This window comes from Bradyrhizobium sp. UFLA05-89 (assembly GCF_059803475.1).
In genome coordinates, this window is record NZ_JBANBA010000016.1 from 1 (window position 1) to 56,887 (window position 56,887).

At 63.9% G+C, this 56,887-nt stretch carries 49 protein-coding genes and 1 pseudogene (1 of these 50 cut by a window edge); 25 read left to right on the top strand and 25 right to left on the bottom strand.

What is annotated here, in order from left to right; translation table 11 throughout:
- The 4 genes and pseudogenes from SO139_RS11155 to soxX form a co-directional block, all read right to left on the bottom strand.
- A pseudogene (locus SO139_RS11155) lies at positions 1–187 on the bottom strand (sulfur oxidation c-type cytochrome SoxA); the annotation flags it as partial.
- The gene (gene soxZ / locus SO139_RS11160) at positions 187–498 is read right to left on the bottom strand and encodes a thiosulfate oxidation carrier complex protein SoxZ (protein ID WP_449377798.1); all 312 of its coding nucleotides are present in this window, start codon (positions 496–498) and stop codon (positions 187–189) included. The pseudogene SO139_RS11155 and the gene soxZ, both read right to left, overlap by 1 nt.
- Positions 499–510: 12 nt before the next feature.
- Positions 511–1,011 (bottom strand): thiosulfate oxidation carrier protein SoxY, encoded by a 501-nt coding sequence (gene soxY / locus SO139_RS11165; RefSeq protein WP_449377797.1) that lies wholly within the window; start codon positions 1,009–1,011, stop codon positions 511–513.
- Between the two features lie 49 nt (positions 1,012–1,060).
- Entirely contained in the window at positions 1,061–1,417 is a 357-nt protein-coding gene (soxX, locus tag SO139_RS11170; RefSeq protein ID WP_449377796.1) for a sulfur oxidation c-type cytochrome SoxX, read from the bottom strand.
- Between the two features lie 238 nt (positions 1,418–1,655).
- Between soxX and SO139_RS11175 the strand changes: the two genes are divergently transcribed.
- On the top strand, positions 1,656–2,342 hold the full coding sequence (locus SO139_RS11175; protein ID WP_498540064.1) for a DUF938 domain-containing protein: 687 nt from the start codon (positions 1,656–1,658) through the stop codon (positions 2,340–2,342).
- 280 nt (positions 2,343–2,622) lie between these two features.
- On the opposite strand, the gene SO139_RS11180 is transcribed toward SO139_RS11175, so the two are convergent.
- Positions 2,623–4,692: a prolyl oligopeptidase family serine peptidase gene (locus tag SO139_RS11180; RefSeq protein WP_449377794.1), complete on the bottom strand. Its 2,070-nt coding sequence runs from the start codon at positions 4,690–4,692 to the stop codon at positions 2,623–2,625.
- Positions 4,693–4,894: 202 nt separating this feature from the next.
- Between SO139_RS11180 and SO139_RS11185 the strand changes: the two genes are divergently transcribed.
- Entirely contained in the window at positions 4,895–6,139 is a 1,245-nt protein-coding gene (locus SO139_RS11185) for an MFS transporter (protein WP_449377793.1), read from the top strand.
- Positions 6,140–6,276: 137 nt separating this feature from the next.
- On the opposite strand, the gene SO139_RS11190 is transcribed toward SO139_RS11185, so the two are convergent.
- Positions 6,277–6,771, bottom strand: a complete 495-nt coding sequence (locus SO139_RS11190; RefSeq protein ID WP_449377792.1) for a VOC family protein — start codon at positions 6,769–6,771, stop codon at positions 6,277–6,279.
- 90 nt (positions 6,772–6,861) lie between these two features.
- A complete protein-coding gene (locus SO139_RS11195; protein WP_449377791.1) occupies positions 6,862–7,407 on the bottom strand; it encodes a carboxymuconolactone decarboxylase family protein in 546 nt (181 codons plus the stop codon).
- A 158-nt stretch (positions 7,408–7,565) separates the two neighbouring features.
- Here SO139_RS11195 and SO139_RS11200 point away from each other — a divergent pair, with 158 nt between their 5' ends.
- Positions 7,566–8,780: an acyl-CoA dehydrogenase family protein gene (locus SO139_RS11200; RefSeq protein ID WP_449377790.1), complete on the top strand. Its 1,215-nt coding sequence runs from the start codon at positions 7,566–7,568 to the stop codon at positions 8,778–8,780.
- Between the two features lie 139 nt (positions 8,781–8,919).
- Entirely contained in the window at positions 8,920–10,059 is a 1,140-nt protein-coding gene (locus SO139_RS11205; protein ID WP_449377789.1) for an acyl-CoA dehydrogenase family protein, read from the top strand.
- Positions 10,060–10,498: 439 nt separating this feature from the next.
- Here SO139_RS11205 and SO139_RS11210 read toward each other — a convergent pair whose 3' ends face one another.
- The 10 genes from SO139_RS11210 to SO139_RS11255 all read right to left on the bottom strand — a co-directional run bounded on the left by SO139_RS11210 (position 10,499) and on the right by SO139_RS11255 (position 21,750).
- Complete coding sequence (locus tag SO139_RS11210; protein ID WP_449377788.1) at positions 10,499–11,536, bottom strand: amino acid ABC transporter substrate-binding protein; 1,038 nt, start codon at positions 11,534–11,536, stop codon at positions 10,499–10,501.
- 109 nt (positions 11,537–11,645) lie between these two features.
- The gene (locus SO139_RS11215; RefSeq protein ID WP_449377787.1) at positions 11,646–12,239 is read right to left on the bottom strand and encodes a L,D-transpeptidase; all 594 of its coding nucleotides are present in this window, start codon (positions 12,237–12,239) and stop codon (positions 11,646–11,648) included.
- A gap of 196 nt (positions 12,240–12,435) precedes the next feature.
- Entirely contained in the window at positions 12,436–13,422 is a 987-nt protein-coding gene (locus SO139_RS11220; RefSeq protein ID WP_449377786.1) for a hypothetical protein, read from the bottom strand.
- 102 nt (positions 13,423–13,524) lie between these two features.
- Positions 13,525–14,088 (bottom strand): thioredoxin family protein, encoded by a 564-nt coding sequence (locus SO139_RS11225; protein WP_449377785.1) that lies wholly within the window; start codon positions 14,086–14,088, stop codon positions 13,525–13,527.
- A gap of 31 nt (positions 14,089–14,119) precedes the next feature.
- Positions 14,120–14,818: a cytochrome c biogenesis CcdA family protein gene (locus tag SO139_RS11230; protein WP_449377784.1), complete on the bottom strand. Its 699-nt coding sequence runs from the start codon at positions 14,816–14,818 to the stop codon at positions 14,120–14,122.
- Between the two features lie 452 nt (positions 14,819–15,270).
- Positions 15,271–15,882, bottom strand: coding sequence for a sigma-70 family RNA polymerase sigma factor (locus SO139_RS11235; protein WP_449377783.1), 612 nt, complete (start codon positions 15,880–15,882; stop codon positions 15,271–15,273).
- A gap of 307 nt (positions 15,883–16,189) precedes the next feature.
- Positions 16,190–16,927 (bottom strand): response regulator, encoded by a 738-nt coding sequence (locus tag SO139_RS11240; RefSeq protein ID WP_449377782.1) that lies wholly within the window; start codon positions 16,925–16,927, stop codon positions 16,190–16,192.
- 24 nt (positions 16,928–16,951) lie between these two features.
- Positions 16,952–18,700, bottom strand: coding sequence for an ATP-binding response regulator (locus SO139_RS11245; RefSeq protein ID WP_449377781.1), 1,749 nt, complete (start codon positions 18,698–18,700; stop codon positions 16,952–16,954).
- Positions 18,670–20,748: a sensor histidine kinase gene (locus tag SO139_RS11250; RefSeq protein WP_449377780.1), complete on the bottom strand. Its 2,079-nt coding sequence runs from the start codon at positions 20,746–20,748 to the stop codon at positions 18,670–18,672. Before SO139_RS11250 ends, SO139_RS11245 begins: the two co-directional genes overlap by 31 nt.
- 6 nt (positions 20,749–20,754) lie before the next feature.
- Entirely contained in the window at positions 20,755–21,750 is a 996-nt protein-coding gene (locus tag SO139_RS11255) for a TRAP transporter substrate-binding protein (protein WP_449377779.1), read from the bottom strand.
- A 215-nt stretch (positions 21,751–21,965) separates the two neighbouring features.
- Between SO139_RS11255 and ugpB the strand changes: the two genes are divergently transcribed.
- The 9 genes from ugpB to SO139_RS11300 all read left to right on the top strand — a co-directional run bounded on the left by ugpB (position 21,966) and on the right by SO139_RS11300 (position 32,290).
- Positions 21,966–23,309: a sn-glycerol-3-phosphate ABC transporter substrate-binding protein UgpB gene (gene ugpB, locus SO139_RS11260; protein ID WP_449377778.1), complete on the top strand. Its 1,344-nt coding sequence runs from the start codon at positions 21,966–21,968 to the stop codon at positions 23,307–23,309.
- Between the two features lie 432 nt (positions 23,310–23,741).
- A complete protein-coding gene (locus tag SO139_RS11265) occupies positions 23,742–25,364 on the top strand; it encodes an ABC transporter substrate-binding protein (protein ID WP_449377777.1) in 1,623 nt (540 codons plus the stop codon).
- 6 nt (positions 25,365–25,370) lie between these two features.
- Entirely contained in the window at positions 25,371–26,384 is a 1,014-nt protein-coding gene (locus SO139_RS11270) for an ABC transporter permease (RefSeq protein ID WP_449377776.1), read from the top strand.
- Between the two features lie 257 nt (positions 26,385–26,641).
- Complete coding sequence (locus SO139_RS11275; RefSeq protein WP_449377775.1) at positions 26,642–27,541, top strand: ABC transporter permease; 900 nt, start codon at positions 26,642–26,644, stop codon at positions 27,539–27,541.
- Between the two features lie 287 nt (positions 27,542–27,828).
- Entirely contained in the window at positions 27,829–29,568 is a 1,740-nt protein-coding gene (locus SO139_RS11280) for a dipeptide ABC transporter ATP-binding protein (protein ID WP_498540065.1), read from the top strand.
- Positions 29,569–29,587: 19 nt separating this feature from the next.
- On the top strand, positions 29,588–29,767 hold the full coding sequence (locus tag SO139_RS11285; RefSeq protein ID WP_449377773.1) for a DUF4089 domain-containing protein: 180 nt from the start codon (positions 29,588–29,590) through the stop codon (positions 29,765–29,767).
- 7 nt (positions 29,768–29,774) lie between these two features.
- On the top strand, positions 29,775–31,169 hold the full coding sequence (locus SO139_RS11290) for an AtzE family amidohydrolase (protein WP_449377772.1): 1,395 nt from the start codon (positions 29,775–29,777) through the stop codon (positions 31,167–31,169).
- Between the two features lies 1 nt (position 31,170).
- Positions 31,171–31,563 (top strand): oxalurate catabolism protein HpxZ, encoded by a 393-nt coding sequence (hpxZ, locus tag SO139_RS11295; protein WP_449377771.1) that lies wholly within the window; start codon positions 31,171–31,173, stop codon positions 31,561–31,563.
- 4 nt (positions 31,564–31,567) lie between these two features.
- On the top strand, positions 31,568–32,290 hold the full coding sequence (locus tag SO139_RS11300) for a GntR family transcriptional regulator (protein WP_449377770.1): 723 nt from the start codon (positions 31,568–31,570) through the stop codon (positions 32,288–32,290).
- Positions 32,291–32,389: 99 nt separating this feature from the next.
- Here SO139_RS11300 and atzF read toward each other — a convergent pair whose 3' ends face one another.
- Positions 32,390–34,198: an allophanate hydrolase gene (atzF, locus tag SO139_RS11305; protein ID WP_498540074.1), complete on the bottom strand. Its 1,809-nt coding sequence runs from the start codon at positions 34,196–34,198 to the stop codon at positions 32,390–32,392.
- 302 nt (positions 34,199–34,500) lie between these two features.
- Here atzF and SO139_RS11310 point away from each other — a divergent pair, with 302 nt between their 5' ends.
- Together SO139_RS11310 and SO139_RS11315 are read left to right on the top strand one after the other, a co-directional pair.
- Complete coding sequence (locus tag SO139_RS11310) at positions 34,501–36,357, top strand: feruloyl-CoA synthase (protein ID WP_449377769.1); 1,857 nt, start codon at positions 34,501–34,503, stop codon at positions 36,355–36,357.
- Positions 36,358–36,595: 238 nt separating this feature from the next.
- The gene (locus SO139_RS11315; RefSeq protein WP_449377768.1) at positions 36,596–38,278 is read left to right on the top strand and encodes a tannase/feruloyl esterase family alpha/beta hydrolase; all 1,683 of its coding nucleotides are present in this window, start codon (positions 36,596–36,598) and stop codon (positions 38,276–38,278) included.
- A 408-nt stretch (positions 38,279–38,686) separates the two neighbouring features.
- On the opposite strand, the gene SO139_RS11320 is transcribed toward SO139_RS11315, so the two are convergent.
- Positions 38,687–39,181: a MarR family winged helix-turn-helix transcriptional regulator gene (locus SO139_RS11320; protein WP_498540066.1), complete on the bottom strand. Its 495-nt coding sequence runs from the start codon at positions 39,179–39,181 to the stop codon at positions 38,687–38,689.
- Between the two features lie 77 nt (positions 39,182–39,258).
- Between SO139_RS11320 and SO139_RS11325 the strand changes: the two genes are divergently transcribed.
- The 3 genes from SO139_RS11325 to SO139_RS11335 all read left to right on the top strand — a co-directional run bounded on the left by SO139_RS11325 (position 39,259) and on the right by SO139_RS11335 (position 42,194).
- Positions 39,259–40,479, top strand: a complete 1,221-nt coding sequence (locus tag SO139_RS11325) for a cytochrome P450 (RefSeq protein ID WP_449377766.1) — start codon at positions 39,259–39,261, stop codon at positions 40,477–40,479.
- A 9-nt stretch (positions 40,480–40,488) separates the two neighbouring features.
- Positions 40,489–40,812 (top strand): 2Fe-2S iron-sulfur cluster-binding protein, encoded by a 324-nt coding sequence (locus tag SO139_RS11330; RefSeq protein WP_449377765.1) that lies wholly within the window; start codon positions 40,489–40,491, stop codon positions 40,810–40,812.
- Between the two features lie 158 nt (positions 40,813–40,970).
- Positions 40,971–42,194, top strand: coding sequence for an ABC transporter substrate-binding protein (locus SO139_RS11335; RefSeq protein WP_498540067.1), 1,224 nt, complete (start codon positions 40,971–40,973; stop codon positions 42,192–42,194).
- Between the two features lie 148 nt (positions 42,195–42,342).
- On the opposite strand, the gene SO139_RS11340 is transcribed toward SO139_RS11335, so the two are convergent.
- Positions 42,343–43,608 carry an NAD(P)/FAD-dependent oxidoreductase gene (locus SO139_RS11340; RefSeq protein WP_449377763.1) on the bottom strand — a complete coding sequence of 422 codons (1,266 nt, stop codon included), beginning with the start codon at positions 43,606–43,608 and terminating at the stop codon, positions 42,343–42,345.
- A gap of 301 nt (positions 43,609–43,909) precedes the next feature.
- On the opposite strand from SO139_RS11340, the gene SO139_RS11345 reads away from it, so the two are divergent.
- The 5 genes from SO139_RS11345 (at position 43,910) to SO139_RS11365 (ending at position 50,745) form a co-directional block, all read left to right on the top strand.
- Positions 43,910–45,082: an ABC transporter substrate-binding protein gene (locus SO139_RS11345; RefSeq protein WP_449377762.1), complete on the top strand. Its 1,173-nt coding sequence runs from the start codon at positions 43,910–43,912 to the stop codon at positions 45,080–45,082.
- Positions 45,083–45,388: 306 nt separating this feature from the next.
- On the top strand, positions 45,389–46,690 hold the full coding sequence (locus SO139_RS11350) for a hypothetical protein (RefSeq protein WP_498540068.1): 1,302 nt from the start codon (positions 45,389–45,391) through the stop codon (positions 46,688–46,690).
- A gap of 259 nt (positions 46,691–46,949) precedes the next feature.
- A complete protein-coding gene (locus tag SO139_RS11355) occupies positions 46,950–47,408 on the top strand; it encodes a hypothetical protein (RefSeq protein ID WP_449377760.1) in 459 nt (152 codons plus the stop codon).
- 131 nt (positions 47,409–47,539) lie between these two features.
- A complete protein-coding gene (locus SO139_RS11360) occupies positions 47,540–49,327 on the top strand; it encodes a type I secretion system permease/ATPase (RefSeq protein ID WP_474800114.1) in 1,788 nt (595 codons plus the stop codon).
- Complete coding sequence (locus SO139_RS11365) at positions 49,324–50,745, top strand: HlyD family type I secretion periplasmic adaptor subunit (protein ID WP_449377758.1); 1,422 nt, start codon at positions 49,324–49,326, stop codon at positions 50,743–50,745. The genes SO139_RS11360 and SO139_RS11365 overlap by 4 nt, the downstream gene beginning before the upstream one ends.
- A 17-nt stretch (positions 50,746–50,762) precedes the next feature.
- Here the strand turns inward: SO139_RS11365 and SO139_RS11370 are convergent, their stop codons facing one another.
- Positions 50,763–51,539 (bottom strand): LuxR C-terminal-related transcriptional regulator, encoded by a 777-nt coding sequence (locus SO139_RS11370; RefSeq protein ID WP_449377757.1) that lies wholly within the window; start codon positions 51,537–51,539, stop codon positions 50,763–50,765.
- 392 nt (positions 51,540–51,931) lie between these two features.
- Here SO139_RS11370 and SO139_RS11375 point away from each other — a divergent pair, with 392 nt between their 5' ends.
- Positions 51,932–52,273, top strand: a complete 342-nt coding sequence (locus SO139_RS11375) for a hypothetical protein (protein WP_449377756.1) — start codon at positions 51,932–51,934, stop codon at positions 52,271–52,273.
- A 392-nt stretch (positions 52,274–52,665) separates the two neighbouring features.
- The gene (locus SO139_RS11380; protein WP_449377755.1) at positions 52,666–52,944 is read left to right on the top strand and encodes a hypothetical protein; all 279 of its coding nucleotides are present in this window, start codon (positions 52,666–52,668) and stop codon (positions 52,942–52,944) included.
- A 54-nt stretch (positions 52,945–52,998) separates the two neighbouring features.
- Here SO139_RS11380 and SO139_RS11385 read toward each other — a convergent pair whose 3' ends face one another.
- The 4 genes in view from SO139_RS11385 to SO139_RS11400 are tightly spaced (at most 3 nt apart) and all read right to left on the bottom strand, a layout consistent with a single transcriptional unit that may run on beyond the window.
- On the bottom strand, positions 52,999–54,870 hold the full coding sequence (locus tag SO139_RS11385) for a bifunctional sugar phosphate isomerase/epimerase/4-hydroxyphenylpyruvate dioxygenase family protein (RefSeq protein ID WP_449377754.1): 1,872 nt from the start codon (positions 54,868–54,870) through the stop codon (positions 52,999–53,001).
- Positions 54,867–55,604, bottom strand: coding sequence for an ABC transporter ATP-binding protein (locus tag SO139_RS11390; RefSeq protein ID WP_449377753.1), 738 nt, complete (start codon positions 55,602–55,604; stop codon positions 54,867–54,869). The genes SO139_RS11385 and SO139_RS11390 overlap by 4 nt, the downstream gene beginning before the upstream one ends.
- A gap of 3 nt (positions 55,605–55,607) precedes the next feature.
- Positions 55,608–56,351, bottom strand: coding sequence for an ABC transporter ATP-binding protein (locus SO139_RS11395; protein ID WP_449377752.1), 744 nt, complete (start codon positions 56,349–56,351; stop codon positions 55,608–55,610).
- On the bottom strand, positions 56,348–56,887 hold the 3' portion of the coding sequence (locus tag SO139_RS11400; RefSeq protein ID WP_449377751.1) for a branched-chain amino acid ABC transporter permease. The gene runs 459 nt beyond the window's last position; only the last 540 of its 999 coding nucleotides appear in the window; its start codon lies off the right edge, out of view; the stop codon is at positions 56,348–56,350. Before SO139_RS11400 ends, SO139_RS11395 begins: the two co-directional genes overlap by 4 nt.

The window sequence follows — 56,887 nt, forward strand, 5'->3', positions numbered from 1 at the left end:
AATAAGGACCGTTGACGAAATCCTCGTGCTTCACGTTCGGAAATTTCTGGAAGAAGAAGTTCTGGAACGCCTTGGCATCGGTGGCCGGATCGATTTTGTCAGCGGCGATCACGCGCTGTGCGGTGAAGCCGAGCGCTGTGAGCGCGACGATCGCGGAGCCGAGCCAGATTGCGGAACGCGTCTTCATCACGAGATCTTCGCGGTGGTCGTATCCGACGCACCCTTGTTGTCGACCCAGCTGATCTTGAGGTCGTCGCCCTTCTTAGCCCCCTTGAAGCTGAACTTGACGTAGGGATCCTTGGAGACCGCAGGCCCCCAATCGGCGACGAACACGTCCTTGCCGTCGTGCGCGAATTTCAGTTCCTGGATGAAGTGCGCCGGGATCAGCTCGCCCTTCGAATCCTTGACGAAGCCGGAATCCATGGGGTGCTGGATCAGCGCCTGCACCTCGGTGATGTCGCCGTTGGCGGTGGCGCGTACGCGAATGGTGGATGCCATCGAACTTGTCTCCTAGCCGCCGCAGCCGCCGACGGTGACCTTGACCTCTTTGGTCGCGCTGAAGAGCTTGCCGTCGGCCTCGACGATCGCGACCACGTTGGTGGTCTTTGCCATCTTCAAACGGTTGGCGACGCTCGGGACCGTGCCGTCCGGAATCTTGTAGCTTGCGGCCAGCGCGTTCGGGTTCTCCGCGACGAGGAACGAGATCGAGGTCACCTTGTCGAGCGTCGTCGTCACCGAGATCGGCACCACGCCGCCGTTCTCGGCGATCTCGGGCGCATCCAGCTTGATCTTGTCGGACGGCTCGGCGGTCCTGCCGTAGAGCGCCTTGATCGCGTCGGCCTCGCTCTTCTGCTTGAATGCTTCTTCCGGATATTTGTCGTTGGCCGCGGCGCGCGCCGGCGAGCTCGCGAACGGCAGATTGCCCAGATTGCCGAGGCCGATCAGCGCAACGGAGGCCGCGCCCTGCAGGATCAGGCGCCGCGTCGCGAGAAGGCCGGTCGTTGCACTCATCTCAGTCTCCTGGTCGATCGCCTCAGCGATCCCTTGGGTATCGGCGCCGCTACAGAGTCTGGAGGAAATCAACGATCGCGTTGATCTCCTGTTCGGTCAAAATCCGGTTCCGTCCGAACGGCGGCATCATGGTCTGCGGATTGCGCTTGGCCTCGTCGAACAGGATCGCGAAGAGCTCGTTGCGATCGGGGTATTTTGTCTTGATGTCCTTCAGCTCGGGCCCGATCGTGCCGGGCAGGTCGCCGCCCCTGATCACGTGGCAGGTCAGGCAATTGCCCTTGCCGCGGTCGAAGGCGAGCTTTTGTCCCTCGCTGGCGGCGGATTGGGCGCGCGCGGGCCCTGCGACGACCGCGGCGAGGGCGGCCAGAATGAAGACCAGAGCGGGCTTCCGGGGAAAGGCGGTCAAGGCGTCGGTCCGAGGCGTTAGGTCGATGATCTCGTGTCGAAATATAGTGCTCAAAGCACAAAGGACCTCGCCTGACAATCGCGACTATGCAGGCCGCAAATTGGAGTTAATATCTTTCGCGTTGCAACCGAAGAGACTATCTGTTCGGCAGTTTCGGCTCTGACAGGCCAATGTTTTTGGGGCGTTTCGGCGTCCGGTGGCATTTTTATTTCGTTATCGTTTTTCCGGGGAGCCTCAATTGGCTGAATATGTCGTCGAATTTGGCAAGGACGGCGGACGGGTCGAGCCCGATGGACGGCTCGATGCGCCGGCGTTCCATCGCAATCACGAGCCGATCTGGGCAGCGCTGGAAAAGCATCTTGCTGGCCGCCGCGGCGATGTGGTCGAGGTCGGCAGTGGAACCGGCCAGCACGTGGTCCACTTCGCTCGCCATGCGCCCGATCTCGTCTGGTGGCCGAGCGACCTCAATCAGCGGCATCTGAAAAGCATCGAGGCCTGGCGCGTCCATTCCGGCCTGCCAAACATCCGTCCGCCGCTGCGGGTCGATCTGTCCGATCCGGACTGGTGCCCGGAGATGAAGAGCGGCGAGGGGCCCAAAGAAGGTCCGAAGGATCTCGCGGCGGTGTTCTGCGCCAACGTCATCCACATCGCACCGTGGAACGTCGCCGAGGGGCTGTTTGCCGGCGCCGGCCGCTATCTGCAGCCCGGCGGAACGCTGTTCCTCTACGGTCCCTTCAAGCGCGGCGGCAAGCACACCGCGCTCAGCAACGCGGTGTTCGACACCTCCTTGCGTGAAGGCAACGCGGAATGGGGCGTGTGCGACGTCGGCGACGTCGAGAAGCTCGCGCAGCACGCCGGCCTCCGCCTCGTCGATCTCATCGACATGCCCGCCAACAATCTCACCCTGGTGTTCGCGAAAGCCTGAGGCGCTGTCGACTAAGGTCTGGGCCACACGCCGCGAAGGAGATGTGCCCCCTCCCCCGCTTGCGGGGGAGGGTTGGGGAGAGGGTGCTTCCACAATCGAGAACCCCCAAGAGGAGAGAGCCCTCACCCGGCGTCGTAGCCGATGCAGCGCATCGGCGTCTCCTAAGAACGGCCGCCCAAGGCGGCCTATGCCGACCTCTCCCGCAAGCGGGAGAGGTGAAGAGAGCCCTTGGCTCGCGCTGATGTAATCAATCGGCCGTTCTGGTTAAGCCGCAACAGCGTCACGCCTCGCCGTCGCGCCAGCCGATCCTGCTCTTCAGGAATTCAAAGCCGAGCACCTGGAAGCCGGCGCGCTCCTTGTTGTCCTTGCCGTAGCCATGGCCGCCTGCGGCCGGCTCGTAGAACCAGGCCTCATATCCCATCGCCTGGAGCTTTGCCGCCATCTTGCGCGCGTGTCCGGGATGAACACGATCGTCCCGCCGCGTCGTGGCGATCAGAATCGGCGGATAGGGCTGGCCGGGCTTTGCGGCATGATAGGCCGAATAGGTCTTCAGCCAGTCCCAATCCTCGGGTTTATCAGGGTCGCCATATTCCGCGATCCAGCTCGCGCCCGCGAGCAGCTTTGTGTAGCGGCGCATGTCGATCAGCGGGATCGTGCAGAACAGCGCGCCGAAACGCTCAGGGTACCGTGTCAGCATGTTGGTGATGAGGATGCCGCCGTTCGAGCCGCCCTGCGCCGCGATGCGCTTGGCTTGCGTCACGCCACGCCGCACGAGATCGGCTGCGACCGCCGCGAAATCATCATGCGACAGCCGCTTGCCCGCCAGCCGTCCGGCATCGTGCCAGCGCGTGCCGAACTCGCCGCCGCCGCGCAAATTCGCCTGCACCGTGGTGCCGCCGCGCTCCAGCCACAGCCTGCCGAGCGCCGGATTGTAGTACGGCTTCACCGAGTGAGCGAAGCCGCCATAGGCGCTCATATAGACCGGCGCCGCGCCGGTCTCACCAGCGGGGCCGGTCTGCACATAGGGGATGCGCTCGCCGTCGATGGAGATGGCCTCGTGCTGCGTGACCACGAGACCGTCGGCAGTGAAGGTCTTCGGCGCCTGCTTGAGCACGGTCGGGCTGGCAACGCCGCGCTCGAGCAGCAGCAGCGACGGCGGCGTCAGCGGATCCTGGACGTTGGCGAGCAGGTCGCCATTGCTTCCGAACTCATGGTGGTCGAGGCGCCAGACGTCGACGACGCCGATCTCGGGAAGCCCGCGCAGCGTCTCGCGACTCCAGCCGCCGGGCGAGGGCGTGCAGATCTCATGGACCGGCCGCAACTCGTCGAGGATCGGAAGCACCAGCTTGCCGGCAGTCCAGAACAGTCCTTGCAACGCACGCCGCGGGCCGGGCACGAACAGGACGGTGAAATCGCGGTTGCCGGCGAGAAAGGCCGAGAGCGAGATGCCGAGCACGCTGTCCGCCGCGTACTCTCGCCCTGCAACGATCCATGGCCGCCGCAGCTTCATGGCGAACCAGTCGCCGTGCGCCTGCATCCACACACCGGTCGGCAGGTCGAGTTTTGTGAGCGCGCCGCCCGTGTCGCGGAGCCAGATCGCGAGATTGAAGAAGTCGACCTGATCGACGATCCAGGCGCGCGGCGCCGGTCCGGTGTCGTCGACGCCGCAATAGACCCGCATGCGGTCGGCGGTGGTCTCGAAGATCACCTGCGCCTGCTCGACCTGTTGGCCGCGCTGCCACAGGCGGATCGTTCTGGCATAGCCCGACGTCGTCGCCATGTCCGCGCCATAGGCGCTGGAGAGCAGCAGCGTATCGGCATCGAGCCAGTCGACGCTGCCCTTTGCTTCCGGCAGCACAAAACCATCGTCGACAAAGCTCCTCGTCGCGATGTCGAACTCGCGCATGGTGACGGCGTCGCTGCCGCCGCGCGACAGGTTCAGGATGACCCGCTGATGTCCTGGGCTCGACGTGATCCAGTTCAGAAGCCAGTCCTCGCCCTCGCTGGCGGCGAGCTGGTCGATGTCGAGCAAGGTCTCCCAGGCCGGCGAGGGTTTGCGAAATTCCGCGAGCGTGGTGCGCCGCCACAGGCCGCGCGGATTGGTTGCATCCTTCCAGAGATTGTAGAGATGGTCGCCGCGCCGGCCGACATAGGGAATATTGTCCGGCCGGTCGTAGATGCCAGCCAGAAGATCGCTGTCGCGCTTGAACGCCGGGCCGCCGAATGTCTCCAGCGTCAGGCGATTCTGCCGCTCGACGAAATCGAGCGCCCGATCGCCTTCGATGTCTTCCAGCCAGAGATAGGGATCGTCGTCAGGCGCGGACGGCGTGGGCCTGTCGTCAACGGGCATGATCCGAACTCCGAAAGCGAACTTGCAAAGGCGAATTTGCAAAGGCTGACTTGATCGAGCGCAAGGCTTTGATAGCGCGGCCTGCTAGGTGCTGTCCAATTGCACCCCCGGCATGGCCCGCGCCCGTTTGCGCCGGTTGTTCGTCCTGCCGCGCCCCTTCATAGTGCCGGGAATCAACAAGCGCCGCCGGGTGGGAATGCCGATGTCAGACGTGACTTTAGCCGACGAGATTGCCAATGACCGCGTACGCGCCAATGTGGTGCGCCTTGCGGCGGCGCAGGCGCTGACCGGCGCCAATTCGGCCGTGATCTTCGCTACCGGCTCGATCGTCGGCGCGACGCTGGCGCCTGACATGTCGCTGGCGACCGTGCCGCTGTCGATGTATGTCCTCGGCCTTGCCGCAGGCACGCTGCCGACCGGCGCGATCTCGCGGCGCTTCGGCCGCCGCATGGCCTTCATCATCGGTACGGCTTGCGGCACGCTCACCGGCCTCGTCGGCTCGTTCGCGATCCTCAATGGTTCGTTCGCGCTGTTTTGCGTCGCGACGTTTCTCGGTGGCCTCTACGGCTCGGTCGCGCAATCCTACCGCTTCGCCGCCGCCGACGGCGCCAGCGCGGCGTACCGGCCCAAGGCGGTGTCATGGGTGATGGCGGGCGGCGTGTTCGCCGGCGTGCTCGGTCCGCAGCTCGTGCAGTGGACCATGGACGTCTGGCCGCCCTATCTGTTCGCCTTCAGCTTCGTGGTGCAGGCGGCGGTGGCGCTGATCGCGATGGGCATCGTTGCCGGCGTCGACATGCCGAAGCCGGCGGCGGCCGATCTGCATGGTGGGCGGCCGCTGCTGCGCATCGTGCGGCAGCCGCGCTTCATCGCGGCGGCGCTGTGCGGCGTCATCGCCTATCCCATGATGAATCTGGTGATGACCTCGGCGCCGCTCGCCATGAAGCTCTGCGGCCTCAGCGTCAGTGATTCCAATTTCGGCATTCAATGGCACATCGTCGCCATGTACGGCCCGAGCTTCTTCACGGGCGCCCTGATCGCGCGCTTCGGCGCGCCGAAAATCGTCGCCGCCGGTCTCTTGCTGGAGGCGGGCGCCGCGGCGATCGGCCTCTCCGGCATCACCGCGATGCATTTCTGGGCCACACTGATTGTGCTCGGCGTGGGCTGGAATTTCGCCTTCATCGGCGCTTCCGCGCTGGTGCTGGAAACGCATCGCCCGAACGAGCGCAACAAGGTGCAGGCGTTCAACGATTTCCTGGTGTTCGGCATGATGGCGATCGGCTCGTTCTCATCGGGCCAGTTGCTCGCGAATTACGGCTGGTCGGCGGTGAACATGGTGGTGTTCCCGCCGGTGCTGCTCGGCCTCGCCGTGCTGTCGTTCGCGTCCTGGGCGCGCCGCCGCAAGGCGCGGCTGGAAGCTGCCATGGGCGAGTTTCCGGATGCGATTTGAGGTGGCTGCTGTTGAGTTCTTCCCGCAGCCTCAGAATCGTAGCGTGGGCAAAGGCGCAAAGCGCCGTGCCCGCCACTTGGCTCTCCGCTGCGTAACAAGAATTGGTGGGCACGCTTCGCTTTGCCCACCCTACGAAGTCACACCTCGCGCTGCTTCAGTAAATCCTCCAGATCCAGCCGACGCGTGAACATCGCGAGCTTGCCATCCGGGGTAAGCGGCCATTGCTCCTTCGGCCGGTCCCAATAGAGCTCGACGCCATTCTCGTCGGGATCGCGCAAATACAGCGCCTGGGACACGCCGTGGTCGCTCGCACCATCCAGCGTAATGCCGGCCGAGAGCACGCGATGCAGCGCATCGGCCAGCGCCGGCCGCGTCGGATAGAGGATCGCGGTGTGATAGAGTCCAGTCGTGCCAGGCGGCGGCGGCGAGCCGCCCTTGCTCTCCCAGGTGTTGAGGCCAATGTGGTGGTGATAGCCTCCGGCCGAGATGAAGGCCGCGCCGGAGCCCATGCGCTGCATCAGCTCAAAGCCGAGCACGCCGCAATAAAAGCCGAGCGCGCGGTCGAGATCGGCGACCTTCAGGTGAACATGGCCGATCCGGGTCCCGGGATTGACTGCTGGATTTTGCGACATGCTGCTGCTCCGTTTCTCCGCTCCACATAGGGGTTGCTGCGAGACAGTGGAACTGGCCTATCCAGAAACCCAGCGTTTCCGGATTGGCAATTAGCTCAGCTCGGACACCTCGCCCTCAGGCAGCTCGAACTCGAAACTGTTCAGCGTCATCGACACCAGCGTGTAGTAGCCGCACAGGCCGATCACCTCGACGAGCCCGCGCTCGCCAAGCAGCGCGACCGCCTCGTCATAGAGGCCCTTCGCCAGCCCATGAGCCTCGTGCAGCGACTTCGCGACGTCGTAGATCATCTTGCCCTTCGGATCGTCGAACTCCGGCGTGCGGCGGTCGCGGATCGCGTCGATAATCTCTATCTTCATCCCGCCCTGAAGCGCCAGGCGCTTGTGCGCATACCATTCGTAATGCGCGGTCCAGTGCCGCGCCGTCACGAGAATCGCAATCTCCGAGAGCTTTGCGGGAAAGACGGTGTTGAAGCGCATGACCTCGCCGAGCCGCGTCGCGTGGCGCGCCATCTCGGGGCTGTTGAGCCAGGCCATCATCGGCGCCGGCGGCTTGCCGCGTTTTCCGGCAATCGACTCGTCATAGGTCTGCCGCTGGTCGTCGCTCATTTCGCCAGGCGAAAGTAGTTTTAGGCGCATCGTCGTTTTTCCTGTCTTTTCAAGCTTCGCCGTGACGGCGAGTATAGCCCGATGACGAATAAGGTGAGTAGCCGTCGCACGCGGAATAGGTTGAATTCCGCGGTGCGATGGCCCAGAGTCATCAGCAACAAGCTGACCTTGATGGACGGAAACGACCCATGACTGACTCTAAAGCGCCGGATGCTGAATCAATCGAGCTCGAAACATTCCGCAACGAGACCCGCGCCTGGCTGGAAGCCAACTGCCCGCCGGAGATACGCAAGCCCGCAACGTCGGATGCCGACGTGTTCTGGGGCGGGCGCAACGCGAAGTTCTCGTCCGAGCCGCAGCGCGTCTGGTTCGAGCGCATGCGCGACAAGGGCTGGACCGTGCCGGACTGGCCGAAGGAATATGGCGGCGGGGGCTTAAGCGCTGCCGAGCACAAGGTGCTGCGAAGCGAGATGGCAAAGATCGGCGCGCGGCCGCCGCTGTCGAGCTTCGGCATCTGGATGCTCGGCCCGGCGCTGCTGAAATACGGCACCGAGGCGCAGAAGAAGGAGCATCTGCCGAAGATCGCGGCGGGCCTGATCCGCTGGTGCCAGGGTTACTCCGAGCCCAATGCCGGCTCCGATCTCGCTTCGCTGCAGACCCGCGCGGAGAGCGACGGCGACGATTTCGTCATCACCGGCCAGAAGATCTGGACGTCCTATGCGAACTACGCCGACTGGATCTTTTGCCTGGTGCGTACCGATCCAGCGGCGAAGAAGCATGACGGCATCAGCTTCATCCTGTTCGACATGACCTCGAAGGGCGTCTCGACCAAGCCGATTCTCTTGATCTCCGGCTATTCGCCGTTCTGCGAGACCTTCTTCGACAATGTCCGCGTGCCGAAATCGCACGTCGTCGGCAGCGTCAACCGCGGCTGGGACGTCGCAAAATATCTGCTCCAGCACGAGCGTGCGATGATCTCGGGCATGGGCGAGCGCGGCGTCGGCCGTCCGCTTGGCCAGATCGCAGCCGATTCCGTCGGCTCCGATGCGCTGGGGCGGCTCGGCGATGCGATGCTGCGCGGCCAGATCGCGAGCTTCGATGTCGATGAAGCGGCGCTTGCAGCCTGCGCGGAGCGTGCGGTCGACCTCGCCAAGGCCGGGCAGGCGCATCCGGCGTTCTCCTCCGCGATGAAATATTACGGTACCGAGCTCAACAAGCGCCGCTACGAGATCCTGATGTCGGCCGGGGGCGTCGACGCGCTGGAATGGGAGAGCGAGCGTTCAAAGCAGGGCGCCCGTCCGCGGGCCTGGCTGCGCACCAAGGCCAATTCGATCGAGGGCGGTACGTCCGAGGTGATGCTCGGCATCGTCGCAAAACGCATCCTCGATCTGCCGGGGGCTTAAGAGAAGTCCTCGTCCTGAGGAGCGGCCGCAAGGCCGCGTCTCGAAGGACGGCCTCATGGTTCGAGACGGCGCTGACGCGCCTCCTCACCATGACGATCAACACCGAATCCAGTCGAACAGCACTTTGTTGGAGCCCACCATGGCCCTCGTCCTCACCGAAGAACAATCGATGCTCCGCGACTCCGCGCGCGGGCTGATCAGCGACAAGGCGCCGGTGTCGCATTTGCGGCACTTGCGCGATAGCAAGGATCCGACCGGCTTCTCCAAGGAGCTCTGGCACTCCTTCGCCGAGATGGGCTTTTCCGGCCTCCTCGTGCCGGAAGAGTTCGGCGGCAGCGGGCTCGGCTGCGTCGAAGCCGGGATCGTCATGGAGGAGATTGGTCGCACGCTGATGCCGTCGCCGTTCCTCGCCACCAGCGTGGTCGCCGCGTCCGCGCTCACGCGGGGCGGCAATCCCGTACAGAAATCGGACTATTTGCCGAAGATTTCGAACGGCTCGCTGCTCGCCAGCCTCGCGATCGACGAGGGCGCCAAGCACCGGCCGCTCCAGACCAATCTGCAAGCCGTCCGCGCCGGCAACGGTTTCAAGCTCTCCGGCGCCAAGGCGCTGGTCGTCGACGGCCATGTCGCCGACCTCCTGATCGTCGCGGCGCGCACGGCGGGGTCCGCCGGCGAGCGCGAGGGGGTGACGCTGTTCCTGGTCAACCCTGCGGCGAAGGGTGTCGCCGTCGAGCGCACCATCATGGTCGACGCGCATAATGCGGCGCGCATCGAGTTCAACAATGTCGAGGTCAATGCCGACAGCGTGCTCGGCGAGGTCGATCAGGGCGCCGGCCTGCTCGACGGCGTGCTCGATATCGGCCGCGGCGCGGTCGCCTCGGAAATGGTGGGCCTGAGCGAAGAGGTGTTCGGCCGCACCGTCGAGTATCTGAAGCAGCGCAAGCAGTTCGGCAAGCTGATCGGCGAATTCCAGGCGCTGCAGCACCGCGCAGCCGAGCTCTATGTCGACATCGAGGTCACCCGCGCCGCCGTCATGAAGGCGATGCAGGCGCTCGATGCCGACGTCGCCAAGGCGGCCTCAGCCGTCGCGGTCGCCAAGGCGCGCGCCGGCACCACCGCGACGCGCGCGGTGCAGGAAGGCGTGCAGATGCATGGCGGCATGGGCATGACCGACCAGTTCGACATCGGCTTCTTCATGAAGCGCGCCCGGGTCTGCGAGGAATTGTTCGGCGACGCGAACTACCATGCCGAGCAGCTGGCACGGGCACGAGGGTATTGAGCTCTATCCCCTCATGGTGAGGAGGCGCGAAGCGCCATCTCGAACCATGAGAGCCCGGCTCTCGCGTCTCGGCCTTCATCCTTCGAGACGCGCGTTCCGCGCTCCTCAGGATGAGGGGAGAGAGCGGCACTTGCGTTGAACGAAGGTAGGCGTCATCGCCCGGCTTGACCGGGCGATCCAGTACGCCGCGGCTTCTCCGCATACGTCTGACGCCTCTGGAATACTGGATCGCCCGCCCCAGTGCGCAATTGCGCACTGGGCGGGCGATGACACTTGTGCTTGTGGTGGGTGCGCGCCTCAAGCTCGTCATTGCGAGGAGCGAAGCGACGAAGCAATCCAGCCTGTCACCGTGGAAAGACTCTGGATTGCTTCGCGGAGCCTGTCATCGGGCCGCGCTTCGCGCGGACCCGGTGGCTCGCAATGACGGCACAGAGACCTCTCACCGCATCGGCGGCGCGTACTGCACACCGCCCGCGTTCCAGAGCTGGTTCATGCCGCGCGGGATCTTCAGCTTGGATTTCTCGCCGATATTGCGCTCGTACATCTCGCCGTAATTGCCGACGTGGCGGATGATGCGCACGGCCCAGTCCTTGGTCAGGCCGAGCTGCTCGCCGTAATTGCCTTCGGTGCCGACCAGGCGCATCACCTCGGGCTTCTTCGACTTCAGCGCTTCGTCGATGTTCTCCGAGGTGACCCCTAATTCCTCGGCGTTGATCATGGCGTAGAGCGTCCACTTCACGATCATCATCCAGTCGTCGTCGCGCTGGCGCACGACGGGTGCGAGCGGCTCCTTGGAGATCATGTCCGGCAGGATCAGGTGATCGCCGGGCTTGGACAGGTTGAGCCGCAGCGCGTAGAGCTGAGAGACGTCGGCGGTCAGCGTGTCGCACTTGCCGCTGTCGTAGGCCTTGACCACGTCCTCGAGCTTGTCGAACTTCACCTCTTCATATTTCATGTTGTTGGCGCGGAAGTAGTCGGCGAGGTTGAGCAGCGTCGTGGTACCCGACTGCACGCAGACCTTGCTGCCGTCGAGATCCAGCGCAGTCTCCTTGTTGCGCGAGCGCGGCAGCATGAATCCTTCGCCGTCGTAATAGGCGACCGCCGGGAAATAGAGGTCGTAGTCGAGCTCACGCGCCATGCTCCAGGTCGAGTTGCGCGAGAGGATGTCGACTTTTCGGCTCTGCAACTCCTTGAAGCGCTCGCTGGCGTCGAGCGGAATGAACTTGGCCTTGCTCGGATCGTTGAAGATGGCGGCCGCAACCGCGCGACAGAAATCGACGTCGAAACCGGTCCAGTTGCCCTTGTCGTCGGGAATCGAGAAGCCCGGCAGACCCTTGTTGACGCCACAGAAGACCTCGCCGCGCCGGACCGTGCGCTTCAACGTGCGGGTGTCGTACATCTCGTAGACAACGGCCAAAGCACCGACCAGGACGGCGACCGCGAGCCCGATCAGCAGGCCGCCTCGAAAACTGCGCATGATTTGTCTCTCTCGAAAAATCGGGAAAAGGAGTTTGGACGAAGGGGGACAGCATGATCCGGAAGAGTGCGAAGCGGTTTTCCAAAAAGATCATGCTCAACGATAACCCCTAGAGTTCGGGCTTCTGCCGGATCACCACCTTGGTCCCGACCGGGACGCGATCGTAGAGATCGGCGACGTCATTGTTGACGAGACGGAAGCAGCCCGACGACACCTTGGTGCCGATCGTATCAGGACGGTTGGTGCCATGGATGCGGTAGACGGTGGTGCCGAGATACATGGCTCGGGCCCCCAACGGATTGCCGGGGCCGCCGGCCATGAAGCGCGGCAGATAGGGCTGGCGCTGGATCATCTCGGGAGGCGGCGTCCAGTCCGGCCACTCCTTCTTGTTGGTGATGTTCACCAGCCCCTGCCACTGGAAGCCATCGCGGCCGACGCCGATGCCGTAGCGGATCGCGCGCCCGCCGGGCTGCACCAGATAGAGGTGACGCTCCGAGGTCGAGATGATGATGGTGCCCGGCGCTTCGGTCGTGCGGTAATACACGACCTGCTTCTGCCATTCCGGGTCGAGCTCGTAGCTGTCGTCCGCGATCAGGCCCGGCTCATCGCCGCGGTCGGGCTGCTGGGCGGAGGCGTAGGAGGTGGAGAGGATCAGGCCGAGCGTGGCGATGAACATCCCGGTCAGACGACGAAAATCCTTCATTTCAAGCTCTCCCCGCTGCCACAGCGTAAATCAATCGGACGCATCAAAACTCAGGGGCAGCTTCATGGCAAGTTAATGGCGCGCCCGACTGGTATGTCATTAGGATGCTTTGGTTTTTTGACATGTATCAATGCCACAAACCAAGGGGCATGGCGCGAAAAGCCGTGCTTGCCACATCCCCGTGGGGCGAGGCCTGCTAGATCCGGTTGTTCTCAGGCCCGATCCCGAGCCGCCGGACGATCTCAGTGCCCACGGCGCGCGCCTCTTGCCGCGAGCCGATGCGGGGGCTGCGAAATCTTTGTCCGGACCGCAATCTGATCACGACGATGCAGTGCTCGTCCTCGGATCGGCCGCGGCGCTCGACCGTGATCGCCTCGACGTCGCGGCCTTCGATATGGTCTGCGCGCAGGCTGCCATCGCCCGACAAGCGTTCAACGCGAATATCGCTTTGCCGGATGATCCAGAAGGCGCCGGTCACGAGATTGGCATATCTGTGAACGGCGAATGCGGCGATCGCGCCGATCGGCAGGAGCATGATGTCGATCAGGCCGGGCGGCAGGCCACGCCAGAGCTTGTAGGCGTAGGGAACGGCGGACAGTCCGACGACAATCAGTGCGACGATCCTGATATCCCTGCTGGAGAACGGCTCGACAGGCTCGCCGAGATGCATCTCGGGATTGGCGGCATCGAGCGGATTGACCGGCGCCTCGACATTGGGAACGCCGAATTGTTCGGCGATCCGGGCGACGGTGTCACGGACATGCGTGACGTCGGAGAGGGGCGGGGACGTCAGGCGCTCCCCCGACTTAAGCGTGAAGGCCAGATGGAAGCGCGTCGTGGAAGCCTTCCGTCCCTGGACCTGTCCCTGCACCTGCAGTTGCGAGATTTCATCTTTCGTGACGATCCTGGTGCGGAGCCGTCCGAACGGACGCTGCTGACCGATCAGGATTTCATTCGGCGTGATGATCCACACCACTGCCGGTGCAAGCATGACGCCGCCGATGAACGCCGCTCCGAGGAGCAGCGCAACCACGGAGATGATCAGTTCCAGGATATCGTGCGCGAACAGCCCTGGCGTGAAGCAAAGCGAAACGATTGCCGCAAAGCCGGCCACGACCAGCCGCTGCGCAATTGAGGAGCCTTCACGAAGGCGGATGTCGTCGCTGGTGGTCGCGTCGTCCATTTCGGGCGGTCGATTCCGTCAACGCGAAACTCCACGGACGCATCCGTGGAGTCAAGCAACAACGGCGGCATCCGAAACCAGACTAGTGATGCCCGCGCAGGCTCAGCTATTGGCATTGAGCAGGCGCGCGACCGTGCGGTCGATTGCGTCATAACTGCCTTCGCCTTCGTGCTGGAAGACGATCTTGCCGGACTGGTCGATGACGTATTGCGCCGGCCAATACTGGTTGCGGTAGGCATTCCAGGTCCGGGAATCGTTGTCCTGCGCCACCGGATAGGTGATGCCATGGCGCTTCAGGGCGGCCTGCACGTTTGAGGCCGAGCGCTCGAACGGGAATTCCGGCGTGTGCACGCCGACCACGACCAGGCCCTTGTCCCTGTATTTGGCGTAAAGCTCGGTGACATGCGGCAGCGTGTTGACGCAGTTGACGCAGCCATAGGTCCAGAAATCCACCAGCACGACCTTGCCGCGGAGATCGGCGAGGCTCAGCGGCTTCGAGTTGAACCAGTTGCTGATGCCGGTGAAGTCCGGTGCGGTGTTCTGGCTGGCGGCTGCGACCTTGATCTGCGCCGCGGGCGCGGCCTCGTCGCAGATGCCGGGAATGACGGCGCCGGTCACAGCGAAGCCGATCAATGCGGCGGAGACGGCGAGCAGTTTGAGAGTCATGAAAACGTCCTCCGGTGAAGATGAGGGATGGTCACAGGCCGATCTGGCCGGTGGGATAGAATCCGGTGAGCCACGCCACGATCAGCGTGTCGTATTGGAAGTAGGCGGCGAGCGCGAAGGCGATCACGACGACGCCAAATGCCTGCTGCAGGCGCGGCGAGATGCGCGCGACGCTGGCTACGCGCGTGGTGACGGCCTGTCCGCCATAGGCAATCGCGAGCATCGGCAGCGCTACGCCGACCGCGTAGGCGATCAGAAGCGTGCCGGCCCAGGCCAGGTTCTTCGAGGTCGCAACCAGCGTGAGGATCGAGCCGAGCACGGGACCCGCGCAAGGGGTCCAGACCAGGCCGAGCGTGGTGCCGAGCAGCAGCCCGCCAAGCGCGCCTTCGCGCTGCGCGTTCTGCGAGGCGCCCAAATCAAGCCAGCCATTCAGCCGGATCGACAGCCACTCGAACGGTGCCGGCCACAGCATCAACAGGCCGAAGCCGAGCAGGAGAACGGCGGCCGTCGAACGCAGTACGTTCGGGTCGAAATCGAACAAGCGCGTGATCGCGCCGAGCAGCAATGCGGTCGCGGAAAACGAAATGACGAAACCCAGTGCAATCATTGCGGGCCGCAAGTATCCGGCGCGGCCGATGGATGCGCCGAGCAGGATCGGCAGCACCGGCAGCGTGCAGGGCGCGGCGATGGTGAGGACGCCGGCAAGGACAGCAAAGATCAGGTCGAGCATCAGGGCACTCGTGGATGGGTCACGAGGCTATTCGGGATGAAGCCGCACGTCGTTACAGAGCGTCACGCGTTCGTGACGGGCCGCTGTGGCCGTCTGCTACGCTGCGTTCCGGGGAGGGCTGGGGAGAGGGATAGCCCCAGGCGGGGTCGGAGCTCGTGGCATCCCTCCCCCGCAAGGGGGGAGGGAATGAGAGACTTGGTGCCCGCCTCACTCAAGCGCGTCGCACCAGTGTCTCGTGATCACCCCCAAATAGAAAACGACCCGGAGGCGGGCACACCGTCCGGGTCGCTAGTGGTTCTTGGGAGGTTTAAGCAAAACCGTATGGGAGGTTTATAGGCAGGAAGTTTTTCCGCCTGATGTTGTGGTTCGTTTCAATTGTTTCGTCGGCGGTAACGCTTGCGTGTCCCGGGATGGGGCCGTGGAGGGTTCTATCCCTTTGAAATCACAAATCTTTAAGCGGCGAAGCGGTCGACGCCGGCAACCTTAAGCAAATCGGCGAGCTGCTTGCGGGCGTAGAACATCCGGGTCTTCACCGTGCTCTGGGGGATGCCGATGATCTGGCCGACCTCCTCCACCGATTTCTCGTGGTAGTAGACGAGGTTGATGATCTCACGGTGCGCCGGCGACAGCTTTGCCACGCAGGCGCGCAGGATCGCGCTGGTGTCGTTGCGGTCGAGTGCGGTTTCCGGGGTGTCGTGCTCGTCCGGGATCTGGCGCACGTCCTCCTGGTCGATGTCCTCGAAGCGGCGTTGGCGCATCGCGGTCAGCGCCTTGAAGCGGGCGATCGAGAGCAGCCAGGTCGAGACCTGCGAGCGGCCCTGGAATTGGCTGGCGGTCCGCCAGACGTCCAGGAAGACCTGGCTCACGAGGTCTTCGGCGGTGGTGGCGTCGCGCACGATGCGCAGGATGAAGCGGTACACCCGCACATTGTGACGGCAGTAAAGAATATGCATGGCCGTCCGATTGCCGTCCGCAATGCTCTCCAGAAGCATTTCGTCCGATGTCGCCTGAGCGGCAATGATGCCCTGGCTGGCCTGGGCGTTGATGGCGACGACGTTCTGCATGACTAGCTCCCCGTAGCGCCGCAACCGAGCGGCGTTTCCTTAGGTGAAAGTGTTAAAGAGCCAGCGTTTCGGGACGTCTGCGCGACAAGCGGAAAATGGTTTCGTGCGCCGCCAAATTGTTTCGTCGCGAGGCCTGCGATGAAATATTCGGAGCAAAAAAGCCAATTATTTCAATATACGGGATTTGCGAGACTGCGGACTATGCGGGGGGCGGGAACGAATCTTCGGCTTCCGCGTTCGTGCGCGGCCGAAAATCTCGATGTCGTCCTGGCGAAAGCCAGGACGACGCCATGATGCGATGCGCGCGCTACGCCTTCTCGCCGGCCGGCGAGAACAGATAGCCGCCGCCTCTGATGGTGCGGATCACGGCGGGCTTGGTCGGGTCGGGCTCGATCTTGCGGCGGATGCGCATGATGCGCAGATCGACGGCGCGGTCGAAGGCCTCGGCGTCGCGCGCATTGGCCAATTCCAGGAGACGCTCGCGCGACAGCACGCGCTTCGGATTGGCCGCGAACACTTTGAGCAGCCCGAATTCCGATGCGGTCAGCGGATGCTCGTTGCCTTCGTCGTCGCGCAGCGCCTGTGCTTCGAGGTCGAGCCATTTGGTCCCGAAGCGCACCAGCTGATCCTTGTCGGATTTCGCTGCCGCCGTTTCCGCCGCCACCGCCTTCGCCGGTGTGCTCCGACGCAGCACCGATCGGATGCGTGCCATCAATTCCCTGAGCTCGCAGGGTTTGGCGACATAATCGTCGGCGCCGAGTTCGAGCCCCACGACGCGGTCGATCGGGCTCGCGGTCGCCGTGAGCATGATCACCGGAACGTTGATGCGGCTCTTGAGGTCACGGATGATCGACAGGCCGTCTTCCTCGGGCATGTTGAGATCGAGCACGACGAGATCGGGCATGCTGCCCTGGATCGCGGTGCGCAGGGATTTGCCGCCGTCGCACAGCGTCACGGTGAAGCCGTGCATCTTGAGGTAATCGCCGACCATTTCCCGGGCCGGGGCCTCGTCGTCGACGATCATGATGTGCTGGCTCTGGGTCATGTCATTCAGATCCTGGCACTCAAACTATGGCATTTCGGTCGCGGGTAAAGTGATGGTGAAGGTCGAGCCCTTGCCGGGGCCGCCGCTGGCGGCGGTCACCTCGCCGCCATGCATGTCGATAATACGCTTGACGATCGAAAGCCCAAGGCCTGTCGAGCTCTCGCCCGCGGTCGGTTTTGCGGAAAGTCGCTGGAATCGGCCGAAAAGACGGCCCAAATCCTCCGGCGAGAGGCCCGCGCCCTCGTCGTTGACGCGAATGACGGTGTCGTTGCCCTCATGCGTGACGGTCACGTTGATCTTGCCGCCGATCGGACTGTATTTGATCGCATTGCTGATCAAATTGTCGATCGCCTCGCGGATCCGGTCGGTGTCGCACATGGTGACGATGTTGGCGGGGGCGGTGACGCTGATGGTCTGCTGCTTGTTGACGGCGAGCGGCTGGTTGGCCTCGGCGACCTCCTGCACCAGGGATGCGACGTCAACCGGCTCGCGGCGGATCGTGATGTCGAAAGCGTCTGCCATTGCGTCCGAGATCAGGTGATCGACCATCGTGGTCAGGCGTTTGGTCGCATCACGGATGTGATCGACCTGGGCGATGACGCCGCCGCTCGAGGCGCCCGTGGTGATTAGCTCCTTCAGCATCTCGGTGCGGCCCAGAATGACACCGAGCGGATTCTTCAAGTCATGAGCGACGGTGCCGAGAATCTCGTTCTTGAAGCCGTTGGCGCGCTGGAGCCGCAGCCACTGCGCGGAGAGGCGCCGGTTGGCCTGCATCAAGGCCCGGGTGCGCTGGGCCACACGGTCCTCGAGCTGGGTATTGGCGTCCTGCAGCTGCTGATAAAGGATTACGTTGTCGAAGGCGATCGAGAGCCGGCTGGAGAAGATCTCGACCAGCGAGCGGTCGGTTTCCGAGAGCTCGCGCTCGGCCTGCAAGAGCACCACGACCTCGCGGCCGCTGCCGGTGCGCAGATAGATCACGCTGCGATGGTCGGCGAACTCGTTCTTGCGGCGCTGGAAGGCGGCTTCCACGAGCGCGCGCAGATCGGGGTCGAGCGCTTTCGACGTGGTGGTGCCGATGAAGCGGCTGTAGCAGCCGGAGCCGGCCAGCACCGACAGCTCGGCGCCGGCCGTACCGCCGTTGTCGCGCAGCACCAAAATACCGGCGCAGTCGACGTTGAGCAGCGAGGCGAGCTGCGTCAGCACGCCCTCGGCGAGCCGCTGCATCGACTTGAAGTCGTAGAGGGTGGAGGCGGCGTCGATGATGATCTCGAGCCCGCGCCTCGTCTGCACCATGCGCTCGAGCTGTTGATAGGAGCGCAGCGCCGCAGTCAGCGAGGTGAACAGCTTGTCGGCGGTGAGCTCGGTCTTCGCCTTGTAGTCGTTGATGTCGTACTGGACGATGACGCGTCGCTCCGGCGCCTGACCCGGCTGTCCCGTGCGCAGGATGATGCGGACGGTCTCGTTGCGAACCTCGTTGCGGATGAATTCGACGAGCTCGAGCCCCGCGACATCGGTCTCCATGATGACGTCGAGCAGCACGGCGGCGATGTCGTTGTGCTCACGCATCAGCTTGCGGCCCTCCGTCGCCGAATAGGCGGAGAGGATTTCGAGACCCTGGCCGTTCAGGCTGTAGTCGGAGAGCGCAAAGCGCGTGCCGTCGTGCACGGCCGGATCGTCGTCAATGACGGCGATCTTCCACTTCCGCGCAGTCGTATCCTCCGCCGCGGTGGCGGTGTCGTCGATCAGGTGGAGGACATCGTCCTGTTCGGCCATTGAGAAGTCCCGTCAGTCTCTGTGCTTTGCGCGCCGCCCTTGGCGACCCGGGGCATGATAATGCGAAAAGTGGTGCCTTGTCCCAGCTTGGATTCCAGCATCATCCGGCCGCCGAGCTGCTGGGTAACCAGGTTATAGACGATATGGAGGCCGAGACCCGTGCCGCCTTCATTGCGCCGGGTGGTAAAGAAAGGGTCAAAGGCCTGCCGCTGCACGTCCGGCGTCATGCCGGCGCCGTCGTCGGCAAAGCTGATCTCGATGTCGTCAGACCCGCGAGGCCGTGCCGAGATCGAGATGGTGCCGGCGCGGCCGTCGGCGAAGGCGTGGTTGGCGGCGTTGAGGAACAGGTTGGTCAGGATCTGGCCATAGGAGCCGGGATAGCCGTCGAGCAGCAGCCCCTCGGGCACGTCGACGTTGAGCGTGATCGGCGAGCGCTTCAGCACCGGGCGCAAGCTGGCGATGATCTGGTCGGTGGCCTCGCTCAAGCTGAACTGTCGCCGCTCGGCATGGGAGCGGTCGACCGCGACCTGCTTGAACGACTGGATCAGCTCGCCGGCGCGCGTGAGGTTGGCGACGAGTTGCTGCGAGGCGTCGCGCGAGGACTGCACGAATTCCTCCAGCTGCGAGCGGCGCAGGCCGCCATCGCCTTTGAGCTGCGCCTCGAAGATCTCGCTGCGCCGGGCAAAACTGGAAGCAACCGTGAGGCTGATGCCGATGGGGTTGTTGACCTCGTGGGCGACGCCCGCAACCAGGCCGCCGAGCGCGGCAAGCCGCTCGGCGTCGATCAGGTTCTGCTGCGCGGTGTTGAGCTCGAGGAGCGCGCTCTCGGCCTTCTCCTTCGATGCGCGCAACTCGTCCTCGGTCTTGCGCTTGGCGATCGCGTTCTCGCGGAATACCTCCACCGCGCGCGCCATGGCGCCGACCTCGTCGCGTGCCTTGATGCCCTGCACCTCGCGGTCGAGATCGCCGATCGTGATCGCCCGCATCGCGGTCATGATCTGTTGCAGGGGTAGCCGGATCGACAGCGCGATGAGCACGCCGACGGTGAGGATGATGCCGAGGAAGATCACGGCGATCGACAGCACCCGCCGCGAAATCTCCGACAGCGTGCGGTCGAAGGTCTCCTGCGCCCGCTGCTCGCGCTGGCGCATCTTGGTCGAGAGGTCGTCGATGGCGCCGATCGCCTCCGCCTGGCTCGCGTCGATGGTGTTGCGCAAGAGCTCGGTGCGACTCGTGAGCTGCTCGGAGAGGTTTGCAAATCCCTCGCGCAGCGCCGAGGTGCGGGTGGCGAGGCGCTCCAGCGCCATCCGCTGGAGATCGTTGTCGGCGAGATCCCTCATCACAGGGATGGTCTTCTCGATCGTCTCGGTGTTGCGGCGGGCGTCCTCGGCGGAGGCCGACGCCAGCGAGAGATAGTAGGAATTGGCCGCGACCAGCATGGCGGTGAAGGCCTCGCGGGACTTGCCGAGCGAGGGCCAGATCAGCGCGTCGCGATGGCCGGTGGCGCCTTCGATGATGGAATAGAGCCCGGCCATGTCCTTGGCGGGTCCCAGCACCTGGTCCTCATAGGTCTTGGCGATGGTCGCCTGCACGCTGCGCAATTCGCCAAAACCGTTGAGGAAGCGCTCGGTGGTGCGCTCGAGCTCCTCGACCGAGCCCGACAGCATCGGGTCCTTGGCGGCGCGGTTGGTCAGCGTGCCCAGCACGGCCTCGCGCAGCAGCAGGATCTCGGCGAACAGGTCCGGGCTCGGCTGGTTGATGTAGCGGTGGATGAGGTTTTGCAGGCGCCCGGTCTCGCTTTCGAGCAGCGCCAGGATCTTGTCGGACTCGCGCACCTGGCGCAGATCGTCCCAGGCCGAGGCCAGCACCTGCGCCCCGTTCCAGATCATCGCCACCAGCACCACGACCACGGCGGAGTTCAGCGCAGCGATCGACAGGATGCGCCAGCGGATCGGGACGGCGCGCAGCACGCCGACGATACGGGCGCGCAAGCGTCCGACCGGGCCGGGCGGCCTTTCCTTCTGCTCGCTGTATCCAAGCGCTGCCAAGAGGCCTCACTCCACCTTGCGAATACGTTCGATCAGCTCGGCTGCGGCAGGGTCCTGCGCGGCCTTGGCGTAGATCCCCGCCATCGCGTCCTCGAACGGCTTGCGGTCGATATCCTTGACCACGGTGACGCCGGCGGCCTGTGCCTTGCGCTGTGACTGCTCCTCCAGGTCACGCCACTTCTCGCGCATGAAGTGGCTGGAGCGCAGCGCGGCCTCGCGGAAGACCCGCTGGTCCTCCGCCGACAGGCTTCGCCACGCTTTTAGCGAGATCACCAGCACCTCCGGGCTCATCGTGTGTTCGGTCAGCGTGTAATAGCCGGCATATTTGTAATGGTCCGTGGTGACGAAGGACGGCCAGTTGTTTTCAGCGCCGTCAATCAGATGAGTCGCGAGCCCTGTGAGCACCTGCCCATAGGGCAATTCGATCGGCTCGGCGCCGAGCGAGCGGATCATCGCCGACATCAACTCCGACTGCTGCACGCGGATCCGCAAGCCCCTGAGGTCGGCCAAGCTCTTCACCGGCCGGACGCCGTTGTAGATCGACCGCGCGCCGGAATCGTAGAACGCAAGGCCCACGAAGCCGAAAGGCTCGAAGCTGCCGAGGATCTCGCGGCCGATCGGCCCGTCCAGCACTTTCTGCATGTGCTCGATGGAGCGGAACAGGAATGGCATGGCGAGCACATTCATCGACGGGACGAAGTTGCCGATCAGCGCCACGTTGGTCCGGTTGAGGTCGATCGCGCCGACCCTTGTCTGCTCGATCGTCTCCTTCTCCTCGCCGAGTTGGCGGGAGTGAAACACCTTGACCTCATGCCGGCCGCCAGTGCGTTCCGCGATCAGGGCGCCCATGTAACGCAGCGCCTGGACGGTCGGGTAATCCTCGGCCTGGGTGTCGGCGGCGCGAAACTCGCGCGCAAACGCCCCCGTCGCGCACATCGCGAACAAGAGCACGACGAAAATCACCCCGGTCCGCGAGAGTTCGGCACGGCTCAACACTGGCACACTCAACCCCTCAGTGATGGAGTCTAAGGCGGGAAGAAAAGGTTCAATGCAATCTAGCAGAAGGTCAGGGGAAGGCTATCCTGCTGCGATCGGCAAACGGGCCGATTGTGCAGCGCGGCCGGTTCTTCTTCCCGATTGAAACCTGCCATGCCTCGCCTTAAGCAGGTGCAGGGGCAGAAGTCGTCGCCTTTTGTTCGCGCAAGACGGGATGAACGATGGTGGTTAGAGCCTTGCGTCTTTTGCAGACCGTCGCAGTCACAGCGGCCTTCGCCTTGGTGCAGATTGTCCTGGCCTCGCCGGCCCGCGCCGCGACCGACATCCAGCTCTGGCACGCGATGTCCGGCGAGCTCGGCCGGCAACTGGACAAGCTCGTCTCCGACTTCAACGCCTCGCAATCCGACTACCGGATCGTGCCGAGCTACAAGGGCAACTACACCGAGACGGTGACGGCGGCGATCTTCGCCTTCCGCTCGCGCGGCCAGCCGGCGATCGTCCAGGTCAACGAGGTGGCGACCGCCACCATGACCGCGGCCAAGGGCGCGATCTACCCGGTGTTCAGCCTGATGCAGGATCAGAACGAACCGTTCTCGCCCGACGCCTATCTTCCGGCCGTCTCGGGCTATTACACGGACGCAGCCGGCAATCTGCTGTCATTCCCGTTCAACGCCTCGACGCCGATCCTTTACTACAACAAAACCATGTTCCGTGACGCCGGCCTCGATCCGGAGACGCCGCCAAAGACCTGGCCAGAGCTCGCGGCTGCCGCAAAGCGCCTGCGGGAGCGCGGGGCCGCCTGCGGCTTCACCACGTCGTGGCCGTCCTGGATTCATGTCGAGAATTTCTCGGCGTTTCACGATCTGCCGCTGGCGACCAGGGCGAACGGCTTTGCCGGGTTGGATGCAGAATTGAGGATCAACAACCCGGTCGTCGTGCACCATGTCGCTGAGCTTGCCGAGTGGCAGAAGGACAGGGTGTTCGACTATAGCGGCCGCGGCCAATCGGCCGAGCCGCGTTTCCAGAACGGCGAATGCGGCATCTTCATCGGCTCCTCCGGCACGCGCGCCGACATCAAGGCCAATTCGAAGTTCGATGTCGGCTACGGCATGATGCCGTATTGGCCCGACGTGAAGGGCGCGCCGCAGAACTCGATCATCGGCGGCGCCACGCTATGGGTGCTGCGCGACCGCCCGCGCAACGAGTACAAGGGCGTGGCGCGGTTCTTCGCCTATCTGTCGCAGCCGGGCGTGCAGGCGGCCTGGCACCAGAACACGGGCTACCTGCCGATTACCCGCGCCGCCTTCGAGCTGACCCGCGCGCAGGGCTTCTACGAGCGCAACCCGGGCAGCGCGATCTCCTTCGAGGAGATCACGCTGCATCCGCCGACGGAAAACTCGAAGGGCATCCGCCTCGGCTCCTTCGTGCTGATCCGCGGCGTCATCGAGGATGAGCTGGAGCAGGCCTTTGCCGGCAAGAAGGGCGCCCAGGCCGCGCTGGATTCGGCCGTCGAGCGCGGCAACAAGCTGCTCCGACAGTTCGAGCGCGCCAGCCCGGAGCGGTAACGAGGGATCTGGCCAATTCTGCTTGCGAGCCATAAGGACGGTGCGCTCCCTCCCCCGCTTGCGGGGGAGGGCTGGGGGTGAGGGTTTCTCCGCAATCGAGACTCTCAATGTGGAGAGAGCCCCGACCCGGCGCTTCGCGCCGACCTCCCCGCTAGCGGCAGAGATGAAGCGAGCCCGCGACCAGGCAATCAAACCCATCCTCTACTTAGTCTGCTTAATCCGGAGGCGTTGGTAGAATCGGCCTATTTAATGGGCTGATCAGGTTCTTTGTATGCAATCGAATTGGCGATAGACCAGCCCACGGAATGCGAAATTTTACGAATTTCTATGTTATATCAGTTGGTTATCCATATCTTAGCGTCTCGTTAAGCTTTGGCACGAACCTTGCGACTGCTGTTCCAACCAGAAACCTTTTCGCGTTGGAGCATTGCCATGAAGCGTCGCGATTTCCTGAAATCCGTCTCTGGATTGGCTGCCGGCACGGTGCTCCCGGCTGCGCCTCATGTGATCTCCCAGGCCAAGGCCGATGCGCGCTCCGAGACGTTGCTGATCGTCTCCGAAGGCGGGCCCAACAATCTCGACATCCACGGCGTCGGCACCAACGTGCCCGGCTATGAAGTGTCCTGGAATTGCTACGACCGCCTGATCAGCCACGAGATGAAGAGCGGTCCGGGCGGGGTGCCCTATTACGATCGCGACAAGTTCAAGGGCGAGCTCGCCGACGACATGAAGATCGACGACATGTCGGTCACCTTCAAGCTCAAGAAGAACGCCAAATTCCACGACGGCACACCGGTCACCGCCAAGGACGTGAAGTGGTCGCTCGACCGCGCCGTCAGCGTTGGCGGCTTTCCGACCTTCCAGATGAGCGCGGGCTCGCTGACCAAGCCCGAGCAGTTCGTCGTGGTCGACGATACCACCGTGCGCGTGGATTTCGCGAAGAAAGACCGTCTGACGATTCCCGATCTCGCCGTCATCGTGCCCTGCATCGTCAATTCGGAGCTCGTGAAGAAGAACGCGAGCGAGAAGGACCCCTGGGGCCTTGAATACACCAAGCAGCAGACCGCCGGCTCCGGCGCCTACAAGGTGACGAAGTGGACGGCCGGCACCGAAGTCATCATGGAGCGCAACGAGGAGTGGGTCGGCGGCCCCTTGCCGAAGATCAAGCGCGTGATCTGGCGCATGGTGCCGCAGGCCGGCAATCGCCGGGCGCTGCTCGAGCGCGGCGACGCCGACATCTCCTACGAGCTGCCGTTCAAGGACTTCCAGGAGATGAAGGCGAACGGCAAGCTCAACGTGGTGTCGCTGCCATTCTCCAACGGCATCCAGTACATCGGCATGAACGTGACCAAGCCGCCCTTCGACAATGTGAAGGTTCGGCAGGCGATGGCCTATGCGATGCCGTACCAGAAGATCATGGACGCCGTGCTGTTCGGGCTCGGCAATCCCATGTTCGGTGCGGGCGCCGACAAGGCGACGGAGGTCGCCTGGCCGCAGCCGCACAAATACGCGACCGACATGGAGAAGGCGAAGGCGCTGCTCGCAGAAGCCGGCTACGCCAACGGCTTCGAGACGACGATCTCGTTCGATCTCAACTTCGCAGGGGTCAACGAGCCGCTCTGCGTCCTGGTGCAGGAGAGCCTCGCGCAACTCGGCATCAAGACCACCATCAACAAGGTGCCCGGCGCCAACTGGCGCACCGAGCTGAACAAGAAGGAGATGCCGCTCTTCACCAACGTGTTCTCGGGCTGGCTCGATTACCCCGAGTACTTCTTCTACTGGTGCTATCACGGCAACAATTCCGTCTTCAACACCATGAGCTACAAGTCGGCCGAGATGGACAAGCTCATCGATGGCGCGCGCACTGCCGCCGCCAGCGGCGACAAGGCGGCTTACGATGTCGACGTGAAGGGTTTCGTCGATCTTGCCTACGCCGAGGTGCCGCGCATTCCGCTGTACCAGCCCTTCGTCAACGTCGCGATGCAGAAGAACATCTCCGGCTATCAATACTGGTTCCACCGCAGGCTCGATTATCGCGCGATGGCGAAGGGGTGAGGCGTCATGCTGAGCATGATCGGCAAGCGACTGATGTTCGCGATTCCCTCGCTGATCGGCGTCGTCATCGTCACCTTCCTGCTGACGCGCGCGCTCCCGGGTGATCCCGCCGCCTATTTCGCAGGACCCGCCGCGACGAAAGAGGCCGTCGAGCAGATCCGCAAGAAGCTCGGCTTCGACAAGCCGCTGATCGAGCAGTTCTTCCACTACGCCAATGATCTCGCGCATGGTGATTTCGGCAATTCGCTGACGACCGGCCAGCCGGTTGCGACCGAGATCCGCAATCGCCTGCCGGCCTCCGCCGAACTGACACTGCTCGGCCTCATCGTCTCGATCGCCATCGCCATTCCGCTCGGCGTGCTCGCCGCGACCCGGCCGGGATCATGGATTGACCATCTCTGTCGGGTGACGACGACGGCCGGCGTGTCGCTGCCGGTGTTCTTCACCGGCCTCGTGCTGGTCTATGTCTTCTATTTCCAGCTCGGCTGGTCGCCGGCGCCGCTCGGTCGCCTGGATGTGTTCTATAGCGCGCCGCCTACGATCACCGGCTTCTATCTGATCGACACGCTGATCGCGCGCGATTTCGAGGCTTTTCGTTCTTCCCTCAGTCAACTCATCCTGCCCGCGACCACGCTTGCGATCTTCTCGCTGGCGCCGATCGCGCGAATGACGCGCGCCTCGATGCTCGCGGTGCTCGCTAGCGAATTCGTCCGCACCGCGCGCGCCAGCGGCCTGGCCCCTGGCACCGTGATCGTCACCTACGCATTCCGCAACGCGATGCTGCCCGTCATCACCACGCTGAGCATGGTGTTCTCCTTCCTGCTGGGCGCCAACGTGCTGGTGGAGAAGGTCTTCGCGTGGCCCGGCATCGGCTCCTATGCGGTGGAAGCGCTGATCTCGTCGGACTTCGCGCCGGTGCAGGGATTCGTGCTGACCATGGCGGTCATGTACGTGCTTTTGAATCTCGTGATCGACATTCTCTACGGGGTAATCGATCCACGCGTGCGGCTGGAAGGGTAGCGCATCATGAGATTACGTCCGGTGCGTCGCGAGGACGGTGCGCTCCCTCCCCCGCTTGCGGGGGAGGGTTGGGGAGAGGGTGTCTCCGCAATCGAGAACCCCCAAGAGGAGAGAGCCCTCACCCGCGCCGGGGCCTGTCATCGGGCGCGCCTTCGGCGCGACCCGTTGAGCGCGACCTCTCCCGCAAGCGGGAGAGGCGAAGCGAGGTGGCGGGTCGTCGGTTCAGCTCAAAGTCATAAAGCTCCAGGGGTGAGGTTATGAGTTCCGTTGCGCCTGCTGTTGAGCCCGTGGGGCCCGCCCGGACCTCGGGACTATCAGCGATCCTCGAGCAGACCCGCTACGTCCTTGGCGAGAACAAGGTCACGGGCTTTGCCTTCGCGCTCCTGATCCTGATCCTCGTTGCCGCGATCTTCGGTCCCTATGTGGTGCCCTACGATCCGCTCGCGTCCGATACTGCTGCCGCGCTAAAGCCACCGTCGATGGCGCACTGGTTCGGCACCGATCAGCTCGGCCGCGACATCTTCAGCCGCGTCATCGTGGCGACCCGGCTCGATACGTTCATCGCGATCGCCTCCGTCGCGCTGGTGTTTCTGATGGGAGGCCTCGCCGGCATTGCGGCCGGTTATTTCGGCGGCTGGACCGATCGCATCGTCGGCCGCATCGCCGACACCATCATGGCCTTCCCGTTGTTCGTGCTCGCCATGGGTATCGTCGCTGCGCTGGGCAACACCGTGCAGAACATCATCCTCGCCACAGCCATCGTCAACTTTCCGCTCTATGCGCGCGTCGCGCGCGCCGAAGCGAACGTCCGCCGCAATGCCGGCTTCGTGCAGGCGGCGCGTCTCTCCGGCAACGGCGAATTCCGCATCCTCCTGGTGCACATCCTGCCCAACATCATGCCGATCATGACCGTGCAGATGTCGCTGACCATGGGCTACGCGATCCTCAATGCCGCCGGCCTGTCCTTCATCGGCCTCGGCGTGCGTCCGCCGACGGCGGAGTGGGGCATCATGGTCGCCGAGGGCGCGGGCTTCATGGTGTCAGGTGAGTGGTGGATCGCGCTGTTCCCGGGCCTTGCGCTGATGCTCGCCGTGTTCTGCTTCAACCTGCTCGGCGACGGCCTGCGCGACATCGTCGACCCGCAGCGGAGGACGTGAACGATGACTGTTTCCAAGTACACCGCTGTGCTCCCTCCCCCGTTGCGGGGGAGGGTTGGGGAGGGGGGCAGCCCCGGGCGAGATCAGAATTCGTGGCGACGCCCCTCCCTGCCCTCGAGAGCGAGCTTCGCTCGCCTCGGACCCCACAAGGGGGGAGCGAATGAGACAGCTTTGCCCGCCTCACACGCGGATTCCCGACCAAAATTCTCCAATGAATCCAATGTCATTCTACTGTGCATGGGGTTGTTTTCGAGGTTTTTGGTCAGCGCCCCCGCGCGGAGGCATTCATGACCGCCCAGCCGCTGCTCGACGTCCGGGACCTCACGGTCGAATTCACCACCCGCCGCGGCATCGTGAAGGCGGTGCAGCACGTCAACATCTCCGTCGCCAAGGGCGAGACGCTGGCGATCGTCGGCGAGTCCGGCTCGGGCAAGTCGGTGACGTCATATGCCGTGATGCGCATCCTCGACCGCGCCGGCAAGATCGCCGAGGGCTCGGTGATGTTCTCCGGCATTGACGTGAAGGCCGCATCCGAAGACCAGATGCGCGACCTGCGCGGCCGCGAAGTCTCGATGATTTTTCAGAACCCGCGCGCGGCACTGAATCCGATCCGCAAGGTCGGTGATCAGATCGAGGACGTGCTGCGCACCCATGTGCAGCAAGCGCAGGTCACAGGTCACGGCGAAAAGGCGATCGCGGCACTGGAGCAGGTCAAGATCGCCCGTCCGCGTGAGCGCTACCACGCTTATCCGTTCGAGCTCTCGGGCGGCATGTGCCAGCGCGTCGTCATCGCGCTCGCGCTCGCCTGCAATCCGCAGCTCCTGATCGCCGACGAGCCGACCACCGGTCTCGACGTCACCACCCAGAAGGCGGTGATGGATCTGATCGTCGAGCTGACCAAGCGGCGTGCGATGTCGACGATCCTGATCACGCACGATCTGGGATTGGCAGCCGCCTATTGCGACCGCGTCGTGGTGATGGAGAAGGGCAGGGTGGTCGAAACCGCCAAGGCCGCCGACATCTTCGCGAGCCCGCAGCAGCCCTACACGCGCAAGCTGATGCGTGCGACGCCGCGGGTCGGCGTGTCGCTCAGGGATCTGCTGCCTGACGACGAGACGGCGATTGCGCCGGCCGTCACAAGCGCCGTGGCTGTTGAGGCAGCTCCGGCTCCGGCGAGTGTCGACGCAACCAAGCCCCTCCTCCTCGTCGACAAGCTCGTCAAGGAATACCCGCGCCAGGGCGCGACCGCCCTGCTCGGAAAACTGTTCGGCCGCAAGCCACCGGTGGAACCCGAGATGTTCCGTGCGGTCGACGGCATCAGCTTCTCGATTCGCCATGGCGAGAGCGTTGGCCTGGTCGGCGAGTCCGGCTGCGGCAAATCGACGACGTCGATGATGGTGATGCGGCTCCTGGACCAAACCTCCGGTCGTATCCAGTTCGACGGCGAGGAGATCGGCAGCGTCATGCCGAGCGCCTTTGCGCGCCTGCCGTTGCGCAGCCGCATCCAGATGGTGTTCCAGGACCCGACCGACAGCCTCAATCCGCGCTTCACCGCGGCCCGCGCCATCGCGGACCCGCTAATGCAACTTGGCGACATCAGGGGACGCGATGGCTTACGGGCGCGCTGCGAGGAGCTCGCGACCATGGTCGGCCTGCCGCACGATCTGCTCGATCGCTTCCCGCATCAATTGTCGGGGGGACAGAAGGCCCGCGTCGGCATCGCCCGCGCGATTGCGCTGCATCCAAGGCTCGTCATCCTGGACGAACCCACAGCGGCGCTCGACGTCTCGGTCCAGGCGGTGGTGCTGAACCTGCTCCAGGATCTCAAGGCGCGGCTAGGGATGAGCTACCTGTTCGTCTCGCATGATTTGAATGTAGTGCGCCTGTTGTGCGATCGTGTCATTGTAATGCGGACGGGTCGAATCGTCGAAGAGGGGACTTCCGAAAAAGTCCTCGGCGATCCGCAGGACGACTACACCAAGGAGCTGTTGACGGCGATCCCGCATCCGCCGTTGCCGGTGCACTGAGAGCCTTTTTGGGAGCGTGATGGCCGAGCCGCTGGACGACTATATCGACGCCGTCGCGCAAGCACTGGCGTTGCCGATCGAGGAGGCCTGGAGGCCGGCCATTCGCGCCAACTTGGACGTGTCGCTGCGGCTCGCCCGCCTCGTCGACGAATTCGCGCTGCCGGACGAGACCGAGCCGGCGCCCGTGTTCACCGCCTGATGCTGCCATGACGACAGCTCCTGAAGTGACGGCTGCGGACATCGCCAGGGCGGTGACAGGCGGCAAACTGTCCGCGCTCGCCGCGACTGAAGCAGCGCTCGCCCGCATCAAGCAGCATGACACGATCCTCAATTCCTTCACCGACGTCACTGCCGATCGCGCCCGCGCCAAAGCGCGCGCGATCGATGCCGACATCGCGGCCGGCAGAAAGGTCGGCCCGCTCGCAGGTGTCCCGTTCGCGGTGAAGAACCTGTTCGACGTCGCGGGCCTGCCGACGCGCGCCGGCTCGAAGATCAACCGCGACCGCGCACCCGCCGCGCGCGATGCCACGCTGATCGAGCGGATGGAAGCGGCCGGCGCCGTGCTGGTCGGCGCGCTCAACATGGGCGAGTACGCCTACGACTTCACCGGCGAGAACGTTCATGACGGCCCCTCGCGCAATCCGCACGACACGACGCGGATGAGCGGCGGTTCCTCCGGTGGCTCCGGCAGCGCCGTCGGCGGCGCGCTGGTGCCGATCGCGCTGGGCTCGGACACCAACGGCTCGATCCGCGTGCCGTCGTCCTTCTGCGGCATCTTTGGCCTGAAGCCGACCTATGGCCGGCTATCGCGGGCGCGCTCCTTCCCGTTCGTTGCGAGCCTCGATCATCTCGGCCCGTTCGCGCGCTCGGTCACCGATCTTGCGCTCGCCTATGACGCGATGCAGGGGCCGGATGCCGACGATGCCGCTTGCACCATGCGGCCGGTCCAGCCGGTGATGCCGCTGTTGTCCGAACCGACCTCCGGCCTGCGCATCGCGATCGCCGGCGGCTATTTCCAGAAGAACGTATTTCCTGAAGCTGTCGAGGCGGTCAGCCGCGTGGCCAAGGCGCTCGGCGCGACGCAAGTGATCGACATTCCCGAGGCCGCGCGGGCCCGCGCGGCCGCCTATGTCATCACCACGACCGAGGGGGCATCGCTGCATCTCGATCGCTTGCGCAGGCGTCCGAACGATTTCGATCCCGCGGTCCGCGACCGGCTGATCGCGGGCGCCATGGTGCCTGCGACGCTGGTCGACCGCGCGCAAAAATTCCGCCGCTGGTATCGCGCGCAACTCGCCGAGATCTTCAAATCGGTCGACGTGCTGCTCGCGCCGGCGACACCCTGCACGGCGCCAAAGCTCGGGCAGGTGACGTTCAAGCTCGATGGCGTCGAGTTGCCCGTGCGCGCCAATATCGGGGTCCACACCCAGCCGATCTCCTTCATCGGCCTGCCCGTGGTTGCCGTGCCGGTGCCGCTCGAGCCGTTGCCGATCGGCGTGCAGATCATCGCCGCGCCCTGGCGCGAGGACATTGCGCTGCGCGTCGCGCACGCGTTGGAACGGATGGGCGTTGTATCTGCGCCGTCGCCGAGAGGGATTTGAGATGGAGATCGATCTCCCCGACGTGATCGTGGAAGTCACAGCGGCGTTCGAACGCTACGAGAAAGCGCTGGTCACCAACGACGTCGCCGTGCTCGGCGAGCTGTTCCGCGATGACCCGCGCACGCTGCGCTATGGCATCGGCGAGAACCTTTACGGCTATGAGGCAATCTCCGGCTTTCGCGCCGCGCGCTCGCCGGTCGGGTTGAACCGCCGTACCGCGAAAACCGTGATCACCAGCTACGGCCGCGATACGGCGGTCGCCTCAACGCTGTTCTATCGCGACACCATGCCGGGCCGGGTCGGCCGGCAGATGCAGACCTGGGTCCGCTTCCCCGAGGGCTGGCGCGTCGTCGCCGCCCATGTCAGCATCATCGACGAGCCGAAAGAGACCTGATCGCATGACGCTTGACGACCTTCCGCCCGGAGCCCCGCCGCCTGAGACGATGGTGCCGCGCGTTGACCGGCCGCTGCCTTCGGTGGAGAAGGTCACGCGCGCCGAGGAGCTGCGGCTTCAGCTCGCGGACGAGATCGTGCGCGGCACGTTGCCGCCAGGTGCGCCGCTGGATGAGACCGATATCGCGCGACGCTTCAACGTCTCGCGCACGCCGGTGCGCGAAGCGCTGCGTCAGCTCGTGGCAAGTGGCCTCGTCGAGGCGCGCGCCCATCGCGGCGCGGTGGTGGCGCAGCCCTCGATCGAGCGGCTGACGAGCATGTTCGAGGCGATGGCGGAGCTGGAAGCCTTGTGCGCCGGACTTGCGGCCGAGCGGATGTCGGCGGGCGAGCGCCATGGTCTGGAAGCCATTCACGAGGAGCTGCGGGTGCTGAGCTATACCGGCAATCCGGAACGATTCCACGAGGTCAACGAGCGCTTCCACAATGCGATCTATGCCGGCTCGCAGAACGGCTACATCGCCGAAATCACGCTCGCCACTCGCGTGCGCGTGCAGCCGTTCCGCCGCGCCCAGTTCCGCAATCTCGGCCGTCTCGCAAAGTCGCAGGCCGAGCACGATCGCGTCGTCGTCGCCATCATGCGCGGCGACAAGCAAGGCGCCGCCGCCGCCATGCGCGCGCATATCGAGCTGGTGCGCGGGGAGTATGAGATCTACGCGGTGTCGGTGTGATGTCGTAGGGTGGGCAAAGGCGCGCAGCGCCGTGCCCACCACTTTTCTCGCGGTACCAATGGTGGGCACGCTTCGCTTTGCCCACCCTACGAGAGATAGCTACACTGTCGCCACTTCCGCCATATACGCGCGCCAGCCGCCGTAGTTCGTGATGTCGCGCGCTGCGCCCAGCGCCTCCGGCTCCACGATGAAGCCTTTCACGCTGCGGCCGTCGGCGAGCCTGATGCTGCCGATCGACAGCGGCGGCGGGATCGCGTTGACGAACTTGCCGAAGGCCGGCGCCGACAAGGACCAGATCTCCAGCTCGATCGCGGCCCCCTTGCCGGCTTCGACGCGCAGCATTCCGGGCTTTGGTGGCGTCGTGTCGAGTGCGTAGAGTTTGTAGTCCGGCGCCGTCTTCGTTACTTCGATCAGTCGAGCATTCAGCGCCCTCAACTCGCCGTTCAGCGTCATGCCGGACAGATGCGCGCCGACCACGGCAATCGGAATCTCGTCGGCGCTGTTGGCCGGCAGCGGAGCGAGCGGTGCTTGCGCAATGCCCTTCGCGCCGATGCTGAGCTTTGTGTCGGCGTGGAACACGCGGCCAATGCTCGCAAGGAATCCATCGCGACCAGCAGGTGCGAGCAGCGTGATGCCGAACGGCGCGCCATCGGGTCGCATCGATGCCGGTAGCGCCAGGCCGCAGAGATCGAGCAGGTTGACGAAATTGGTGTAGGTGCCGAGCCGGCTATTGAGCTCGATCGGATTGGCGAGCACCTGCGCGGTCGAATAAACGGTCGGCGCCGTCGGCAGCACGAGCGCGTCCAGATGCGCGAAGGCGCGCTCAGCGATCTTGCGCAGCCCTTGCAGGCGGTAGAGCGCGGAGAAGGTCTCGGCCGCGGTGAGCCGCGCACCGGCGGCGGTGATCTCGCGCGTCACCGGATGGATCGCATCTGGCGCGGAGGCGAGGAGATTGCGGATCACGAGATAACGCTCGGCGACCCAAGGTCCCTCATAGAGCAGCCGCGCGGTCTCGTAGAACGGCTCGAGGTCGAACTCGACGAGAACGGCGCCGAGCGCCGTCCAGCGCTTCAAGGCCTCGCCATAGGCAGCCTCCGATTTCTTGTCGCCGAAGAAGATCAGTTGCCCGTTGCGCGGTATGCCCAGACGAACGTTGGCCGGGAACGGCGTGATGGCGCCGAGCGGCCGGTCGCGCGAGAACGGATCGGCCTGGTCCGGCCCCGCCATCACGGAGAGCGCGAGCGCGGCATCGTCCACCGTCAAGGCGAAGACCGAAATGCAGTCGAGCGTGCGGCATGCGGGCACGAGGCCTGCGGTCGAGATCATGCCGAGGCTCGGCTTCAGCCCGACGATATTGTTGAGCATCGCCGGCACGCGGCCACTTCCTGCGGTGTCGGTGCCGAGCGAGAGCGGCACGAGGCCGGCGCCGACGGCCGTTGCCGACCCCGAGCTCGACCCGCCGGGAATGAGATCCTCGCGGATCGGATTTTTAGGAATGCCGTAAGGCGAGCGCACGCCGACGAGGCCGGTTGCGAACTGATCGAGATTGGTCTTGCCGATGATGATGGCGCCGGCAGCGCGCAGGCGCTCGACGGCGGTGGAGTCATGTGTCGGCGTGTAGGAGAAAGCCGGGCAGGCGGCGGTGGTCGGAAAGCCCAGCGCGTCGATATTGTCCTTCACCGCGACCGGCACGCCGTAGAGCGGCAGGCCTGCCGCATCCTTTCGCGCTGCGAGCTTCTCGGCTTCCGCAATCGCGTCCTTCTCGTCGCGCAGGCTGATGAAGACGGCATCATCGCCACAGTTGCGGATGCGCTGATAGCTGCGTGCGATCGTCTGCGCCGGCGTCATCGCGCCCGCGCGATGCGCGGCTAGAATCGCGGCGACCGTCTCTGGCTGGTCAGCCCCCATGGCAATAAAAAACTCCGGCAACGAATCCTCATCAGGCGTGAAGCAAACGATGTGCCATTGTGTACACAATCCGGGCAGGTCGCCTGATCCGGATATTACCGAAAGATCATGCAGTTACGAGAATAAGCGCCCGCCGGCAGTGGTGCGTGGGTAACGCCCGGGTGCGTGCATCTGCTCAAGTTTTGAGCAGATCGCTGGTCTTCCCGTTTGCCTTGCCGATCCTCTCCTCGACATGGCACTGGTGCTGCCCAACATTATCGCCAAAGCGGCCCGCACGAGGCCGCTGGCCAGGAGGACGACCCATGACCATGGCCGCCGCACGCGATGAGGCTTCCAGCCTGTTCGCAACGCCCAAGACGGTCGCCGAGCATCGCGCCGACGGCAGCATCGTGCTGCGCTCGCCCGAGCCCTTGCGTGAGGCCGCGCGCTGCATCGGGGACTGGCTGGAGCAATGGGCGCGGCAAACGCCGGACAAAGTCTTTCTCGCGGAGCGGGGCAAGCCCGATGCGCCCTGGACCACCGTCACCTACGCGCAGGCGCTGCGGCAGGTGCGCTCGCTGGCATCCTGGATCCTCGCGGAAGGCCTGAGCACCGAGCGTCCGCTCGTCATCCTCTCCGACAACAGCGTCGATCATGCGCTGCTTGCGCTGGCTGCCCAGCATGTCGGCGTGCCCTCGGCCGCGATATCGCCGGCCTATTCGCTGATGTCCAAAGACTTCGACAAGCTCAAGAGCATGATCGGCCTGCTTCAGCCCGGCGCGGTCTATGTCAGCGACACAAAGCCGTTTGCTGCGGCGCTCGCGGCGATCAGGCCGTTGCATCAGGCGGAGATCGTCAGCGGCAATCCCGACGACACTGAGGCGTTGTCCTTCCGCGCCCTCGCCGCGACGCCGGAAACTGCCGACGTCGCCAAAGCTTTCGCCGCACTGACGCCGGACACGATCGCAAAATTCCTGTTCACCTCGGGCTCGACGGGCACGCCCAAGGCGGTGATCAACACCCAGCGCATGCTGACCTCGAGCCAGCAGGCCAAGGCGCAGACCTGGACCTTTCTCGCGCAAGGCGGCGACCTCGTGATCCTGGACTGGTTGCCCTGGAGCCATACGTTCGGCGCCAACCACAATTTCAATCTCGTGCTGCGCAATGGCGGCTCGCTCTATATCGACGGCGGCAAGCCGGCGCCTGGCTTGTTCGCGACGTCGCTTGCCAATCTGAAAAGCGTGATGCCGACGGTCTATTTCAACGTGCCGCGCGGTTTCGACATGCTGATCTCGGCGCTGCGCAGCGACGAGGAATTGCGGCGGCGTTTCTTCGGCGAGGTCAAATTCGCCTTCTACGCCGGCGCGGCGCTGCCACAGAATCTCTGGGATGCACTCGAGGAGCTCTCGATCGCGACCGTCGGTCGCGCGCTGGCCATGGTGTCGGCCTGGGGCTCGACTGAAACCTCGCCGCTCGCGACCGATTGCCACTTCCTCGCCGAACGCTCCGGCAATATCGGCGTCCCGATCCCGGGCACCGAGCTCAAACTCGTCACCTCCGGTGACAAGCTGGAGGTGCGCGTGCGCGGGCCGAATGTCACGCCAGGCTATTGGAAAGCCCCGGACCTGACAAAGCAGGCCTTCGACGAGGAGGGGTTTTACCTCATCGGCGATGCCGTGAAATTCGCCGATAGCGCCCGCCCCGAGCGCGGCCTGTTCTTCGATGGCCGTGTCGCCGAGGACTTCAAGCTCAACTCCGGTACCTGGGTCAGCGTCGGCACCTTGCGCGTCGCGGGCATTACCGCGCTCGCGCCCCTGGCGCAAGACATCGTCGTCACCGGCCACGGCGGCGATGAGGTGCGCTTCCTGGTATTTCCCAACATTCCGGTCTGCCGTGCGCATGCGGGGCTTTCGGATACAGCCGCCGTGAGCGAGGTGCTCGGCCACGACAAGGTGAGGAGCGCGATCGCGCAGGGGCTCGCGAAGTTGAAGGCGCAAGGCGCAAATTCCTCCGGCCACGCCACGCGTGCGCTGCTGCTGGCCGAGCCGCCGTCGGTCGACGGCGGCGAGATCACCGACAAGGGCTACATCAACCAGCGCGCCGTGCTGATGCGCCGCGCCGAGGCCATGGCGCGGCTGGACGACGATGCGTCGGCCGAATGGATCGGCTGCGCCAGGTAAACTGAACATCTCGGCACAATCCCGTGCCCCGGACGCGGCGCAGCACCAAACGCGCGTCCACGCGCGTCTTCGACCCGCTATGGTGATGCGCTACAGAGCCGGTGCCCTGTCTTTGAAGACCGCACCTTGGGTCTCTGCTCTGCGTCGCATCGCCAAGGGCGCTGCGCCGCGTCCGCGACTTGTCAAAATATAGATCGTGTGTAATAGTTATCAAATATAATCAAATAGGGAGGCCGCCGTGAGGTCTGGCTTGATTTCGGCAGCCGCGCTGGCTGCCCTTCTTGGATCCACCGCGCTCGCTCGCGCCGAGGGCGAGGGTTGCTCGCCGGTCACCACGGCGTCGCTGTCCGTCGCCGGCGTCGAGATCGTCAGCTCCAAGCTTCAGGAGGCCGGCAACGGCCTGCCCAAGCATTGCATCGTGACCGGCCTTGCCAACCAACGCACCGGCGCGGACGGAAAGTCCTATGCCATCCAGTTCGAGCTGCGGTTGCCGGCCGAGTGGAACGGCCGCTTCCTGCACCAGGTCAATGGTGGCAACGACGGTGTCGTCGTTCCCGCACTCGGCGACAAGCCGGATGGCTGGGCCTCCGGCGGCACGGTGCCGCTCGCGCGCGGTTTTGCGGTGCTGTCGTCGGACAGCGGACATTCCGGCTCCGATCCCGCCAATAAATCGCTCGGGCTCGCCGCAGGTGCGGCCTTCGGGCTCGATCCGCAGGCGCGGCGCGACTACGGCTATGCCGCCGACATCACGCTCTCGCCGGTTGCGAAGAAGATGATCGCGCTGCATTACGGCCGCCAGCCGGATCGTTCCTACATGGCGGGCTGCTCGAACGGCGGACGTCATGCGATGGTGGCAGCCTCGCGCATGCCGGAAAATTATGACGGCTTCCTCGTCGGTAATCCCGGCTTCGATCTGCCGCGCGCTGCGGTCCAGCACGCCTGGGACGTGCAGGCTTTCCTGAAGGCCGATCCGGATCTGCGCAAGTCGATCACCAAGGAGGATGCGCAAGCAATCGCCTCGCGCATCACCGAGGCCTGCGACGCGCTCGATGGCGCCAAGGATGGCCTCACGGCCAATCTCGCCGCGTGCCAGAAGGCGTTGGATCTCAAGACTCTCGTTTGCGCACCGGGCCAGACCAATGCCTGCCTGTCGGAAGCCAAGGTCGACGCGCTGAAGACCAGCCTCGCCGGGCCGAAGAATTCGAAGGGCGAAGCGCTCTATTCGGACTGGCCGCTCGACGGTGGCATCGGCACCGGCAATTGGCGCGCCTGGAAGATCGAGAGCCCCGTCGCGCCCTGGAACAATTTTCCGATTATCGCGACCATGGGCGCCGCGTCGCTGAACTACATCTTCTCGACGCCGCCCGTTGCTGTGGAAGGAAGTAGCGACAAGCTCATCGACGCGCTGAAGGCCTATGACTTCGACAAGGACGCACCAAAGATTTTTGCCAAGGAGGGCACCTTCACGGAATCGGCGATGGACTTCATGACGCCGCCCGACGTCGACGATCCCAAGCTCGCTGGCCTGCAAAAGGCAGGGCGCAAGATGCTGATCTATCACGGCCAGGCCGATCCGGTGTTCTCGGTCAACGACACCATCCGCTGGTACGATCGGCTGAGCAGGAACGCGCAGGGCAACGCGAATAATTTTGCGCGCCTCTTCACCATGCCCGGTGGTACGCATTGTGGCGGCGGCGTCACGCTCGACAAGTTCGATGCGTTGACCGCACTGACCGACTGGGTCGAGCAGGGCAAGGCGCCGGAGTGGATCGTCGCCTCGATCAACCCCGCGAACAAGGAAGTTCCGGCGACGTGGAGCGCGAACCGCACCCGGCCGCTCTGTCCATATCCGTCCTATGCGGCCTACTCCGGCACGGGCAACATCGAGGATGCCGCGAACTTTGTCTGCAAGGCGCCGTAACTGAGAGACGAAGTGCGATCTCGTGCCCCGGACGCGGCGCAACACCAAAAGCGCGTTCACGCGCGTCTTCGACGCGCTATGGTGGTGCACCGTTGAGCCGGGGCCCATGCTGCCTGGTCCCGGCTCTGCGTCGTACGGGACGATGCTTTGCATCGCCCGGAATGCCGTGCCGCGTCCGGGACACGGAACATCGGACATCTTCACTAGGCCAACGCTCCTGTCTCAAAATGCACTTTGAAATTTTTGTTGCTTAAGCAACTAATTTATGCGAGTCCTTCGCAAGCAGGATGATGGCGGAGAAACCGCTGCGCTCAAATGGGAGGATTCATGTTCGGCAGGAATGCTGCCGCCGGCAATCGCCGGCGCATGCCAGGTGAACGCGACACGCCGCGCGCGCGGGGCGCGCCCTCACGTGTCGCCGGTGACCGCGCCGAGATTCTCGTGCAGCCGGCGCAGCAGATCGATCAGCACCTCCTGCTCGTTCTTGGACAGGCACGAGAGCAGCCGCCGCTCGCGCGCGAAGGCGGCGACGATCACCTTGTCATGGGTGGCGCGGCCTTTTGCGGTGAGCGAGATCGAGTGCGTCCTCCCGTCATTGGGATCGCTGCGGATCGCCACCAGCCCGCGCTTGTCCAGGCTGGCCAATGTCCGGCTCACCGGCCCCTTGTCGAAGCCGATGACGTGGCAGATGCGCGAGGCCGGAATGCCCGGCTCGATCGCCAGCAGCGACATGATCCGCCATTCCGTGACGTTGACGCCGAACTCGCGCTGATAGAATGCGGTGGCGCTGTTCGAGAGCTTGGTGGCGATGAAGGTGATGAAGGCCGGAACGTAACGCTCGAGGTCGAGCGTCGGCCCCGCTTCAGCGGGCGTCTTATGGCTTCGGGTCGAGGGCGCGGTCATCTCGGGGCTCGGTTCATGCGCGACAGAAATAAGGACATGCGCGTGCGCTCCACAAGCGCAAAATTGGGAGGATGTAAATGAGTGCAGCCAGCTCCGCTTCGACCGGCGGCCCGCCCGCCATCCCGCATCTCGTTGTCGATCCCTTCGCGATCGGGTTCTTCGCCGATCCCTTCCCCACCCATGACGTGCTGCGCGACGCCGGTCCCGTGGTCTATCTCGACAAATGGAACGTCTACGGCGTCGCGCGCTATGCCGAGGTCCATGCGGTGTTGAACGATCCCACGACCTTCTGCTCCAGCCGCGGCGTGGGCCTCAGCGACTTCAAGAAGGAGAAGCCGTGGCGGCCGCCGAGCCTGATCCTGGAAGCCGATCCGCCCGCGCATACGCGCACCCGCACCGTGCTCTCGCGCGTGCTGTCGCCGACGGTGATGAAGCAGGTGCGCGACCGTTTTGCTGCGGCGGCCGAGGAGCGGGTCGATGTGCTGCTGGAGAAGCGCAGTTTCGATGCCATCGCCGAGCTCGCCGAAGCCTATCCGCTCTCGATCTTCCCCGATGCGCTGGGCTTGAGGCCGGAGGGCCGTGAGCATCTCATCCCCTATGCGAGCCTGGTGTTCAACGCCTTCGGTCCACCGAACCAGCTGCGCCAAGAGGCAATCGAGCGGTCGGCGCCACATCAGGCCTATATCGCCGAGCAATGCCAGCGTGAGAACCTCGCGCCAGGCGGGTTTGGCGCCTGCATCCACGCCCGCGTCGACGAGGGCGAGATCACCGCGACCGAGGCGCCGCTCCTGGTGCGCTCGCTGCTGTCGGCGGGGCTCGATACCACCGTCAACGGCATCGGCGCCGCGGTCTATTGCCTCGCACGCTTTCCCGATCAATGGCAGCGCCTGCGCGATGATCCGACGCTGGCGCGCAATGCCTTCGAGGAGGCCGTGCGCTTCGAAAGCCCGGTCCAGACCTTCTTCCGAACGACCACGCGCGAGGTCGAACTCGGCGGCACCAGGATCGGCGAGGGCGAGAAGGTTTTGATGTTCCTTGGTGCTGCCAATCGCGATCCGCGGCGCTGGGATAAGCCCGATACCTACGACATCACCCGCCGCACCTCCGGCCATGTCGGTTTCGGCTCCGGCATTCACATGTGCGTTGGCCAGCTCGTCGCACGCCTCGAGGGCGAGGTGATGTTGTCGGCGCTGGCGCGACGAATCGCGAAGATAGAGATCACGGGCGAGCCGAAGCGCCGGTTCAACAACACGCTGCGCGGGCTCGACAGCCTCCCAGTCACCGTCACTCCGGCCTGAGGATCCTTGATGCCTGCGATCACCTTCATTCACTCCGGCGGCAAGAGCGAACGTATTGACGTCAGCGATGACGAGAGCGCCATGCAGGCCGCGACCCGCCACGGCCTCGACGGCATTCTGGCCGAGTGCGGCGGCAACGCAATGTGTGCGACCTGCCATGTCTATGTCGACGATGGCTGGCTCGCGCGCTTGCCGGCGATGGCTGATGACGAGGACGCTCTGCTCGACGGCGCCGCCGCCGAGCGTACGGCCAACAGCAGATTGTCCTGTCAGATCAAGATCACGCCCGAGCTCGACGGGCTCGTGCTGCGCCTGCCGGAGCGGCAGATCTGAAGCGGCAAGTCTGAAGCGGCAGATCTCAAGCGGCAGGTCTCAAGCGGCAGGTCTCAAGCGGCAGGTCTGAAGCGAGTCTGAAGCGGTAGGTCTGGCGTTCGGATCGCCGCCGGCAACGACCGGTGCCGCGAAGCGAAAAGCCAACAGGAGAGGGAACGATGAAGAACTTGAAGTGGACGCGTGCACTTACGCTTGCACTTGCGGCAAGCCTGATGGCCGGAACAGCCAGCGCCGAAATATCCGACAACGTCGTGCGCATCGGCGTGCTCAACGACATCTCCGGCATTTTCCAGGACACCAACGGCATGGGCTCCGTCGAGGCTGCGCGCATGGCGGCCGAAGATTTCAACGGTGGAGGCAAGAACATCAAGGTCGAGATCGTCTATGCCGACTACCAGAACAAGGCCGACGTCGGCGCGGCCATCGCGCGCAAATGGCTCGACGTCGAGGGTGTCGATGCGATCGTCGACGTGCCGAATTCGGCGGTCGGTCTCTCCATCAACACGCTGCTGCGCGACAGCCGCATGACGTTTCTCGCATCGTCCACCGCAAGCGCCGACCTCACCGGCAAGGCCTGCTCGCCCAATACCATCCAATGGGTCAACGACACCTGGGCGACCGGCAACACCACCGCGGCGGCAATGATCTCGCACGGCGGCAAGGAGTGGTACTTCCTCACGGTGGACTACGCGCTCGGCAAGGGTATCGAGGCGGAGGCGCAGAAATATATCGAGGCGCATGGCGGCAAGGTAATCGGTTCCTCGAAACATCCGCTCGGCACGGCCGATTTCGCCTCCTTCCTGTTGCAGGCACAGAGCTCGAAGGCGCAGGTGATCGGGCTCGCCAATGCCGGCGGAGACACCATCAACGCGGTGAAGCAGGCCGCCGAGTTTGGCATCCAGCAGAACGGGCAGAAGCTCGTCGCCTTCCTGCTCTTCATCAACGATGTCCACGGCATGGGCCTGAAGGTCGCACAAGGCCTCCAGCTCATGGAAGCCTTTTACTGGGACATGAACGACGATACCCGCGCCTTCGCAAAACGCTTCGCGGCGCGGCCCGGCATGAACGGCAAGATGCCGAGCGGCAACCAGGCCGGCGTCTATGCGTCAACGCTCGCTTATCTCAATGCGGTCGCCGCCACCGGCAGCGACAACGCAAAGGACGTCGTGCCGGAGATGAAGAAACTCAGCGGCAGGGACAAGCTGTTCGGCGACACCGCGATCCGTCAGGATGGCCGCGTCGTGCACCCGATGTATCTGTTCGAGGTGAAGAAGCCGGAGGAGTCGAAATACCCGTACGATTATTACAAGCTGGTCTCGACGATTCCCGCAGACCAGGCGTTTCGGCCATTGGCGGAGGGTGGGTGCGCGCTGGTGAAGTAAGTGTGGCCGCAAGCGCTGCTGCACCCGCTTTGCGAAGCAAAGCCGGGTGAGCTATCCGCGCACGCAACTCGTGCAGTTGAGTGTGCGGAAACAACCCCTCATCCGGCGCTTCGCGCCACCTTCTCCAAGGGGAGAAGGGAAGAGCCGTCTACCCCACCACCTTGCTGCTGCCCTGCGTGATCAGGCGCGCGGCGCGCTGGTCGCGGACGTAGATCCAGAGCCAGGTGAGCGCGACCGCAAGGCGATGGCGCAGGCCGATCAGGAAGTAGATGTGGGCGATACCCCAGATCCACCACGCGATCGCGCCGCGCAGCTTCACCCGACCGAAATCGATCACCGCGAGGCGCTTGCCGATCTGCGCGAGGCTGCCGGCATGCTTGTAGCGGAACGGGCCGAGCTTCTCGCCGCGCAGCCGTGCCTTGATGAGATCAGCAACGTAGCGTCCCTGCTGCTTGGCCGCCGGCGCGATACCGGGCACCGGCTTGCCGTCCCACGCGGGAATGGTGACGGTGTCGCCGATGGCAAAGACATCTGGATGGCCGGGCACGGTCAGATCTTCCGCAACCTCGACGCGGCCGGCGCGGTCGGCCGGCGCATTCAGCCATTCGGCGGCGGGAGAGGCGCGCACGCCGGCCGCCCAGATCCGGGTCTTCGCATTGAGCCGCTGCCCGCCATAGACCACGCCATCGCGGTCAACCTCGGTGACGGGCTGGCCAAGGACGACCTCGACGCCGATCTTCTCCAGCGAGGCCTGCGCATAGGCCGAGAGATCGTCGGCAAAGCCGGCGAGCACGCGCGGTCCAGCCTCGATCAGCACGACGCGCGCCTTGCGCGTGTCGATGTTGCGAAAATCGCCCGGCAGCGTGTGGTGCGCCATCTCGGCGATGGTGCCGGCGAGCTCGACGCCGGTCGGACCAGCGCCGATGATGACGAAGGTGAGGCGCGCGGCGCGGCGCTCCGGATCGGTCTCGCGTTCGGCGCGCTCGAATGCGAGCAGGATGTGACGACGCAGCGTGGTCGCATCCTCCAGCGTCTTCAGGCCGGGCGCCCACTGCTCCCATTCGTCGTGGCCGAAATAGGCGTGGCGGACGCCGGTCGCGAGCACCAGCGTGTCATAGGGAACTTCGCTGCCGTCATCGAGCAGCACGGCGCGCCGCTCGGCATCAACGCCGCTCACGGTCGCAAACAGCGTCGTCACTTCGCGCCGCGCCCGCATGAGGTGGCGGACCGGCCAGGCGATATCGCTGGTCGCAAGCGAAGCGGTCGCGACCTGGTAGAGCAGCGGCTGAAACAGATGATGGTTGCGGCGGTCGATCAGCGTGATCTCGACGCCCGCGCCACTGAGCCGGTGGGTCGTCTCCAGCCCGCCGAAGCCGGCTCCGACGATGACGACGCGGTGGGGTTTCGCAGTCATGAAAGCTGCCCTCGATTCGTTGGGTGTGCGTCACTCATTAAAGAGCGAAGATCGGGTCGCGGTCCAATAGCCGTCATCAATTGAGGAATAGCGACAGCGTATCGACGGGACCGCGAAAAAGCGCCGCAGCCCTCGCCAAAGTGAGTAGAACTATAGTTCTTGCCATCGGGGATGGGGGCGAATTATGGTGCAGGCGGGCGCTGAGCCATTGACGGCTTTCACGATTTTGCGTCCTAACAGAACGATCCGGAAGCGGGCCATCCGTCAGTCCGGGGCAATGAGAACGAGGAGGGGACTGGGTATGAGGACGGCATTCTGGCTGGCGGGTGCGGCTGCGCTCGCGCTGGCAAGCCCGGCATCGGCCGGCGACACCATCAAGATCGGCTTCGTCTCCACCTTCAGCGGCCCGACCGCGGTGATCGGCAACGACATGCGCAACTCCTTCGAGCTCGCGCTCGACCATCTCGGCCGCAAGATGGACGGCAAGCCGGTCGAGGTGATCTACGAGGACGACCAGCAGAAGCCCGACGTCGGCAAGCAGAAGACCGAAAAGCTCGTGCAGTCCGACAAGGTCGATTTCATCGTCGGCTACATCTGGTCCAACGTGCTGCTCGCCTCGCTCAAGACGGCGGTGGATTCGAAGACCTTCCTGATCTCGGCCAATGCCGGCCCGTCGCAGCTCGCCGGCGAATTGTGCTCGCCTTACGTCTTCTCGACCTCCTGGCAGAACGACCAGACCCCGCAGGCGATGGGCCAGTACATGAACCAGAAGGGCGTCAAGAGCGTCTTCCTGATCGGGCCGAACTACGCCGCGGGCAAGGACATGCTCGCGGGCGTCAAGAGCACCTTCAAGGGCGAGATCAAGGGCGAGGAATATACGGTGTGGCCGAGCCAGCTCGATTTCTCCGCCGAGCTCTCCAAGGCGCGCGCCTCGGGCGCCGAGTCGATCTTCGTGTTCTATCCAGGTGCCGCCGGCGTGCAGTTCCTCAATCAATATGTGCAGGCGGGCCTGAAGACCCAGATCCCGCTCTATACGGCGTTTACCGTCGACGAGCTTTCGCTGCCGCTCCAGAAGGACAATGCGCTGGGCGTCCCCGGTGCGCAGGAATGGGTCAACGACCTCCCGAACGACGAGAACAAACGCTTCGTCGCCGACTACCGCAAGAAGTACGCCAGCCTGCGCCCGACCTACTACGGCGCGCAGGCCTATGACGCGGCCCAGCTCATCAACAGCGCGGTCGTGGCGGTGAAGGGCGACACCAGCAAGAAGGACGCGATGAAGGCCGAAATGGAAAAGGCCAACTTCAAGTCGCTGCGCGGCCCCTACAAGTACGGCAACAACCACATCCCGATCCAGAACTTCTATCTCCAGGATGTCGTGAAGGACGCCGACGGCCAGCTCGCGCTGAAGACGGTCGCCACCATCGTCAAGGACGACCAGGACCGCTTCCACGACAAGTGCCCGATGAAGTGAGCTCGCGCCTTTCCCTCTCTCCGTTCTTACGGGGGCGCGACGAGCTTCGCCCGCGCCCCCTCGCCGGCAATTCCCACGGTGTGTGAATTGCGACTTCTCGCCGCAAGCTGTGAGGAGTTACATCTAACGGCATGCTCGCAGAGACTCAGTGCTCCCGCGACGGCTGTCCGCTCCCAAATGGGTGTAGCCGATCTGACGTCCTCATTCGAATCGCTGCACTCGAATTGACGACTCGGCTTTTGACCTCCCCAGGCTGACACTCCTTGACGTGGGAGAGGTCCGTCCGGTTGCGACGAGGGAGGCGACATGAATTTCCGGTACCCGTCGGACGCGATCGTACCGCTTCATCGCGACCACCATCCCGTTGACGATGATGGCTATGACAGGTTCGCTTCCACATCGAGGGACTCTGCGCCTTCCTCCATGCCGATGTCCGGAGACGACGGAGCCGGCGCCCATAGCCGGCTGTGGGTCGCTGGCCAGGAGGCGCATTCTCCCACCGGGATCATGAGCCGGCACGATGCTGTGTCTTTCGAGCCCGATAGTGGCCACCACGCCACTCCATCCGCTGGACTCGGATCTGGATCGGGCAACCCATCGCTCGGCTGGGGCTCAATCCAAAGCGGAGGCAGCACAGCCGGTAATGGCGGAGATGGCTATTCTTATGGAGGCATCGTTCATGCCTCGCTTCTGATCTATGAGCCGATCAACATTTCGGTGTCCGTCGGATACGGCTCCGTTGCCCTGGCCGAGCAAACCAACGACGTGAATGTCGATCAATCCGCCTTTCAGATGGCGGGTGTCGGGGGAGATGGCGGTAACGGCAATTTCGCGTCGGGAGGCAGCGGCAGTGGTGTCGGCAACGGCGGCGCCGGCTATTTCTCCGGCGCTTTGGTCGACGCTCCCATCGTGATCTACCATCCGGTCAATGTTGCGGTGGCTGGCCCAGGCGGCACAGCGTACGCAAGCCAGTCAAATGCGGTGGACATCAATCAGTCGGCCGTTCAGATCGCAGGTGTTGGCGGGAGCGGCGGAAACGGCAACGTCGCCGGCAGCGTCATCACGCTCGATCCTGCCTGGGGATCGAGCAACCAGGCCGGCAATGGCGGAGACGGTTCTTTTCATGGAGAGCTCGTTCATACGTCCTTCGTGCTGTATGACCCGATCAACATTGCGGTCGCGGGTTACAACTCCAGCGCTTACGCGATCCAGACCAATAGCGTGTATGTGGACCAGTCCGCCCTTCAGATAGCCGGCATCGGCGGGTATGGGGGCAACGGAAACGTTGCGATGGGTGGCGGCTTTCTCTCTCAGAGCCTGTGGGGCGGCTCCGATGCGATTGCGACCGGGGCCAACGGCGCCGGCAATGGCGGGAGCGGGCATTCCTCGGGGAACCTGATCGATGTCAGCGTCGCGATCTATGCTCCCATCAATATCGCGATCGCCGGCCCGCATTCGACGGCAGTGGCGGATCAGACCAACGATGTGCACATCGACCAGAGCGCGGTCCAGATCGCCGGAGTGGGCGGCGATGGAGGCCATGGCAATCTCGCACTGGGTGGCGATCTCTCCACGCATCTTCTGTCAGATCTGCACTTGATGGCGTAGCGAAACTTGCGTCGCTCGTCCGATTGCAACGCGGCTGGCCGTCGACCCGCCGCGTATGCAAGCACTCGGGCACACCCTGATGCCTGCGACGTCAAGATGTCATCACGGGGGTCATACTTTCGTGCGTAGGCCCATCAAACCGGATGGTGTCCGATTTGACATCTATCGTCGCCGAGCATGCGAGGATCAGAGTTGCGGAGCGTGTCCATCTGATCGGGATGGATGATGCGTGTAAATCAACAAACGCAGGGAGGCTCAAATGATGCCCAAAGCGGTCCACATTTCGGATTCAATCGGATTCAAATCGATCGACACCGGCGGTCAAAGCGTCGGAAACGGCGGTGATGGCACCTTCAAGGGAGCCATCATCAACAAGCCGACGCTCACCTTCGACCCGACCAACAAGGCGGAAGGTGCCGACGTCCACGTCAACACCGGCGATCACGTCAAGCAAACGGCAGACTGGGACGCCGGCGGCGCGAACGGGACCGCCTCATGGTTTGCAAAGGCCCATGGCGGAACCGCCACGTCGAACGGAAGCCAGAGCTCGGAAAGTGGCTACGATACCTCCAAGGTCTACGCGAATACGGATGCCACCCAGATCAACAAGCTCTGGGTAGACCAGCACCAGGACGTGGCGGCCGGTATCGGCGGTGACGGTGGAAGCCTCAATTCCGCACAAGGTGGAGACGTGCACTTCCACTTCGACGTGCTTTGACCAGCAGCTCGTCGCGTGACGGGGACCGGCGGCGCGTGCCGCCGGCCCCCGATTTGCAGCCAATGCTTCGTCGTCATGCCCGAGCGGAAGGCAGGCGTGAGGCCAAACCAAATCTCCGGCGGTTACGAAAAATGCTGATGCCGCCCCTCCGAAAACCGCTTCTGCCACCGGCCCGGACTTCGCTGGAAGCGGCACTTCGGGCCTGCATGGCCCCGCTTGGCCTCGTGTTCGCTTATAGCTGCAGCTACAATCTGCTGCTATTTGCGCCCTCAATCTACCTGCTTCAGATCTACGATCGGGTGTTGTCGAGCCGGAGCGGCGACACGCTTCTGATGCTCACCCTCATCGTTGCGCTCACAGTCGTAGTCGGTGGAGTGCTCGACGCATTGCGCCGCGTTCTATTGGGCCGCCTTGGCGCGTGGGTTGAAGACAGGCTTCGTCCTTCGGTGCTTTCGGCGTGCCTCGAAACCGCCTTTCGAGGCGATTGGGCCCAGTCGCCGGACACATATCGGGATCTCACGGTTCTTCGCCAGTTCGTCGAATCCAGCGCATGCCCGCTGCTGTTCGATGCGCTTTGGACACCCCTCTTTCTCTGTGTCCTTTTTCTCGTTCATCCGTTGCTTGGGGTGGTCGGGGCCTGCAGCGTGGTTCTGCTGTTCGGCCTCACGCTTGCAGGCGATCTCCTCATGGACGATGCTACGGTCAAGTCCGGCGCCGCATTGTCTAGGAGCTACGGCCGGCTCGCAGCTGCAATCGGCAATATTCACTTGATCCGTGCAATGGGAATGGCGGATGGCACAGCGCGCCTGATATACAACGACGCACAAGAAGCGCGCAGGGAGCACGATGTTGCGCTCTCGCGGCACGCGCTCATCATGTTTGCGACAAAGCCGTTACGTGCGCTGTCGCAGGTCGTGATCATGGGAGCGGCAGCGTGGCTCGTGCTCGACTACGGCAAGAGCCCGGCGATCATTTTCGTGGCGACACTGATGTCTGGCCGTGCCATCGCGCCGGTCGAAGGTGCGATTGCAAGCTGGAAATCATTCGCGGCGGCGATGAAAGCCTATCGGCGACTCGATGCCGTGCTCGCCGCAACCCCGGCGGCGAGGGCGAACACAGAATTCCCGTCCCGGCAGCCGCTGACCGGTCTCGTCGTCGACAACGTCAGCCTGAGGTTGTCCGGGTCCAACCACTTCCCGTTGAAAGGCATCTCGTTCAGTCTCGCGCCCGGCGAATGCCTTGGCATCATCGGTCCGTCCGGCTCGGGCAAGTCGCTGCTTGGCCAAGTCATCGCCGGTCTCACGATTCCAACGCACGGCCGCGTTCTGCTCGACAATGCCGACGTATCGCTGCTCCGCGAGGGGCGAGGCGGTCGCCACCTCGGATACCTCCCTCAAGACATCAATCTCCTTGGCGAAACGATAAACGAGATCATCGCGCGTCTTGACGATGCCGATCCACGCGAGATCGTCGAGACCGCCAAGCTCGTCGGCATCCATGACGCGATCATGCGACTGCCGCAAGCTTACCAGACCGTGGTTCCCAGCGGGGGCGTGGCCTTCTCTCGCGGATATCGCCAGCGTCTCGGTCTTGCTCGGGCCTTTTTCCGCAACCCGCGCCTCGTCGTTCTCGACGAGCCGAACGCCAGCCTCGACTACGCCGGGGAGCGGATGCTGCTGGACGCCATCGAGCAACTGAAGATCGCCAATGTCATGGTGGTCGTTGTGACTCACCGAATGGGTATTCTCGGAGCCACGGACAAGATCGCCATCATGGAAGGCGGCGCGGTCGTCGCGTTCGGCGAAAGCGAGGACATCTTCGAACGGCATCTGAGCAGGCCCCAGGTGATATCGCAAGTCGCGCCAACCGAGAGCGCGCCCGCAACCGCCAAGGTGCCGGGACAACCGGTTCGCCCATGATCTGGAAACCAAAAACGCGCGTTCCGCCGAGCACCCCACCCGCCGGGCGGCGGGTTGGAATCGGCATCACCGCAATCGACGATTACGAGCCCCTTGAGTTTCCGTGGTGCACGGCTCCGACACCGATCTCGCCACGCTCGCGGCTCCGCGGCGTCACGCTCGCAGGCAATCTGCTCGTGCTCTGCTTCATGCTGGGGCTGGGTACGTGGTCGAGCCTGGCACCGCTGGAAAGCGCGGCGATCGCTTCCGGCGTCGTGGAATCGGAATCGAGCCGCAAGACGATCCAGCATCTGGAAGGCGGCATCATCGGGAAGATCCTGGTTTCAGATGGTGACGTCGTGCGCAGCGGTCAGGTACTGATCGCGCTGGACGACACCAGGGCTCGTGCCGAAGTACAAAGCCTTCAGGGCCAACTGTGGGATGCAATGGCACGCGAAGCCCGGCTTGAAACCGAGCAGCGGGGATATGAGAAGCTCTCGTTTTCGGAGACGCTGGAGCAGGCCGCCAACGCGAATCTGGCCGCTGCCACCATTCTGTCGACGCAGCAGACCGTCTTTTTGTCGCGGCGGAAGGTGTTTCAATCGCAGGTGACGGTCCTTCGAGAGAGGCGAGGGCAGGTCGAGAAGGAAATCGAGGGCCTCAAGGCCCAGGAGGCTGCCGTCGCGCAGCGAATCGACATTGCCCGGGAAGAACTCGACATGGTCGCCACCCTCGTCAGCAAGGGCCTCGAGCGGCGACCGCGCCTTTTGAACCTTCAACGGGAAGTGGCTGACATTGAGGGGCGTCGGGGCGAGATCGCGGCACAGATCTCACGTGCCGGGCAAGTGATCGGTGAATCGCAGGCAAACCTCATCAAGCTCGAGAGCGACAGGCAAAACGAGATCGCACAAGCGTTGCGTGAAGCACAGAACCAGATTTTCCAGTTGCGCGAGCGGCTGCCGGCGGCCCAGGATCAGTTGTCGCGAACAGAGATCAAGGCGCCCGAGGACGGCGTAGTAACCGACCTCCGGGTTCATACGCCGGGAGGCGTGATCGGAGCGGGTGCTCCACTGTTGGATCTGGTGCCCCGGCAGGATCGTCTGATTGTCACCGCGCGCCTGAGGCCCGAGGACATCGATGTGGTTCATCCGGGCCTGAATGCGGAAGTGCATCTCCTGCCGTACAATCAGCGTCGTGTGCCGCGGCTGAAGGGGACAGTGACGCATGTGTCGGCCGACCGGCTCCTCGACAAGCGCACCGACCAGCCATACTACGCGACGAGGATTCGCGTCGACGACGCACAGATCGCCGCAAACGATATCCAGATCACCCCGGGAATGCCGGTTCAGGTTTTCATCACGACAGGGCGCAGCACCGTTGCGCTTTACACCCTAAGGCCCCTGCTTGACAGTTTCCATGGTGCGTTCCGCGAGGATTGAGTGCCGCGGGGTGGCACCTAGGCTTCGGGAATCGAAGACGCGTTCGCCTCGGTGTCGCGGCCATGAGCCGACAATCGACCGCTCCAGCGGAGAACCGCTTCGGTGCGGTTGCGGGCGGCGCATTTTCGCATGATGTGCTGAATATGCATTTTGACGGTGTTTTCGGAAAGGTTCAGCTTGGCGGCAATCAGCTTGTTGGGCAGACCAAGCTCAAGCTCCGTCAGCACCTGCTGCTCGCGAGGTGTGAAATCGGTCGTATTCCTGTCGGTCGTGCTCCTGTCGCCATTCGAGTACGTTGATGCAAGCGCGCGCGGATATGGCTGGTCGAGGCCGGGTGCCTTGCTCAACTCGATGACCGGCAGAGGCCTGTAAACCCCGCCGGCCAGAACAAGGCGCAGACCGGCAACGGCGACTTCGATGGGAAGGGAGGTGGGGAAGAAGCCTCGCACACCCCGCTGCAGCGCGGCGAGTGCGGTGGCCTCGTCATCGCGATTGGAGATGAGGGCGATGGAGGCGTTCAGGCAGCACTCCGCGATCACGGCAAGATCGTCCTCGACGGTGCGATCGTCCGGTGGCTTGTCCCCAATGCTCAGCACGACCAGACGAACGTCCTGTGTGGGCACACAATCCAGTCCGTGGGTGGTCGCCATGTCGACAATCTCTAGCGACGCCAGTTCGCGCCTGAGAATGCTCAGGATGCTGGTGCGCGTGAGCGTAAGCGGCTCGATGAGCGCCAGGACAGGCAATTGCAGGGATTCTTTGAGCCGTTCAGCAGAATGAACCTGATCGTGCATAATGTCCTCGAATGTAAAGTACTCTGTAAGCTCACCTCACCAATTCCGCGACCGCAACGCATTGCGCATCGGTAAGCCGATGCTTCAATCCCATCTTGCGGCCCGGCCTACGCATTCTTGAGCCGGGGCAACTGTCAGTTCAGTTGCCAGGAAACTCTTTCCACGCAATTCATCGCACGGCCGCGCCTGATGTCGCGATCGCGCTCCGGTCTTCGGTCGCGCGCAAACCATCGCGACCTTTTCGATTTCACCTCACGCTTGAGTCACAGATGTTGCGATAAGCGATCGCCGCCGCCGAGCTTGCCGGTCCGTCGACGACGTAAGCATCGTTCTCCTTCACGAGATAGAGAAAGGGTCTCTCTCCAGTCTCCTCGCCTGACGCATTCGTCCCTTTGACGCGCCCGCAAATGGTGTCCACGGAACGCCCCAACGTATTCTTCCTGATGGCCCGCTTCATATCGCTGAATTCGGCAGAGTTCGGATTCTCCATCTTTGCTGCGATCGAAACTTTTGCCTTGTTCAGTACGGACTCAGACGCTTCCGCGGTCGAATTGGATGGCGAGACGTGGATCCGTGTCGTCGGAGGCGCTGCCCTGGCCACATTGATGTTGCCGCGCTTCTTCTCGGATGGTTTCTCCAGCGCTCTCTTGTCCGATCTTGCCGCGGTCGCAGGACTTGCTTTTGCAATCAAGGGATCCGGCCCGAGGGCAGCAGGCCTCGCCGCCGCCGGCTGAGCCATTGCGACTCGGTCAAAACAGGGTTGCGCGCCGCAGCCCAGGAAGTAACCCTGGGAGGGGGCAAAGAAGCCAAAGCCGATCAAAATTCCGGCCAGCACGCCAATGAAAAGCAGTCCCATCCGATTCGCCTCCTCGGGGGCGGGGCTCGGTTCGCATTTTATGACTAAGACGTACTTTCGCGCTGGTGACCCATTAGTTGCGCAAAAGCATTAAGCCCCCATTAAGCGTTTCTCTGATCAGAGGTTGTGAACCACCTAAGGTACTACGCAAAGATTGAGCCAATCGGCGGCCCGCGAGACCTTGCGCTGGTCCGATTTCAGACTCAAATCCGCCGGCGAATCAGTGAATTCCTTCGAACACGGCTTGGGGGTGTGTTCCGGGGATTTACCATGAGTAACGAATATTTGCCGCCCAGCGAGAAACAGGAAGTCATTTCAACTGCGGACAATACCGCGTCCAGTGATGCGTTCGGACTCTTGTCGCCACAGCTTCTGGAAGAGTTCGACGACGATGAATCGCCGTCAGATGAAGTTCTGCGGCTCCTCGAGGAGAATGCACGGCTTCGTGCGCTCGCGGTTGAACTCTCGAACTTGCTCGGAAACTTGCCCAATCGAGATTGGGATGCCGCGCTCATGCCTGCTGGAGATCGTCGAAAGCCCGGTGCGTAGTCGGAGCTTGGTTGCTTTCGCCATCAGATGCAGCACCAAACGTGCTGCATCCACTCAGATCCGCGGCATGCTCGCGGGGCGCACCTCGCGCGCCTGCGCTGCGAGGCGGATGGCGGCATTCGCTGCGCCGAAGCCCTGGTAGTTGCGCCGTTCGACGATCTCGAAGAAGAAACGCTCGTCGAAAATGTGGGTGTAGACCTGGAAGAACTCGCCGTCGCCCTCGCGGTCGTAGAGGATCTGGTTTTCGCGAAGCTGCGCCATCACCTCGGGCGCGAGATCGTATTTGGCTTCGATGTCGTCGTAGTAATTGTCGGGGATTTCCAGAAACTCCGCGCCACGCTTGCGCATGGCGGCAACCGTCGCAAAGATATTCTGGCAGGAGAAGGCGATGTGCTGCACGCCGGAGCCAAAGAACTCCGAGATGAAGCGCGCCGGTAGTGTGCGGTTGGCCGAGGAGCCGTTGAGCACGAAGCGCAGGCTCTGGTCGCCATTGATGATCGCCTGGCTCTGCACGAGGCCGCGGGGGTCCGCGATCTCCATCTGTGGCAGCCGGGTCAGATCGAGGATGCCGGTGTAGAACAAGAGCCAGGACAGCATCTCGTCATACGGCATCGACTGCGCGATGTGGTCGACGGCGAGAAGCTGATCGGCGCCGGCATTGCTCGCGACCGCCTCGAAATCGGTGTCCCAGTTCTTGCCGGCCTGGTCGAGAAAATATAGGAGGCTGCCGCCGACGCCGTGGATCGCCGGAATCTCCAGCTCGCCGGGACCAACCGGAGAATAAAAGGTGCGTGCCTTCAGGGCTTCCGCGCGCGCCATGGCGCGGCCGGAATCGTCGACGTCGAGCGCGATGGCGCAGACGCCGGGACCGTGCGTGACGTAGTGCGAATGCGCAAAGCCGTCGGTCTCGCAGTTGATCACGAGCTCGACCTTGCCTTGCGTCCAGCGCTCCACCGCCTTGCTGCGGTGCTTGCCGGTCTTGCGGAAGCCGAGCTGCGAGAACAGGCCGGCAAGCTCCGCCGCCTTGGTCTCGTTGACGGCGAACTCGACGAAGCCGGTGCCGCGGGTCTTCGCCTTCGGTGCGAGTTGCTTGTCGGCGAGCTTCGGCCATTTCGCCGCGAGCCGGTCCTGCAACAGGATCAGCGAGCGGAGGCCGTCGGTTGCCGTCTGCGCAGCGGAGCCGGCGCGGAACTGGTCGTTGAAGATCTCCAGCGACAGCGGGCCTGTGTAACCGGTCGCCGCGATCGCCTCCATGAATTCGCCGACCGGCAGGTCGCCCTGGCCGGGGAAGGAACGGAAGTGGCGGCTCCAGGAGAGGATGTCGAGCTCGAGCCTCGGCGCATCGGCAAGCTGCACCAGAAAGATCTTGTCGCCGGGGATCGAGGCCATCGCGCGTGTCGGGAAGCTCGGCGCCAGCGCGTGAAAGCTGTCGAGAATGACGCCGATCGCGGGATGGTCGGCACGGCGCACGATCTCCCAGGCATCGCGGTAGTCGTTGACGTGACGGCCCCAGGCCAGCGCCTCGTAGCCGACGCGTAGAGAACGCTTTGCCGCGCGATCGCCGAGCTCGCGGAAATCGTCCGCGGCGCGGTCGATGCCACCAAGCGAAGCCGGCGAGACATTGCTACAGATCAGAAGGAGATCGGTGCCGAGCTCCTGCATCAAATCGAACTTGCGCTCGGCGCGGGCAAAGTTGCGCGCGCGCTGCGGCTCCGGCATGCCCTCGAAGTCGCGGAACGGCTGGAAGGCGCAGATCTCGAGATTGAGGTCCTTGCAGAGGCGCGCCACCTCGCGCGGGCTCGCGCCGAACGACAACAGGTCGTTCTCGAAAATCTCGACGGCATCGAAGCCGGCCGATGCGATGGCGCGGAGCTTTTCGTCCAGCGTGCCTGAGAGGGAGACCGTTGCGATCGAGCGCTTGTTCATACTGCTGTCTCCTCCATGGCGCCGCCGAGGAACAATTGTCCGATGCGCGGATCGTTCAGAATTTTCTGTGCCTTGTCGACCATGCGGGTCTGCCCGAGCTCGAGCACGATGCCGAAATCGGAGATCTCCAGCGCCGAGCGGGCGTTCTGCTCGATCATCAGGATCGTCACGCCGCGATCGCGCAGGGATTTTAGGATATCGAAGGTTTGCTGCACCATCAGCGGCGACAGGCCAATCGAGGGTTCGTCGATCAGCACGAGCTTTGGCTCCAGCAGGAGCGAGCGCGCGATCTCGAGCTGCTTTTGTTCGCCGCCCGACAGCGTGGAAGCCTGCTGCGCCGACTTGCGCCGTAGCGCCGGGAACAGATCGAGCGCGGCCTCGATGCGCGTGTGTAGATCGACGTCCTTTGCGGCCGCGACGCCGCCGAGCTCGATATTGTGGCGCACCGACAGCTCGGGAAAAATGTTGCGGCCCTGCGGCACGTAGCAGATGCCGGCATTGAGCAGCGTACGCTGGCTCAAGTTCGTGACGTCGCGATTCGCGAAGCTGATCTTGCCCTCGCGCAGCTTCAAGAGGCCGAAGATCGCCTTGAACACGGTGGATTTGCCGGCGCCGTTGGGGCCGATGATCGTGGTGATGGTGGCCGGCGGCACAGAAAACGTCGTGCCGTTCAGGATCGTCATCTTGCCGTAGCCGCCGACGAGATTGTGAACCGAGAGGATCGGATCGCTCATGGTCTAGTGTCCCAAATAGGCTTCGATCACGGCGGGGTTCCTGCGGACTTCGTCGGGCCGTCCCATCGCCAGTACCTTGCCTTCCGCCATCACCATCACGCGCGAGCACAGCGACATCACGAATTCCATGTTGTGCTCGATCACCACGAAAGTCGCGTTCTTCTCGCGGTTGATTGCGATCAGGCGCTCCTTCAGGTCCGACAGCATCGTCGGGTTGACGCCGCCTGCGGGCTCATCGAGCAGCACCAGGCGCGGCCCGCCCATGAAGGCCATCGCGGCATCGAGCAGCTTCTGTTGGCCGTAGGAGAGGCCGCCAGCAGGTTCAGCGGCGAGATGGTCGAGCTTGAAGAAGCCGATCATCTGGTTGGCGGCGTTGGTCAGGCCGGCATCGGAGCGGCCGACCAGGCGCGATGCCATGTTGCCCTGGTGCTCCTGCCCGGCAAGGATCAGGTTCTCGCGCACCGAGAGTTTTGGAAACACTTGCAGGAGCTGGAACGTGCGGCTGACCCCGAGCTTGTTGAGCTCGGAGGGGCGCAGGCCCGTGACGGTCCTGCCGTCGAGCTTGACCTCGCCACTGCTCGGCATGAGCTGGCCGAGGATGCAGTTGAACAGCGTCGACTTGCCGCAGCCGTTCGGCCCGATCAGGCCGAGGATCTCGCCTTCGCGGACGTCGAAGCTGACGCCATCGACCGCGTTGATACCGCCGAAGTTCTTCTTGATGTCCGTGACTTCGAGCACCGCACTCATTGCGCCGTCTCCAGGCGGGATTTTGCGACGGCCCGCAGCGCCGACGCAGCCTTGGTGCGCCGCGCCGCCATGTAGCGATCGAGGATCCCCAAGATGCCGGTCGGCGACCAGATCAGCAGCAGCATCACCGCGATCGCGTAGAGCATCAGGTAATAGCCCTCGGTGAAGCGCAGCCATTCCGGCAGCAGCACCGCGATCATCGCGCCGAGAAAGGGACCGAGGTAGAAGCCGGCGCCGCCGACGATCACCATCATCAGGAGATCCAGCGAGAGCGACAGGTTGAACGGCACCGGGTCGATATATTGCGTCAGCGGCGCATAGAGCGCGCCGGCGACGCCGCCGAGCGCCGAGCCGATTGCGAACGCCATCAACGTGTAGCGGCGGGTGTCGACGCCGAGCGACTGCGCGCGCAGCGGATTCTCGCGCAGCGCGATGAAGGCGCGGCCCCAGGGCGAGCGAATCAGCCACCACACGGCGAGCGAGACGATGGCAAGCGAGCCGAGACAGACATAGTAGAACGGCAACGGCTTGTTGGT

Bases quoted from the DNA above. Each gene is read 5' to 3' on its own strand.
- SO139_RS11245 (WP_449377781.1), bottom strand. From the start codon at position 18,700: ATGGCCGAACAGGACGATGTCCTCCACCTGATCGACGACACCGCCACC.
- SO139_RS11190 (WP_449377792.1), bottom strand. From the start codon at position 6,771: ATGTCGCAAAATCCAGCAGTCAATCCCGGGACCCGGATCGGCCATGTT.
- SO139_RS11275 (WP_449377775.1), top strand. From the start codon at position 26,642: ATGAGTTCCGTTGCGCCTGCTGTTGAGCCCGTGGGGCCCGCCCGGACC.
- SO139_RS11335 (WP_498540067.1), top strand. From the start codon at position 40,971: ATGAAGAACTTGAAGTGGACGCGTGCACTTACGCTTGCACTTGCGGCA.
- hpxZ (WP_449377771.1), top strand. From the start codon at position 31,171: ATGGAGATCGATCTCCCCGACGTGATCGTGGAAGTCACAGCGGCGTTC.
- SO139_RS11365 (WP_449377758.1), top strand. From the start codon at position 49,324: ATGATCTGGAAACCAAAAACGCGCGTTCCGCCGAGCACCCCACCCGCC.
- SO139_RS11360 (WP_474800114.1), top strand. From the start codon at position 47,540: ATGCTGATGCCGCCCCTCCGAAAACCGCTTCTGCCACCGGCCCGGACT.
- SO139_RS11290 (WP_449377772.1), top strand. From the start codon at position 29,775: ATGACGACAGCTCCTGAAGTGACGGCTGCGGACATCGCCAGGGCGGTG.
- SO139_RS11325 (WP_449377766.1), top strand. From the start codon at position 39,259: ATGAGTGCAGCCAGCTCCGCTTCGACCGGCGGCCCGCCCGCCATCCCG.
- SO139_RS11320 (WP_498540066.1), bottom strand. From the start codon at position 39,181: ATGACCGCGCCCTCGACCCGAAGCCATAAGACGCCCGCTGAAGCGGGG.
- SO139_RS11350 (WP_498540068.1), top strand. From the start codon at position 45,389: ATGAATTTCCGGTACCCGTCGGACGCGATCGTACCGCTTCATCGCGAC.
- SO139_RS11180 (WP_449377794.1), bottom strand. From the start codon at position 4,692: ATGCCCGTTGACGACAGGCCCACGCCGTCCGCGCCTGACGACGATCCC.
- SO139_RS11210 (WP_449377788.1), bottom strand. From the start codon at position 11,536: ATGCGCAGTTTTCGAGGCGGCCTGCTGATCGGGCTCGCGGTCGCCGTC.
- SO139_RS11390 (WP_449377753.1), bottom strand. From the start codon at position 55,604: ATGAGCGATCCGATCCTCTCGGTTCACAATCTCGTCGGCGGCTACGGC.
- SO139_RS11240 (WP_449377782.1), bottom strand. From the start codon at position 16,927: ATGACCCAGAGCCAGCACATCATGATCGTCGACGACGAGGCCCCGGCC.
- SO139_RS11285 (WP_449377773.1), top strand. From the start codon at position 29,588: ATGGCCGAGCCGCTGGACGACTATATCGACGCCGTCGCGCAAGCACTG.
- SO139_RS11355 (WP_449377760.1), top strand. From the start codon at position 46,950: ATGATGCCCAAAGCGGTCCACATTTCGGATTCAATCGGATTCAAATCG.
- SO139_RS11235 (WP_449377783.1), bottom strand. From the start codon at position 15,882: ATGCAGAACGTCGTCGCCATCAACGCCCAGGCCAGCCAGGGCATCATT.
- SO139_RS11195 (WP_449377791.1), bottom strand. From the start codon at position 7,407: ATGCGCCTAAAACTACTTTCGCCTGGCGAAATGAGCGACGACCAGCGG.
- SO139_RS11310 (WP_449377769.1), top strand. From the start codon at position 34,501: ATGACCATGGCCGCCGCACGCGATGAGGCTTCCAGCCTGTTCGCAACG.
- soxZ (WP_449377798.1), bottom strand. From the start codon at position 498: ATGGCATCCACCATTCGCGTACGCGCCACCGCCAACGGCGACATCACC.
- SO139_RS11220 (WP_449377786.1), bottom strand. From the start codon at position 13,422: ATGGACGACGCGACCACCAGCGACGACATCCGCCTTCGTGAAGGCTCC.
- SO139_RS11270 (WP_449377776.1), top strand. From the start codon at position 25,371: ATGCTGAGCATGATCGGCAAGCGACTGATGTTCGCGATTCCCTCGCTG.
- SO139_RS11370 (WP_449377757.1), bottom strand. From the start codon at position 51,539: ATGCACGATCAGGTTCATTCTGCTGAACGGCTCAAAGAATCCCTGCAA.
- SO139_RS11205 (WP_449377789.1), top strand. From the start codon at position 8,920: ATGGCCCTCGTCCTCACCGAAGAACAATCGATGCTCCGCGACTCCGCG.
- ugpB (WP_449377778.1), top strand. From the start codon at position 21,966: ATGGTGGTTAGAGCCTTGCGTCTTTTGCAGACCGTCGCAGTCACAGCG.
- SO139_RS11300 (WP_449377770.1), top strand. From the start codon at position 31,568: ATGACGCTTGACGACCTTCCGCCCGGAGCCCCGCCGCCTGAGACGATG.
- SO139_RS11215 (WP_449377787.1), bottom strand. From the start codon at position 12,239: ATGAAGGATTTTCGTCGTCTGACCGGGATGTTCATCGCCACGCTCGGC.
- SO139_RS11395 (WP_449377752.1), bottom strand. From the start codon at position 56,351: ATGAGTGCGGTGCTCGAAGTCACGGACATCAAGAAGAACTTCGGCGGT.
- soxY (WP_449377797.1), bottom strand. From the start codon at position 1,011: ATGAGTGCAACGACCGGCCTTCTCGCGACGCGGCGCCTGATCCTGCAG.
- SO139_RS11340 (WP_449377763.1), bottom strand. From the start codon at position 43,608: ATGACTGCGAAACCCCACCGCGTCGTCATCGTCGGAGCCGGCTTCGGC.
- SO139_RS11225 (WP_449377785.1), bottom strand. From the start codon at position 14,088: ATGACTCTCAAACTGCTCGCCGTCTCCGCCGCATTGATCGGCTTCGCT.
- SO139_RS11280 (WP_498540065.1), top strand. From the start codon at position 27,829: ATGACCGCCCAGCCGCTGCTCGACGTCCGGGACCTCACGGTCGAATTC.
- SO139_RS11330 (WP_449377765.1), top strand. From the start codon at position 40,489: ATGCCTGCGATCACCTTCATTCACTCCGGCGGCAAGAGCGAACGTATT.
- atzF (WP_498540074.1), bottom strand. From the start codon at position 34,198: ATGGGGGCTGACCAGCCAGAGACGGTCGCCGCGATTCTAGCCGCGCAT.
- SO139_RS11185 (WP_449377793.1), top strand. From the start codon at position 4,895: ATGTCAGACGTGACTTTAGCCGACGAGATTGCCAATGACCGCGTACGC.
- SO139_RS11380 (WP_449377755.1), top strand. From the start codon at position 52,666: ATGAGTAACGAATATTTGCCGCCCAGCGAGAAACAGGAAGTCATTTCA.
- SO139_RS11230 (WP_449377784.1), bottom strand. From the start codon at position 14,818: ATGCTCGACCTGATCTTTGCTGTCCTTGCCGGCGTCCTCACCATCGCC.
- SO139_RS11385 (WP_449377754.1), bottom strand. From the start codon at position 54,870: ATGAACAAGCGCTCGATCGCAACGGTCTCCCTCTCAGGCACGCTGGAC.
- SO139_RS11200 (WP_449377790.1), top strand. From the start codon at position 7,566: ATGACTGACTCTAAAGCGCCGGATGCTGAATCAATCGAGCTCGAAACA.
- SO139_RS11265 (WP_449377777.1), top strand. From the start codon at position 23,742: ATGAAGCGTCGCGATTTCCTGAAATCCGTCTCTGGATTGGCTGCCGGC.
- SO139_RS11345 (WP_449377762.1), top strand. From the start codon at position 43,910: ATGAGGACGGCATTCTGGCTGGCGGGTGCGGCTGCGCTCGCGCTGGCA.